At 75.3% G+C, this 55615-nt stretch carries 53 protein-coding genes (1 of these 53 only partly in view); 25 read left to right on the top strand and 28 right to left on the bottom strand.

The features are described 5' to 3' along the window. The 5 genes from AC069X_RS03920 to AC069X_RS03900 all read left to right on the top strand — a co-directional run. On the top strand, window positions 1–1175 hold the 3' portion of the coding sequence (locus tag AC069X_RS03920; RefSeq protein WP_478724764.1) for a hypothetical protein. The gene continues 760 nt to the left of window position 1, outside the view; only the last 1175 of its 1935 coding nucleotides appear in the window; the start codon falls outside the window, past its left edge; its stop codon occupies window positions 1173–1175. Window positions 1176–1491: 316 nt separating this feature from the next. Continuing rightward, complete coding sequence (locus AC069X_RS03915; RefSeq protein WP_478724762.1) at window positions 1492–2262, top strand: HNH endonuclease family protein; 771 nt, start codon at window positions 1492–1494, stop codon at window positions 2260–2262. Beyond that, window positions 2259–2543, top strand: a complete 285-nt coding sequence (locus AC069X_RS03910) for a hypothetical protein (protein WP_478724761.1) — start codon at window positions 2259–2261, stop codon at window positions 2541–2543. The genes AC069X_RS03915 and AC069X_RS03910 overlap by 4 nt, the downstream gene beginning before the upstream one ends. Before the next feature lie 148 nt (window positions 2544–2691). Next, a complete protein-coding gene (locus AC069X_RS03905; protein WP_478724759.1) occupies window positions 2692–3099 on the top strand; it encodes a rodlin in 408 nt (135 codons plus the stop codon). A gap of 189 nt (window positions 3100–3288) precedes the next feature. Further along, a complete protein-coding gene (locus AC069X_RS03900) occupies window positions 3289–4209 on the top strand; it encodes a glycoside hydrolase family 19 protein (RefSeq protein ID WP_478724757.1) in 921 nt (306 codons plus the stop codon). A 51-nt stretch (window positions 4210–4260) separates the two neighbouring features. Here the strand turns inward: AC069X_RS03900 and AC069X_RS03895 are convergent, their stop codons facing one another. The 3 genes from AC069X_RS03895 to AC069X_RS03885 all read right to left on the bottom strand — a co-directional run bounded on the left by AC069X_RS03895 (window position 4261) and on the right by AC069X_RS03885 (window position 10212). After that, window positions 4261–7017 (bottom strand): helix-turn-helix transcriptional regulator, encoded by a 2757-nt coding sequence (locus AC069X_RS03895; protein WP_478724755.1) that lies wholly within the window; start codon window positions 7015–7017, stop codon window positions 4261–4263. 236 nt (window positions 7018–7253) lie between these two features. After that, the gene (locus AC069X_RS03890; RefSeq protein WP_478725113.1) at window positions 7254–9026 is read right to left on the bottom strand and encodes a S8 family peptidase; all 1773 of its coding nucleotides are present in this window, start codon (window positions 9024–9026) and stop codon (window positions 7254–7256) included. A 451-nt stretch (window positions 9027–9477) separates the two neighbouring features. Further along, the gene (locus AC069X_RS03885; protein ID WP_478724753.1) at window positions 9478–10212 is read right to left on the bottom strand and encodes a DUF1838 family protein; all 735 of its coding nucleotides are present in this window, start codon (window positions 10210–10212) and stop codon (window positions 9478–9480) included. A 634-nt stretch (window positions 10213–10846) separates the two neighbouring features. Here AC069X_RS03885 and AC069X_RS03880 point away from each other — a divergent pair. The 3 genes from AC069X_RS03880 to AC069X_RS03870 all read left to right on the top strand — a co-directional run bounded on the left by AC069X_RS03880 (window position 10847) and on the right by AC069X_RS03870 (window position 13245). Further along, the gene (locus AC069X_RS03880) at window positions 10847–11827 is read left to right on the top strand and encodes a DUF1996 domain-containing protein (RefSeq protein ID WP_478724751.1); all 981 of its coding nucleotides are present in this window, start codon (window positions 10847–10849) and stop codon (window positions 11825–11827) included. A gap of 81 nt (window positions 11828–11908) precedes the next feature. Then, window positions 11909–12511 (top strand): sigma-70 family RNA polymerase sigma factor, encoded by a 603-nt coding sequence (locus tag AC069X_RS03875; protein WP_478724749.1) that lies wholly within the window; start codon window positions 11909–11911, stop codon window positions 12509–12511. Beyond that, a complete protein-coding gene (locus tag AC069X_RS03870) occupies window positions 12508–13245 on the top strand; it encodes a zf-HC2 domain-containing protein (protein ID WP_478724747.1) in 738 nt (245 codons plus the stop codon). Before AC069X_RS03875 ends, AC069X_RS03870 begins: the two co-directional genes overlap by 4 nt. Window positions 13246–13295: 50 nt before the next feature. On the opposite strand, the gene AC069X_RS03865 is transcribed toward AC069X_RS03870, so the two are convergent. The 8 genes from AC069X_RS03865 to AC069X_RS03830 form a co-directional block, all read right to left on the bottom strand. Then, entirely contained in the window at window positions 13296–14066 is a 771-nt protein-coding gene (locus tag AC069X_RS03865; protein WP_478724745.1) for an alpha/beta hydrolase family protein, read from the bottom strand. Between the two features lie 521 nt (window positions 14067–14587). Then, window positions 14588–15319 (bottom strand): DUF7873 family protein, encoded by a 732-nt coding sequence (locus AC069X_RS03860; RefSeq protein ID WP_478724743.1) that lies wholly within the window; start codon window positions 15317–15319, stop codon window positions 14588–14590. Between the two features lie 55 nt (window positions 15320–15374). Continuing rightward, window positions 15375–16613, bottom strand: a complete 1239-nt coding sequence (locus AC069X_RS03855; protein ID WP_478724741.1) for a cytochrome P450 family protein — start codon at window positions 16611–16613, stop codon at window positions 15375–15377. Beyond that, a complete protein-coding gene (locus AC069X_RS03850; RefSeq protein WP_478724739.1) occupies window positions 16610–17839 on the bottom strand; it encodes a cytochrome P450 in 1230 nt (409 codons plus the stop codon). The genes AC069X_RS03855 and AC069X_RS03850 overlap by 4 nt, the downstream gene beginning before the upstream one ends. Then, window positions 17836–18483 (bottom strand): GTP-binding protein, encoded by a 648-nt coding sequence (locus AC069X_RS03845; protein ID WP_478724737.1) that lies wholly within the window; start codon window positions 18481–18483, stop codon window positions 17836–17838. The genes AC069X_RS03850 and AC069X_RS03845 overlap by 4 nt, the downstream gene beginning before the upstream one ends. Then, window positions 18464–18820, bottom strand: coding sequence for a DUF742 domain-containing protein (locus AC069X_RS03840; RefSeq protein ID WP_478724735.1), 357 nt, complete (start codon window positions 18818–18820; stop codon window positions 18464–18466). The genes AC069X_RS03845 and AC069X_RS03840 overlap by 20 nt, the downstream gene beginning before the upstream one ends. Next, window positions 18817–19218, bottom strand: coding sequence for a roadblock/LC7 domain-containing protein (locus AC069X_RS03835; RefSeq protein ID WP_361610367.1), 402 nt, complete (start codon window positions 19216–19218; stop codon window positions 18817–18819). The genes AC069X_RS03840 and AC069X_RS03835 overlap by 4 nt, the downstream gene beginning before the upstream one ends. After that, window positions 19215–20849, bottom strand: a complete 1635-nt coding sequence (locus AC069X_RS03830; RefSeq protein WP_478724732.1) for a sensor histidine kinase — start codon at window positions 20847–20849, stop codon at window positions 19215–19217. Before AC069X_RS03830 ends, AC069X_RS03835 begins: the two co-directional genes overlap by 4 nt. A 229-nt stretch (window positions 20850–21078) precedes the next feature. Here AC069X_RS03830 and AC069X_RS03825 point away from each other — a divergent pair, with 229 nt between their 5' ends. The 3 genes from AC069X_RS03825 to AC069X_RS03815 all read left to right on the top strand — a co-directional run bounded on the left by AC069X_RS03825 (window position 21079) and on the right by AC069X_RS03815 (window position 23664). After that, window positions 21079–21993: an ATP-grasp domain-containing protein gene (locus tag AC069X_RS03825; protein WP_478724730.1), complete on the top strand. Its 915-nt coding sequence runs from the start codon at window positions 21079–21081 to the stop codon at window positions 21991–21993. Beyond that, window positions 21990–22829, top strand: a complete 840-nt coding sequence (locus AC069X_RS03820; protein WP_478724728.1) for an ATP-grasp domain-containing protein — start codon at window positions 21990–21992, stop codon at window positions 22827–22829. Before AC069X_RS03825 ends, AC069X_RS03820 begins: the two co-directional genes overlap by 4 nt. A gap of 103 nt (window positions 22830–22932) precedes the next feature. Further along, window positions 22933–23664 carry a hypothetical protein gene (locus AC069X_RS03815; protein WP_478724727.1) on the top strand — a complete coding sequence of 244 codons (732 nt, stop codon included), beginning with the start codon at window positions 22933–22935 and terminating at the stop codon, window positions 23662–23664. 12 nt (window positions 23665–23676) lie between these two features. On the opposite strand, the gene AC069X_RS03810 is transcribed toward AC069X_RS03815, so the two are convergent. Next, window positions 23677–24528 (bottom strand): alpha/beta fold hydrolase, encoded by an 852-nt coding sequence (locus AC069X_RS03810; RefSeq protein ID WP_478724725.1) that lies wholly within the window; start codon window positions 24526–24528, stop codon window positions 23677–23679. A gap of 1 nt (window position 24529) precedes the next feature. Continuing rightward, window positions 24530–25618 carry a DUF2330 domain-containing protein gene (locus AC069X_RS03805; RefSeq protein WP_478724723.1) on the bottom strand — a complete coding sequence of 363 codons (1089 nt, stop codon included), beginning with the start codon at window positions 25616–25618 and terminating at the stop codon, window positions 24530–24532. 155 nt (window positions 25619–25773) lie between these two features. Here AC069X_RS03805 and AC069X_RS03800 point away from each other — a divergent pair, with 155 nt between their 5' ends. Next, entirely contained in the window at window positions 25774–26253 is a 480-nt protein-coding gene (locus tag AC069X_RS03800) for a hypothetical protein (protein WP_478724721.1), read from the top strand. 103 nt (window positions 26254–26356) lie between these two features. Here the strand turns inward: AC069X_RS03800 and AC069X_RS03795 are convergent, their stop codons facing one another. The 5 genes from AC069X_RS03795 to AC069X_RS03775 are packed head-to-tail and all read right to left on the bottom strand — an operon-like array spanning window position 26357 to window position 31089. Then, entirely contained in the window at window positions 26357–27016 is a 660-nt protein-coding gene (locus AC069X_RS03795; protein ID WP_478724719.1) for an HAD family hydrolase, read from the bottom strand. Beyond that, on the bottom strand, window positions 27013–28131 hold the full coding sequence (locus tag AC069X_RS03790; protein WP_478724717.1) for an ABC transporter ATP-binding protein: 1119 nt from the start codon (window positions 28129–28131) through the stop codon (window positions 27013–27015). The genes AC069X_RS03795 and AC069X_RS03790 overlap by 4 nt, the downstream gene beginning before the upstream one ends. Before the next feature lie 5 nt (window positions 28132–28136). After that, window positions 28137–29033 (bottom strand): ABC transporter permease, encoded by an 897-nt coding sequence (locus tag AC069X_RS03785; protein WP_478724715.1) that lies wholly within the window; start codon window positions 29031–29033, stop codon window positions 28137–28139. Next, complete coding sequence (locus AC069X_RS03780; protein ID WP_478724713.1) at window positions 29021–29923, bottom strand: ABC transporter permease; 903 nt, start codon at window positions 29921–29923, stop codon at window positions 29021–29023. Before AC069X_RS03780 ends, AC069X_RS03785 begins: the two co-directional genes overlap by 13 nt. Next, on the bottom strand, window positions 29923–31089 hold the full coding sequence (locus AC069X_RS03775; RefSeq protein WP_478724711.1) for an ABC transporter substrate-binding protein: 1167 nt from the start codon (window positions 31087–31089) through the stop codon (window positions 29923–29925). Before AC069X_RS03775 ends, AC069X_RS03780 begins: the two co-directional genes overlap by 1 nt. Before the next feature lie 291 nt (window positions 31090–31380). Here AC069X_RS03775 and AC069X_RS03770 point away from each other — a divergent pair, with 291 nt between their 5' ends. The 3 genes from AC069X_RS03770 to AC069X_RS03760 all read left to right on the top strand — a co-directional run bounded on the left by AC069X_RS03770 (window position 31381) and on the right by AC069X_RS03760 (window position 34582). Next, on the top strand, window positions 31381–32133 hold the full coding sequence (locus AC069X_RS03770) for a GntR family transcriptional regulator (RefSeq protein WP_478724709.1): 753 nt from the start codon (window positions 31381–31383) through the stop codon (window positions 32131–32133). 139 nt (window positions 32134–32272) lie between these two features. Continuing rightward, window positions 32273–33295: a hypothetical protein gene (locus AC069X_RS03765; protein WP_478724707.1), complete on the top strand. Its 1023-nt coding sequence runs from the start codon at window positions 32273–32275 to the stop codon at window positions 33293–33295. Between the two features lie 54 nt (window positions 33296–33349). Continuing rightward, on the top strand, window positions 33350–34582 hold the full coding sequence (locus AC069X_RS03760; protein ID WP_478724705.1) for a hypothetical protein: 1233 nt from the start codon (window positions 33350–33352) through the stop codon (window positions 34580–34582). Window positions 34583–34644: 62 nt separating this feature from the next. Here AC069X_RS03760 and AC069X_RS03755 read toward each other — a convergent pair whose 3' ends face one another. Beyond that, the gene (locus tag AC069X_RS03755) at window positions 34645–35553 is read right to left on the bottom strand and encodes a hypothetical protein (RefSeq protein ID WP_478724703.1); all 909 of its coding nucleotides are present in this window, start codon (window positions 35551–35553) and stop codon (window positions 34645–34647) included. Window positions 35554–35570: 17 nt separating this feature from the next. On the opposite strand from AC069X_RS03755, the gene AC069X_RS03750 reads away from it, so the two are divergent. Then, window positions 35571–36080, top strand: a complete 510-nt coding sequence (locus AC069X_RS03750; protein WP_478724702.1) for an STAS domain-containing protein — start codon at window positions 35571–35573, stop codon at window positions 36078–36080. Here AC069X_RS03750 and AC069X_RS03745 read toward each other — a convergent pair. Continuing rightward, window positions 35986–36657, bottom strand: a complete 672-nt coding sequence (locus AC069X_RS03745; protein ID WP_478725111.1) for an ABC transporter ATP-binding protein — start codon at window positions 36655–36657, stop codon at window positions 35986–35988. The genes AC069X_RS03750 and AC069X_RS03745 overlap by 95 nt on opposite strands. A 242-nt stretch (window positions 36658–36899) precedes the next feature. On the opposite strand from AC069X_RS03745, the gene AC069X_RS03740 reads away from it, so the two are divergent. From AC069X_RS03740 to AC069X_RS03725, 4 genes are all read left to right on the top strand, one after another. Further along, a complete protein-coding gene (locus tag AC069X_RS03740) occupies window positions 36900–40127 on the top strand; it encodes an FtsX-like permease family protein (protein WP_478724700.1) in 3228 nt (1075 codons plus the stop codon). Further along, on the top strand, window positions 40124–42880 hold the full coding sequence (locus AC069X_RS03735) for a hypothetical protein (protein ID WP_478724698.1): 2757 nt from the start codon (window positions 40124–40126) through the stop codon (window positions 42878–42880). Before AC069X_RS03740 ends, AC069X_RS03735 begins: the two co-directional genes overlap by 4 nt. Beyond that, entirely contained in the window at window positions 42877–43866 is a 990-nt protein-coding gene (locus AC069X_RS03730; protein WP_478724697.1) for an ABC transporter ATP-binding protein, read from the top strand. The genes AC069X_RS03735 and AC069X_RS03730 overlap by 4 nt, the downstream gene beginning before the upstream one ends. A gap of 109 nt (window positions 43867–43975) precedes the next feature. Then, window positions 43976–45442: a condensation domain-containing protein gene (locus AC069X_RS03725; RefSeq protein WP_478724695.1), complete on the top strand. Its 1467-nt coding sequence runs from the start codon at window positions 43976–43978 to the stop codon at window positions 45440–45442. On the opposite strand, the gene AC069X_RS03720 is transcribed toward AC069X_RS03725, so the two are convergent. The 3 genes from AC069X_RS03720 to AC069X_RS03710 all read right to left on the bottom strand — a co-directional run bounded on the left by AC069X_RS03720 (window position 45432) and on the right by AC069X_RS03710 (window position 47713). Further along, window positions 45432–46688 carry an RNA polymerase sigma factor gene (locus AC069X_RS03720; RefSeq protein ID WP_478724693.1) on the bottom strand — a complete coding sequence of 419 codons (1257 nt, stop codon included), beginning with the start codon at window positions 46686–46688 and terminating at the stop codon, window positions 45432–45434. The genes AC069X_RS03725 and AC069X_RS03720 overlap by 11 nt on opposite strands. A gap of 77 nt (window positions 46689–46765) precedes the next feature. Next, window positions 46766–47125 (bottom strand): YciI family protein, encoded by a 360-nt coding sequence (locus AC069X_RS03715; protein ID WP_478724691.1) that lies wholly within the window; start codon window positions 47123–47125, stop codon window positions 46766–46768. Window positions 47126–47443: 318 nt separating this feature from the next. Then, window positions 47444–47713, bottom strand: coding sequence for a hypothetical protein (locus AC069X_RS03710; RefSeq protein WP_478724689.1), 270 nt, complete (start codon window positions 47711–47713; stop codon window positions 47444–47446). Between the two features lie 169 nt (window positions 47714–47882). On the opposite strand from AC069X_RS03710, the gene AC069X_RS03705 reads away from it, so the two are divergent. The 3 genes from AC069X_RS03705 to AC069X_RS03695 all read left to right on the top strand — a co-directional run bounded on the left by AC069X_RS03705 (window position 47883) and on the right by AC069X_RS03695 (window position 49787). After that, complete coding sequence (locus tag AC069X_RS03705; RefSeq protein WP_478724687.1) at window positions 47883–48227, top strand: thioredoxin family protein; 345 nt, start codon at window positions 47883–47885, stop codon at window positions 48225–48227. Between the two features lie 148 nt (window positions 48228–48375). Then, window positions 48376–49563, top strand: a complete 1188-nt coding sequence (locus AC069X_RS03700) for a cytochrome P450 (protein WP_478724685.1) — start codon at window positions 48376–48378, stop codon at window positions 49561–49563. A gap of 5 nt (window positions 49564–49568) precedes the next feature. Then, entirely contained in the window at window positions 49569–49787 is a 219-nt protein-coding gene (locus tag AC069X_RS03695) for a ferredoxin (RefSeq protein ID WP_478725109.1), read from the top strand. A gap of 89 nt (window positions 49788–49876) precedes the next feature. On the opposite strand, the gene AC069X_RS03690 is transcribed toward AC069X_RS03695, so the two are convergent. Together AC069X_RS03690 and AC069X_RS03685 are read right to left on the bottom strand one after the other, a co-directional pair. After that, window positions 49877–50080, bottom strand: coding sequence for a cold-shock protein (locus AC069X_RS03690; protein ID WP_478724683.1), 204 nt, complete (start codon window positions 50078–50080; stop codon window positions 49877–49879). Between the two features lie 104 nt (window positions 50081–50184). Beyond that, a complete protein-coding gene (locus tag AC069X_RS03685) occupies window positions 50185–50553 on the bottom strand; it encodes an HGxxPAAW family protein (protein ID WP_478724681.1) in 369 nt (122 codons plus the stop codon). A 90-nt stretch (window positions 50554–50643) separates the two neighbouring features. On the opposite strand from AC069X_RS03685, the gene AC069X_RS03680 reads away from it, so the two are divergent. Together AC069X_RS03680 and AC069X_RS03675 are read left to right on the top strand one after the other, a co-directional pair. Further along, on the top strand, window positions 50644–51141 hold the full coding sequence (locus AC069X_RS03680; RefSeq protein WP_478724679.1) for a MarR family winged helix-turn-helix transcriptional regulator: 498 nt from the start codon (window positions 50644–50646) through the stop codon (window positions 51139–51141). Between the two features lie 323 nt (window positions 51142–51464). Continuing rightward, a complete protein-coding gene (locus AC069X_RS03675; protein WP_478725107.1) occupies window positions 51465–52841 on the top strand; it encodes a DEAD/DEAH box helicase in 1377 nt (458 codons plus the stop codon). A 114-nt stretch (window positions 52842–52955) separates the two neighbouring features. Here AC069X_RS03675 and AC069X_RS03670 read toward each other — a convergent pair whose 3' ends face one another. The 3 genes from AC069X_RS03670 to AC069X_RS03660 form a co-directional block, all read right to left on the bottom strand. Then, window positions 52956–53897 (bottom strand): class I SAM-dependent methyltransferase, encoded by a 942-nt coding sequence (locus AC069X_RS03670; RefSeq protein ID WP_478724677.1) that lies wholly within the window; start codon window positions 53895–53897, stop codon window positions 52956–52958. Window positions 53898–54023: 126 nt separating this feature from the next. After that, window positions 54024–54557 (bottom strand): hypothetical protein, encoded by a 534-nt coding sequence (locus AC069X_RS03665; protein ID WP_478724675.1) that lies wholly within the window; start codon window positions 54555–54557, stop codon window positions 54024–54026. Between the two features lie 59 nt (window positions 54558–54616). Then, window positions 54617–55369, bottom strand: a complete 753-nt coding sequence (locus tag AC069X_RS03660) for an SDR family oxidoreductase (RefSeq protein ID WP_478724673.1) — start codon at window positions 55367–55369, stop codon at window positions 54617–54619. Window positions 55370–55615: the final 246 nt, after the last annotated feature.

Raw genomic sequence — 55615 nt, 5'->3', positions numbered from 1 at the left:
TGGCCGCCGCCTTCTCGGAGCTGCTGCGCACCTCCGCGCTGCTGGCGTCCGGGACGGGCGGTCCCGGGCTCACCGGAAGCGGGCGGCGCCCCTACGCGGACGGCGGCAGCCTGCGCGTCCACGGCCTGTGCCGGGAGCCCGTGCTGACCGCCACCGGCTACGGGGGCGTGGTCACCCACCTGCTGGGCGCGGACGGCTCCCGCTACACGCTCTCGGACGTCCGCCCCGGCGGGCTCGCCCGGGCGCGGGGCGCGGGGGCGGCGTCCGTGGCCCTCGGCGGGGCCGCCCTCGACCATGCGGGGCTGGCGCGCGGGGGGCTGCGCATCGCCGGGGCGACGGTCTCCGCCGACGGGCGGCTCGGCGCCGGGCGCGGGGTGCGCGCGGTGCCGGCGCCCGGGGTGGCCTGGGACGAGGAGCCGTCGGCCGCGCTGTTCGCCCGCCCGGCGGCCGAGGCGGTCCGGGAGCTGCTCGCGCCGGACGCCGAACCGGGCCTGCTGGGCTGCGACGTCCAGGTGGTCGGGGCGGCCGGGGAGCACCTGCTGGTGCGGGAGCTGCGCGCGGACGCCCCGCTGCTGCGGCTGCGTCCGGCGCACGGGCACCCCGAGCTGGCGCACACCGCCAACCTGCGCCGCCTGGCCGGGTGTCCGGGTCTGGCGGTGCGCGTGCTGGGCCGCCCCGACCCGGACCGGGCCGCCACCTTGAGCCCGCTCGCGGTGGGGCCGGTGCCCGGGGCGGCGTACACGCTGCGGCTGCCGCCGGAGTGGAAGGGCCGGGCCGACCTGGGCTACGACCGCCTCCAGGGCAGCCACTTCCCGGACGGCGGGGCCCCCGGGGAGGTGCCCGCCGCGGCGGCGGGGCCGGACCCGCTGGCCGACTCGCCGCTGTGGCGGGTGCGCCGGCTGCTGGAGACGGCGGTCGCGGGCGGGCGCAGGGCGGTGGCGGAGTCCGCCCGGGGTCCGGAGCCGCTGACGGCGTACGGTCCGCTGCGCCGGGCCGGCTTCGGGACGGCGGCCGATCTGGCCGGCTCGCTCGTCGCCGAGGCCGACCGCCGCCCCCGGGACGCCTTCGGCCGGCTCACCGAAGCCACGTCGGAGGGCTACGCCTGGGCATGGCTGGCGGCGTCCGCGCACCTGGAGGCGGCGCACCGCTCCCTGGTGGCCGCCTCCTGGGCCTGACCCGTTCCCGGCGCCGGCCGCCCTCCCCGTCCAGCACGTCCGGCGGACGCACTCGACGGGGAGGATGCCCCTCACGGACCCGCCGGCCGGCCGTACCGGGGGCGCCGGTCCGTCCCGCCGTCGCCGTCTCCGTCGTCACGGGAGGCTCCCGTCACCGCCGGGACCGGCACAGGCGCAGCGTCCGCCGTTCGCAGGCCACTTCGCATCAGGTCGCCCACGCGAGAAGCCGAATCCGGGGCCCGGTGCGTGGTTGGTTGTCCGGTTATGGGTAGTCTTCCCGGGTCAGTTCGCGGAGCGTCTCATCCGGGGTGGGGTCATGAATCGTCACGCAGGTGTACGCGGCGGGGTGGTGGCGCTGGCGCTGCTGCTCGGTGTGAGCGGGTGCGGCGGAAAGGCGGACTCCGGGGACGGCAAACCAGCGGGGAAGCCGACGGGCGCGGGCCCCTCCGCGCAGGCGTCGCCCCCCGCGTCCTCCCCGTCGGCGCCCTCCCCCTCCGCCCCGGCGGGTGACGCCAAGCCCTCCTCCGGGGACGTGTTGCCCGGCATGGTCGGCGCGGCCGTCGCCCGGACCCAGCTCGCCGCGCTGACCACCGGGAAGCCCGCCACCATGGCCGGGTACAGCCGCGACAAGTTCACGCACTGGGCCGAGCAGGGCGCCAAGTGCGACACCCGCGAGACCGTCCTGGAGCGGGACGGGGCCGGCGTCACCCGGGACTCCGAGTGCCGCGCCCCGTCGGGCACCTGGAAGAGCCTGTACGACGGGGTCACGGTCAACGAGGCCGCCAAGCTGGACATCGACCACATGGTGCCGCTGGCGGAGGCCTGGCGGTCCGGCGCCTCCGGGTGGGACGCCGCGAAGCGCAAGGCCTTCGCGAACGATCTGACGCGGCCGCAGCTGCTGGCGGTCTCCGCCTCGTCCAACCGCTCCAAGGGCGACCAGAGTCCCGACCTGTGGCAGCCGCCGGACACGTCGAGCTGGTGCCAGTACGGGCGGGCCTGGACCACCGTCAAGTCCCACTACGGTCTGACCGTCACCGACGCCGAAAGGGCCATGCTCACCACCATGATCGACACCTGCGCCCCATGACCGCCCCGACCGCCCCCCGGCAGTGGCGGGACGAGGTCCTCGCCGGCCCCGGCGGCGCCATGACCGACGAGGTCGGCGTCATCACGGGCCCGCTCACGCTGCGCACCACCGGCGGCCCGGACGGCGAGGTCCGCTTCGAGATCCAGTACACGGACGCGGACGAGTGGTACACGCTCACCGGCAGCCCCGTGGCCCACGGCGACCCGTACGCCCTCCACACGGCCGCGCTGCGCGCGGTCCGCGCCGGCGGCGGGGCCGTGGCCCCGGCGCCGGACGCCTGAGGCGGGACGGGCCGCGGGCCGGGCCCGGCGGTCCCCGGCCCGGGGCAACGCTGGGCCGCACGGGTGACCGGCGATAACCCGCGGAACCGGAGGCAGTTGATCAGGTCGTTCCGCCGGGGACAGCACATGCGACAGAAGGATCCACACGATGCTCAAGAAGTTCATGGCCACCGCCGCGGTCACCGCCTCCGTCCTGGGGACGGGCGCCCTCGCAGCCTCCCCGGCGATGGCGATCGGCAACGACAACGGGATCAACACGGTCAACGGCAACAACTCGGAGCAGATCTACGGCAACCAGGAGACCGGGGGCGACATGAGCCCGCAGCTCTCCGCGATCCAGGGCTCGCTGAACAAGCTCTGCGTCGGCCTGCCGGCCAAGGTCAACCTCCAGTCGATCCTGCTGATCAACGTCGGCGTCCAGGACATCCCGATCGCCTCCAACCCGCAGAACCAGCAGTGCGCGGAGAACTCCGCGCAGGCCAAGGGCGACGAGACGCTCTCGCACCTCGTGGAGAACATCCCGGTCCTGTCCGGCAACCTCTCGGCCGGCAGCTGACCCAGCGGCCCCGGAGCGGCGTGGCGGTCAGGCCGTCACGCCGCTCCGGCACGTCCGGCCCCCACCACCCCCGACACGTAACGGCTTTGGTCTAGACCTTGACAGGTCCAGACCACCTTCGGTTCAGTGGCGGTAGTCGTCGCACCCCCACACCCCTGCGACGAATCCCCCCACTCCAGGAGCAGTTACGTGATACGCACGCTACGCCGCCGCGCCCTCTCCCTCGCCGCTGCCGCCGCCGCGACCCTCGGTCTCGCCGTCGCCCTGCCCTCCTCCCCCGCCGCCGCGGCCCCCGCCTGCGCCGGGGCCTGGAGCTCCTCCGCCGTCTACACCGGCGGCATGAACGCCTCGTACGGCGGCCACAACTGGCAGGCCAAGTGGTGGACCCAGGGCGAGACGCCCGGCACCACCGGACAGTGGGGCGTCTGGTCGGACCAGGGCGTCTGCGGCGGCGGGGGCCAGGACCCCGACCCGGGCACCGGCAACCCGTCCGGCTTCGTGGTCAGCGAGGCCCAGTTCAACCAGATGTTCCCGAACCGGAACCCCTTCTACACCTACAACGGCCTGGTCGCGGCGCTCTCCGCGTACCCCGGCTTCGCCCACACCGGTGACGACACCGTCAAGCGCCGCGAGGCGGCCGCCTTCCTCGCGAACGTCTCGCACGAGACGGGCGGGCTGGTGCACATAGTGGAGCAGAACACCGCCAACTACCCGCACTACTGCGACGCCTCCCAGCCCTACGGCTGCCCCGCCGGCCAGGCCGCGTACTACGGCCGCGGCCCGATCCAGCTCAGCTGGAACTTCAACTACAAGGCGGCGGGCGACGCCCTCGGCATCAACCTGCTCGCCGACCCGTACCTGGTGGAGCGGGACCCGGCCATCGCGATGAAGACGGCGCTCTGGTACTGGAACACGCAGAACGGCCCCGGCACCATGACCGCGCACGCGGCCATGGTCAACGGCGCGGGCTTCGGCGAGACGATCCGCTCCATCAACGGCGCCCTGGAGTGCAACGGCGGCAACCCGGCTCAGGTGCAGAGCCGGGTGAGCAAGTACCAGAGCTTCACCCAGCTGCTGGGCGTCACCCCGGGGAACAACCTGAGCTGCTGAGACGGCGGGAGGCCCGGTCCGGGCGCCCAGCCGGAGCGCCTCGGCCGCCCCTCAGTGGCCGCGCAGCGCCGTGGCCAGCTGGGCACGGGAGCGGACGTCCAGCTTCTGGTAGATCCGGGTGAGCCGGGCCTCCACCGTCTTCACGCTCAGGAAGAGCTTCGCCGCCGCCTCCTGGTTGCTGGCTCCCCCGCCGACGAGGAGCGCGAGCCGTGCCTCCGCCTCGGTGAGGGCCGCCACCCCGGGGTGGGGGGCACAGGTCTCGGGGGCGTTCTCCCGGGCCAGCTCCAGCCAGGGCCCGGCTCCGGCGGCCTCGAACAGCTCGGCCGCGGCGCGCAGGGCGGCCCGGGCGGGAGCGCGGCGGCGGCGCCGGCGTTCCACCCGGGCCAGAGCGAGGAGCGTGCGGCCGTGTTCGAGGGGCAGTCCGAGGGCGCGGAAGCGCTCGGCGGTGGTCTCCAGCAGGGCGACGGCCTGCTCCGGTTCGCCCCCCGCGGACAGGCACAGCCCGCGGGCCCGGTCGAGGGCCGCGAGGACGGTGGTCCGGCCGAGGGCCCGTGCCACCGGCGTGACCCGGTCGAGCAGGGCGGCGGCCTCGGCGGGGGCGTCGGCGGCCACCAGTGCCTCGGCGAGCTCCCCGTGCCAGCGCAGGACGGAGGGGTCCACCACCTGCTGGGCCTCCTCGAGCGCGGCGACCCGGCTCAGGGTCGCCACCGCCTTCGCGGCCTCGCCGGTGGCCAGTTCCACGGTGCCGAGCGCGTACAGGCCCCGGGACAGGAAGACCTGGTCGCCCTCCTCCTCAGAGGCCCGGATGCCCCGGCGGGCGTAGGCGGCGGCCCGGGCGAAGCTGCCGCCGGCGGCCTCGGCGCTGGCGGCGACGTACCAGGCCGGGCCGGGTGAGAGGCCCGCTTCGAGGGTGAGCTCCAGGGCCCGGCGGGCGTGGGCCGCGCCCCGCACGCAGCGGCCCCGGCGCAGTTCGGCCTCGGTCATGCTGCGCAGTACCTCGAAGACGTCCTCGGCCGAGCCGGTGCGCTGGACGGCGGGGAGCAGGACGAGGAGCTGGCGGCGGGCGTCGGCGAGCCGGTCGTCGAAGAGGGCGTGGCGGACGGCGAGGAACTGGGGGGCGTTGCGCATGCCGAGGGGGACCTCGGGGGCGGGCAGGGCGAGGGCCTCGGCCAGGATCTCCTCGGCGTCGGGGTCGCCGAGGATGCGGCCCATCCGGGCGCGGACCGTCAGGGCCATGGCTTCGGCGACCTGGTCCCCGCCGGCCTTGGCGAGTGCGCCGGCCTGGGCGGCGGCGTCGCGGGAGCGGACGGGGTCGCCGTCGCCGATGTTGTGCTTCCAGGCGATCCGCAGCAGTACGGCGGCCTGCAGCGAGGGGTCCCCGGCGGCGTCGGCCACGGCGTGGGCGATGGTCTCGTCGAGGTCGGCGAGGGCCTGCCCGGCGGCGTCGATCACCGCCAGCCGGGCCCGTACCCGCTGGGCGGGCGAGGCGTCGCGGGCGAGGACGGCGCGGGTGGCGCGGCGGGCGAGGTCGGCGCGGCCGGCCCAGCCCGCGTCCTCGGCGGCGCCGACGAGGCGGGCGAGCTCCTCCTGCGGCAGGGCGGCGGGGGTGCGTTCGGCGGCGAGCAGCCCGAGCTCGGCGGCCAGGGCCCGCTGGCCCCGGCGGCGGCAGGCGTCGGCGGCCCGGGTGATCTCGGCGGCGAGCTCCGCGTCGGGGGTGTCGACGGCGAGCGCGCGGTGGCGTACGGCCTGGACGGGGTCGTCCACGGCGGCGGCGAGCGCGGCGTGCCCGGCGGCCCGCTCGGGCCAGCCGGCGTCGGCGGCGAGGGCGGCCGGCAGGGCGCCGGCGGCGAAGGCGACGGCGCCGTCCTCGCCGACGGTGACCAGCCCGGCCCGTTCGGCCTGCACGAGTTCCGCCTCCGCGTCGCGGCGTCCGGCCCGGCGGAGCACGGCGGTGGTCGGCCGGGCGGCGAGGGCGGCGAGCAGCAGGGTCGGGCGGACCCGGCCGGGGGCGGCGGCGAGGAGCCGGCGGGCCACCTCCCGGGCCTGGCCGGTGAGGGGGAGGGTGTCGGCGTGGTGGGCGCCGCCGCCCTGGCCGGCGGCGGCCTCGGCGAGGGAGTGGCCCAGGGCCAGGGCGAGGCGCGGGTTGCCGCCGCTGGCCTGGTGGATGCGGCCGGCGAGGCGGGCGGGCAGGCCGTGGCGCAGCAGGAGTTCGGCGACCTCGTCGGCGCCGAGGGCGGGGACGTGGATGACCGGGGTGCCGGGGCCGCAGAGGGGTTCGGCGACGGGGGCGCCCTGGACGCATTCGGCGGCGAGGACCCGTACGCGCGGCGGGGTCAGGCGCAGCACGAAGCGGAGCAGGTCGGTGCTCTCGGGGTCGAGCCACTGGGCGTTGTCGAGGACGAGCAGGACCGGGCCGGGGACTGCGAGGGTGCGCAGCACTTCGACGACGGCCAGGCGCAGGGCGACGTGGTCGCGGCCGGCGCGGGGGGCGTCGGCCTCGCGGCGGAGCAGGGCGATGGCGGTGCGCTGGGGTCCGGCGAGGCGGTCGAGGGCGGTGCGGGGGACGGAGGCGAGGAGGGCCGCGGCGGCGGCCTCGGGTATCTCCCGGTCGGCGGCCTCGGGGGCGAGGCGCAGGACGGTCTCGCGCCGCCGGGCGGCGGCGGCCTCGACGGCGCGCGCCACCTCGGTCTTGCCCGAGCCGGCGCAGCCCGTGAGGACGGCGCGGCCGTGCGCGGTCAGCGCACGGTCGACCGCCTCGATGAGTGCACCGTGTCCGACGTTGGTGTCAGCGTTCCCCGTCGCCGCCACGCACAGCCACCAGCCTTTCGCGCCCCTGTTCTGTGCCCTTCCTGTGAGACGCGACAATACGAGGTCAGCCCCCCGACGGACCCGGATTGTGACGCAGAATTCAGTCAGGCGACAGGAAAGCGCCGCGGGCCTGCCGGTACGGGAGGTACCGGCAGACCCGCGCACTGGATTGGTCCGTACCATCGGTCCGTCAGGGCGGAGTTGGGGGGCTCCGCCGGGACCGGTGCGGACCGGGGTCAGAAGCCGAGGCTCCAGGAGTCGATCTTGCCGGTGTCGCCGCCGGCGTTGTCGTTGACGCGCAGCTTCCAGGTGCCGTTCGCGACCTCGGAGGAGGCGTTGACGGTGTAGGTCTGGTTGATGTTGTCGGTGCTGCCGCCGGCCCGGTTGTGGACCGTGTAGACGCTGCCGTCGGGCGCGACCAGGTCGACCTTCAGGTCGCCGATGTAGGTGTGCGCGATGTTCACGCCGACCTTGAGGGTGGCCGGGGCGTTGCCGGTCACGCCGGAGACGGTGATCGGGCTCTCGACCGTGGTGTTGTCACCGATGGCGAAGTCGGCGGTGTTCTCGAAGGCCGGGGTGGGCTGCGTCGAGGTCACCGCGTTGACGGTGGCGGTGGCGTCCGCGAGGCCGGTGCCGCAGCCGCCGGTGCAGGTGCCGGCCAGCGGGCGGGCGTTGGTCTTGATCGCCGACTCGATCTGCGCCGGGGTCAGCGAGGGCTTGGCCGCGACGAGGAGGGCGGCGAGGCCCGCGACGTGCGGGGCGGCCATGCTGGTGCCCTGGTACGGCTTGTAGATCTCCGCGCCGGGGGTGGTGGTGCCGGCGTTCAGCGTCGAGAGGATGCCGTTCTCGGGGGTGGTGACGGTGCCGGGCGTGTCGGTGGCGCGGCGGGTCTCACCGCCCGGGGCGGCGACGTCGATGACCGCGCCGTAGTTGGAGTAGAAGGAGCGGTCGCCGGTGCGGTTGCTGGCGGCCACGTTGATCACGTTGTTGCAGCTCGCGGGCGAGAAGTTGGCCGCGTCCGCGTTGCTGTTGCCGGCGGCGACCACGACGGTGGTGCCGCGGGCGACGGCCGCGTTGATGGCGTTCTGGTAGCTCGCGGTGCAGGCGCCGGAGCCGCCGAGGCTCATGTTGATGACCTTGGCGGGGGTGGCGTTCGCCGGGACGCCCGCGACGGTGCCGCCGGAGGCCCAGGTGATGGCGTCGACGATGTCCGAGGTGGCGCCGCCGCACTTGCCGAGCACGCGGACGGGCTGGATCTTGGCGTTGTAGGCGATGCCCGCGACGCCCTTGGAGTTGTTGGTCGCGGCGGCGATGGTGCCCGCGACGTGGGTGCCGTGCCAGGAGGAGTCGCTGGCCTTGGAGCCGGTGCCGCACTCGCCGGCCGCGCTCCAGTCGCCCTGGTCGGCGGGGTTGTTGTCGCGGCCGTTGCCGTCGCGGGCGGCGGAGGAGCTGCTGATGAAGTCGTAGCCGGCGACCGTGTTGGCGGCCAGGTCGGAGTGGGCCACGGAGCCGGTGTCGATCACGGCGACGGTGACGCCGGAACCGGTGGTCTTGTCCCAGGCGGCGGGCACGTTCATGCCGGCGGTGGGCTCGAAGAGGTCCCACTGCTTGGCGTACTCGGTGTCGTTCGGGGTGGCCATCGCGTAGGCGCGGGAGTCCGGCTCGACGTAGGCGACGTCCGGGTCGGCGCGGAACTGGTCGATCAGGGCGGCGGCGTCGGCCGGGGCGGTCGCACCGCCGAGGTTGACGAGGGCCGCGCCGGTGCCGAGACGGCGGTCGAAGGTGGCCTTCTTGCCGGCCTTCTTGCCCTTGGCGGTGGCGTCGTTCGCGGCCGCGTCGTTGGAACTGGCCTCGGAGGCCGAGGTCTTGTAGCCGACGATCAGGTTCTCGACCGGGGCGGCGGCCGGGCTGGCGGGGGCGGCGGCGGCCGGGAGGGTCGAGGCCGGGTCGTTCGCGGGGGTCACGGCCACCGCGGCCGTGGCGGAGCCGGCGAGCAGGGTGACGGACATGGCCACGACGGATATGAGCCGACGTCTGGGTGCGTGCACGTTGTTCCCCTTTACGGGCCGTTCCCGGGCATGCCGGAGCGGCCGGTCGGTGCAGTGTGGGAGGTGGAACCGGCGGAAGCGGGGCCTGGGCGGGCTGGTCGCACCCTCCCCGGCCGCCGCCGCGCGCCACGTCGCCCGGCCGCAACGGCGGGGCTGGGCGACGGCGTACCCGGCGATCAGCGCGTCCTCGGTCGCTTCACACCATGTGGGGTTGGTGCGGGGCCGCCCGGAACGCGGAAGATCGCCGGTGGGCAGACAGTAGGCAACACGGAGGTGAACCCGATACGGGGAAAACCCTTGTCCGGACCCTGGGGCCCCTCCCCCTCCCCGGGGGTTACCGGGGGTCGGCCCGGGCCCGCCCCCGCATCGGGGCCGACGGGGGCCCGCGAGGGCAGGGGGGAGGGCGAGGGGGTCAGCGGGGGTTGAGCCGGCGGAAGGTGGTCCAGCTGGACTCGTTGGGCTCGGCCCACTTCTCCGGGGCTCCGGCGAACTCCGGGCGGTGCGCGGCGATGTACGCGCGGGTGCGCTCGGGCACCTCGGCGTAGGAGCCGAGCTTGACGCCCCGGCAGTGGAAGGTGAGGCCACCGGGGCGTTGTCCCTGTTCCATCCAGGGGAGCCAGGGGGACATCCGGGTCCACGACATGGTCGCGGGGACGCCCGGCGCGTCGCCGGCGAGGGCGGCGGCGGAGGTGAAGAACTGGAAGAGCTCCAGTGCCCGGTAGGTGTCGTCGGCGGAGTTCAGCGGGTAGTCGGCGACGGGGAGCGGGGAGGGGTAGGCGAGCGGGATCTCCAGGCTGAAGCAGACCTGGTCGCCCAGCTCGGTGCGCGGGACGGGGAAGGGCCGCCACCGCTGGTTGGCGGGGTCGTTCCAGACGTGGACCACGGGCTTCCCCTGCCAGGTCTCCAGGATTTCCCGACTGGCGGGGTCGAGGTAGAAGGCGGCCTCGCGGGAGAGCATCCGGTAGCCGCCGCCCTCCTCGTCGGCCTCCAGCCGGGCGGCGTTGAGGCCCTCGAAGCCGAAGAGGCGGCGGTAGGGCTCGCCGGGGGCCCAGGAATGGATGTCGCCGGTCCACCAGAAGACGGTCTCCGCGCCGTCGAGCGAGGCGCGGGTGCGGGCGAAGGCGCGCAGGAGCTCTTCCGGTGTCATACGGAGAACTCTCGCTGGCGTCTCCACGGCCGGACAAGCACCGGACGGGCCAACCTGGCGGGGGTACGCGGCCGGAACACCCGGCCCGGAACCCGGACCGGACGCCACGACCAGGACACACCGCCCGAAGCGGACGCCGGGACCGGGCCCGCAGCGGACGCCGGCGCGGTGAACCGGGACCGGGATCCGGACCGGGGCCGGGATCCGGGCGGGTGACGTGGCCGGGTGTTCCGGCCGCCCGCCCGGACCGGGACCGGGATACGGACCGGGACCGGGCGACGGGGCCGGGACCGGGCGACGGGGCCGGGACCGGGCGACGGGGCCGGGACCGGGCGACGGGGCCGGGACCGGGCGACGGGGCCGGGCCCACAGCGCGGCCGGGACCGGGACACGGGCGGGTGACGGGGCCGGGCCGACAGCCCGGCCAGGACCGGGATACGGCCGGGGCGGGCCGGGATACGGGCCGGGGCCCGGGCGGGTGACGGGGGCCGCACCGGCGCCTCCGAGCCGGACCGCCACGGCCCGGGCTACGGCCGCTGAGCAGGGAACGGCGGCACACCTCCGAACGCGCGGCAGCGCCCTGGTGCGGACGCCCGGTTGACGGCCCGGCGCGCCACCGACGACCGTGACCGTCATGGGGAACGGAAACCGCCTGCTGGCGCTGCTCGTCTGCCTGGTGCTGGGCGCCGGGCTGGCCGCCGCCGTGCTGGGTGCCTCACGGGCGGCCGGGACGCGGCACGCCGACGTCGTCGGCGACCGCGTGGACATCGGCCGGGTCCCGCCCGGTCCCGCCCCGCCCCCGGCCGGGCCCGACGCCTCCGCCGGCACCGTGACGGTGGACTGCGGGCGCAACGAGGAGGGCCACTGGAACGAGGACAACCTGGTGGTCTCGCCCGGCCTGCGGGCGGGCGCCCACCACACCCACGCGTACGTGGGGAACCTGTCGACGGACGCCCTGTCCACCGACGCCTCACTGGCCGCCGCCGCCACGAGCTGCGTCGGCGGCGACCGTTCCTCGTACTACTGGCCCGTCCTGCGGCGCACCGACCGGCCGGGCGGCCGGCCCCACGAGGGCGCGGCCGGGCACGGCAACACCGGCGAGATCCTGCCCGAGGCCTCGGTGCGCGTGGAGTTCCGGGGCAGTCCGGCCGGCAAGGTGGTGCCGATGCCCCGCTTCCTGCGCGCGATGACCGGGGACGCGGTGGCGTACACGGCGGGGACGGACGCCGGGGTCCGGGCCCGCTGGGGCTGTTCGGGCTCGCCCGGCCGCTCCACGACGAGCTACCCGCGCTGCCCGGCCGGCGATCTGGTGACCCGTACGCTCGTCTTCCCCGCCTGCTGGAACGGGCTGGACGAGGCCGCCGCCGACCACCGCTCGCACCTCGCCTTCCCGTCCGCCCAAGGCGTGTGCCCGGCGGGCACGTTCCCGGTGCCCGAGCTGCGGCTCACGCTGGCCTACGCGGTGCCGCCGGACGTCCCGATCGCCCTCGACTCCTTCCCGGAGCAGCGGCACAGCCCCCGGACGGACCACGCCATGTTCGTGGACGTCATGACCGAGGAGCGCATGGGAGAGCTGGTCGCCTGCCTCAACGAGGGCCGCACCTGCCGCTGGTGAGTGACGCAGGTCACATGAACCGCCGGGGCTCGGAGGGCGTGTACCGACCGCACGAAGCGACAGAGGCGGACGGAGAGCTGTATGCCCGGACCACTGTGGCCCCGCAACCGGCGGGGCTCGACCGACGAGGCGCTGATCAGGGCGGTGTACGAGGAGCACGGCAACGCCCTGCTCGCCTACGCCACCCGGCTGACCGGGGACCGGGCCGCCGCCGAGGACGTCGTCCAGGAGACACTGATCCGGGCCTGGCGGCATTCCGAGGTCCTGGTCAACGGGAAGGGTTCGGTGCGCGGATGGCTGCTGACCGTGACCCGGAACATCATCACGGACCGGTACCGGGCCAAGGCCGCCCGGCCTCCCGAGGTGTCCGGCTCGGCGGCCGCTCCCCCCGTCGAGGGGGACCACGCGGACGCGGTGGTGGACGCCATGACGGTGCTGGGCGCGCTGGACCGGCTGTCGCCGGAACACCGGGACGTCCTGACGGAGTTGTACTACCGCCAGCACAGCGTCGCCGAGGCGGCCGACCGGCTCGGCATCCCCGCGGGGACGGTCAAGTCGCGCTCGCACTACGCGCTGAAGGCCCTGCGCGAGGTGTTCGGGGACGGTGCCGCTGACGGCATGAGGAGGAGAGGAACCGGCCGGCCGCCCCAGCAGCCCGGCGGACTGCGGGAGGTGGTGGCGTGAACCGGCAGCGGCACGAGGAGGAAGTGGAGCAGCTCGGCCCGTACGTGCTGGGCGTCCTCGGCGAGGAGGAGGTACGGCGCGTCGAGGAGCACCTCGGCGACTGCGTGCGGTGCCGGGAGGAGGTGGCCGCGTTGCGGGAGATGGAGAGGGTGCTCGGAGAGGTGCCGGAGGAGGCCTTCCTCGACGGGCCTCCGCAGGGCGGTGACCTGATGCTCCAGCGGACCCTGCGGCAGGTGCGCGGGGAGCGGGCGGCGGCCGCGCGGTGGCGGACCGGCCTGGTGGGTCTGGCGGCGGCCGCCTCGCTGGCGGCCGTGTTCTGGGCCGGGGCCCGGGTGGGCGCGGACGAGGGGAGCACGGGGGCCCTGCCCCCGCCCCCGCCGCCGGCCCCGTCCGCTCCGGTGACGCCCTCGCCGCCGGTGGCGGGGACCCGGGTGGCTTCCGCGACGGATCCGGGGACGGGCGCGCGGATGACCGTACAGCTGACGCCGGCGCCCAAGTGGGTGCGGCTGCACGCGGCGGTGACCGGGGTGCCCGCGGGCGAGCGGTGCAGGCTGGTGGTGGTCTCCCGGGACGGTACCCGCACCACGGCCGGCGGCTGGGTGGTCGGCACGGCGGAGCACGGCGAGGGCAAGGGGGCTGCCCTGGACGGCTCCGCGGCCGTGGACCCGTCGGAGGTCAGGGAGGTCCTGGTGGTGAACGAGGCGGGCCGGACCTTCGTGTCCGTCCCGGTGTAGCCGCCGCGGAGTGCGGTACGGGGATCCGCGCGGGTCCCCGTACCGGCTCCTCACGGGTTGTGGAAGCGGACCTCGGGGGCGTCGGCGGACGGTCCGTCCAGGTCCGGCGCGGGCCGCCCCTTGAGGTGCTTGTCGAAGAAGGACGCGACGTAGCGGCGGGTCAGCTCGACGGTGCGGTGTCCGTCGAGGGGCGCCCCGGGGTGGGGCAGGCCGAGCCGGTCGCGGATGACGGGGAAGTCGGTGGGCCCGAAGTGGTCGGTGCCGTCGACGGTGATCCAGCGCTTCCAGCCGCCGAGGTAGGGCCACGCCTTCGTCCAGTCGCCGTTGTGGTGACCCCCGGGCACGCTGGCGGCGGCGCCGAACAGCAGGACGGGGCGGTCGCCGGTCCCGGCCGCCGCACCGGGGTCGGGCAGACCGCCGTCCATGTCGACGCCCGCGCGGATCCGCTGGTCGGCGGCCATGGCCGGCAGGATGGCGGCCCCGCCGATGGAGTGGCCGCCCATCGCGATGCGGTGCCGGTCGATGAGGCCGGCGTGGCGCCAGGCCGGGTGGCGGCCGGTGAGGCGGTCCAGGAGGAAGGAGACGTCCTGGGCCCGGACCTCGGTGACGGCCCGGTGGCCGCCCGGTGCCTCGGCCGGTTCGCAGGCCAGGCAGGTGAGGATCCGGTTGCCGGGGAAGGCGGTGGCGTCGCTCTCGTAGGCGTGGTCGACGGCGGCCACGACGTAGCCCCGGGAGGCCAGGTCCTCGGCGAGCGAGGTGAGGGTGGCGCGCGGGACGGTGAAGCCGGGCGAGAGGACGACCAGCGGGTGAGTGCCCTGCACGGGGCGGGCGCCGACGCGGCCCCTCGTCGGCTCACAGGCTGAACCGGCGTCCCCCTGTGGTCGCAGCGGCATGCACCGGAAGTCGTACGGGCCCCAGGCATAAGCGAGTTGGGGAACTCCGGGGTTCCGGGGAAAACGTGACGGGGCCCGGGAACATGTCCAGTTCCCGGGCCCCTGCTTGCCACCCAATTGCGCACACCGGCGGCGTTTAAGAGCGGGGATCATTCTGAGGCCGACGTGTTCTACCTTTGAACTACCGCGCCACGCAGAGGCGCAGAGGGGACTTGAACCCCCATCCGTCGGTGATCGTCCCTGCTCGGTCGATCCGGTGTTCGGCGGCGAATGCTGAGACTGGAGCGATAATCTGAGATTCACGGGGCCGCCTCTACCGGCTTGGGCCACCCCGGCACGTGTGCCGGGGGAGGGATTCGAACCCCCAACCGCACCCCTGTGTCAGCTTCAACGTCAGTTTCAGCTTGCGCTCTCGCGCACCCCCTGTCGCGCAGGGGGCGTTCTCGGGGCTACCTGAACAGGTAGCCGAACACCGCGTCGCCGACCCGCTGGTCGGTGACCTCGGTGCCGTTGGCCTCCTCGCGGGCGAACTTCACCGCCTGCTGGAGCCGTTCGACCCGGTCGAGGAGCTCGTTGACCCGGCGGGCCGGCAGGGCTCCGGAGAACTTCACGGTGGTCCAGTAGCCCACCGCGACGTCCTCGTAGTACACCTCCACCTGCGCCGGGTGCTTCTCCGTGGCCTCGGCCTTGACGTGGTTGCGCGGCACCTTCTTGGTGCGGATGGTGCGCACCGGGTCCGTCTTCCAGGCGTCCGTGGAGGGGTCCTGGGTCCAGGACTCCGAGGCGTCGAGGACGGGCAGCTTGCGCACGAACGTGTTCAGGTCGGTCAGCTGCTTCTCGAGGAAGAGCAGATAGGGCACCGGAACCTGGGCGAGCAGCACGCTGCCGTCGACGACCACGTCCGCGGCGGCAGTGCGGTTCGCCCAGTCCTTGGTGGCCGTCACGTCGAAGAGCCGCGTCAGGGTGTCCGCCGTCGCCCTCAGGACGTCCTCCGCCTTCACCTGGACGCGGGTGGACTCGGGCGGCAGTTGCTCGCCCTCCTCGTCCTTGGGCTGGTACGTACGCGAGATGCCGGCCAGCAGGGCGGGCTTCTGCACGTCGTGGTGAGCCTGCGAAAGCTCCTGGAGGGACTTGGACTTGACGCCCTTTTCGACTGCGATGATCTGATTCAGCTTCGGCACGCGATCAACCTAACAACGACTCCGGTACGACGACCATTTCTTTTCCGCGCGGCCCCTATCCGTGCAGCTTCACGGGGAGGTCGTACAGGTCGTTCTGGGTGAGGACCGGCTTGTTGCGCAGTTCCGCGCGGGTGACGGCCAGGGTGAGGGCGGGGAAGCGGGCGTAGAGGGCCGGGAGGGCGACGAGGGCCTCCAGGCGGGAGAGCGCGGCGCCGGGGCAGACGTGGGGGCCGTGTCCGAAGGCGATGTGCCGGTTGGGGGTGCGGGTGACGTCGAACCGCTCCGCGTTCCCGCCGTGCTGGGCCTCGTCTCGGCCGAGGGCGCCGAAGGACACGATCAGCCCCTCGCCCGCGGGCAGGATCCGGTCGCCGACCTCGATGTCCTCGGTGGCGAAGCGGATCAGGACGTGCGAGGTGGGGGTGGACCAGCGGAGGGTCTCCTCGATGACGTTCTCCCAGGGCACCTCCCCCTTGAGGACGAGCGCCCGCTGCTCGGGGTGGGTCTCCAGGGCGACGACGGCGTTGACGATCAGGCTGATGGTGGTCTCGTGCCCGGCGGCGACCATCAGCTGGAGGGTGTTGGTGATCTCCTCGGTGCTGAGGTGGTCGCCGTCCTCGGAGGCCGCGATGAGCGCGCTGGTGAGGTCGTCCCCGGGGTTGGCGCGCTTGGACTCGACGATCCGGGAGAAGAGGGCACCGAGGTCCGCCATCATCTGCGGGACTTCCTCGGGAAGGGTCTGGGTGGAGAAGAACTTCTCGAAGAGGGCCTTCAGGCGCGGGTGTTCGGCGGGGTCGACGCCCATCAGCTCGCTGATGACGTTCATCGGCAGCGGGTAGGCGAAGTGCGCCTTCAGGTCGACGGTCTCACCGGCCGGGAGGGCGGCCAGCGCGTCGAGCGAGCGGGCCGTGAGGGCCTCGATGCCGGCGCGGAGCTTCTCCACCCGGCGGGCGGTGAGCGCCTGCGCCACGAGGGTGCGCAGGCGGCGGTGCTCGTCGCCGTCGACGGTGAGCATCGAGCGGCCGGGGTTGGCGAGGCCTATGAGGGGCCAGTCCAGGGGGATCTCGCCGCGCTGCCAGGCGCCCCACACGTTGATGTCCTTGACGACGCGGGGGTCGGTGAGGAGCTTGCGGGCCTCGGCGTGGTGGGTGACGGCGTACACTGCGACGCCGCCGGGGAGGACGACGCGGGCCAGCGGGCCGGCGGCGCGCAGCGCGGCGCTCTCGGCGTCGAGGTCGGTGACGAAGGGGTCGAGGGTGAGGGGGGCCGGTCCGGTGTGGTCGATCGGGCAGGTCACGGGGTGGCTCCAAGCGCGGGGGTCGGGGTGTAGGTCACGGGGAGGGCGGTGAGGCCGCGCAGCCAGGGCGAGGGCCGCCGGGTGAGTTCGGCGGCCGGCCCGGCGAGGTCGACGTCCGGGAGCCGGTCGAGGAGGACCTCGATGCCGGTCCGGGCGATGGCCTCGGCGACCTCCTGGGCCGGGAAGGGGCAGCGGTGTTCGCCGTGGCCGAAGGAGAAGAAGGCGTTGTTCCCGCCGGTGAGGGCGCTCGCGTCGGCGCGTACGTGCGGGTCCGCGTTGGCGGCGGCCAGGCCCAGGAGGACCAGGTCGCCGCGGCCGATGCGACGGCCGCCGAGGTGGGTGTCCCGGGTGGTCCAGCGGCCGGCGACGTTCTGGGTCGGGGTGTCCTCCCAGAGCACTTCGTTCATGGCTTCGCCGACGCTGTGCCGGCCGCCCGCCAGGGAGGCGGCGAAGCGGTCGTCGGTGAGCATCAGGCGCAGTGAGTTGCCGATCCAGTCGGCGGTGGGCTGGTGGCCGGCGGCCATCATCACCATGAGGTCCTGGGCGATCTCGTCGACGGTGAACCCGGCGGTGTTGGCCAGCATCCGCGAGGCCACGTCGGGGCCGGGTTCGGCGGCCTTGGCGGCGAGCAGCGCGTACATGGATTCGGCGAGGTGGCGCTGGCCGTCGAGGGCGCCCTCCCGGCCGTTGATCATGTCGTTCATGGCGGTGACGAGGCCGGGGCCCTGCTCGTCGGAGAAGCCGTAGATGCGGGCGAGGACGCGCAGGGGCAGGAGCATGGCGTACTCGCCGACGATGTCGCAGCTGCCCTTTCCGCAGAGCCCGTCGATGAGTTCGTCGGCGAAGCGTTCGGCGTGGCCCTTGAGTTCGAAGGGGTCGACGGATTCCAGCGCGTCGGAGATGACGGCGGCGCGTTCGCGGTGGCGTTCGCCGACGGTGTAGAGGATGGACGGCTGCTTGCGGCCGATCATCGGGAGCAGCGGCCAGTCGGCCGGGATGCTGTCCCACTGGTTCCAGAGGTCGGAGTCGCGGGAGAAGAGCTGGGGGTCGCTGGTGACCTGGTGCAGTTCGCGGTAGCCGAGGACCAGCCAGGCCGGGACGTCCCCGTCGAGGACGACCGGGGCGACGGGGCCGTGGTCGCGGCGCATCTCCCGGTACAGCTCGGCGGGGTCGCTCTGGAAGCGGGGGCCGCCGAGGTAGACGGGCTGTGGCTCGGGGGTGGTCACGGGGTGGGCTCCGGGATGGTGTGCGGGACGACGGCCGGCCGGTCGGGCCGGTGGCTGTGGAGGTGCTGGAGGTGCTCGACAAGGGAGATGAGCACCTGCTTGCTGGATTCGCGGGAGCGCGCGTCGCAGAACAGCAGGGGCACGTCGGGCGGGAGGTCGAGGGCGCCGCGGATCTGCTCGGGGGTGTGGGCGGGCCCGCCGAAGTCGTTGCAGGCGACGACGAAGGGCGTGCCGTGGTGTTCGAGGCGGTCGATGGCGTACCAGGAGTCGGCGAGCCGGCGGGTGTCGACGAGGACGACCGCGCCGAGGGTGCCGGAGAAGAGCCGGTCCCACAGGAACCAGAACCGCTCCTGGCCGGGGGCGCCGAACAGGTAGAGCACGTTGTGGGCGTCGAGGGTGATGCGGCCGAAGTCGAAGGCGACGGTGGTGGAGGACTTGGTGCCGACGCCGTGGGTGTCGTCGACCGCCTCGCCCGCCTTGGTCATCGTCTCCTCGGTGTTCAGCGGGCGGATCTCGCTGACCGAGCGGACCATGGTGGTCTTGCCCACGCCGAAGCCGCCCACGATCACGATCTTGAGGCCGTTGTCGGCGGTGCTGCTGAGGGCCGGCCGGGGCTCGCCCGGGTCAGAGGTTGCGGAGTCCAACGAGCACCTGCTCCAGGATGTCGGGGTCGGGAAGGCGGTACGTCGCGACGCGCGGGTGCCGGGCGCTGATGCGCCCGGCTGCGAGGAGGTCGGCGAGGAGGATCCGCACGATCGAGATGGGCAGGCCCAGTTCGGCCGCGACCTCCACCACCGCCGTCGGGAAGCGGCACATGCGCAGGATCGCCGCGTGCTCGGACTGGAGGCCGGGCACCGGGTCGCATTCGGCGACGATGAGGGTCACCAGGTCGAAGGCGTCGCTGCCGGAGCTGCTGCGGCCGCCGGTGAGGGTGTACAGCCGGTCCGGGGAGTCGTCCCGGCCCGGCCTGACGCGGCTCATCCCCGGGGCCGGGCGATCAGATGCTCGCTCAGCTGTTCCACCAGCTCGGACATGTTGTGGCCGACGAGGCCCGCGTCGGCGTCCTCGGCGGCGACGAGCGCGAGGTGCGCGCCCTCGCCGGCCTCGACGATGAAGAGGATCCCGCCGTAGAACTCGGCCATGGCGGAGCGGACTCCGCCGGTGCCGTCGCCGAACTCGATCGACGCCCCGTGGGACAGGCTCTGGATCCCGGCGGAGATCGCGGCGAGCTGGTCGGCCTGGTCGACGGACAGCTCGGGGGTGCGGCACAGCTTGAGGCCGTCGCGGGAGAGCACGAGGGCGTGCCGGGCGCCGGGGGTGCGCTCCAGGAGTCCTTCCAGGAGCCAGCTGAGCGTCTCGTCGGTGGTGGAGCCGGTCATGGGGTGTCGTTGCCTTCCGGGTGCGGGGGGTTCGTGGGCTGCTGCTGCGCCGGGGCCGCGTTGCCGCGTACGGCCTGGCTGAAGCTGCCGAAGCGGGCGGCGGACCGGGACGCCCCGCCGGGGGCGGCCTGGGTACGGGCCGCCTCGCTCGCGGCGTCGGGCGCGGGCCCGTGCTGGGACTGGGCGGCGGCCAGGGTCCGGCCGCGCCGCCGCTGGGGCAGTCCGCTCTCGCCGAGCACCGGGGTCGTGCCGGTGGTCTCGGAGTCGCCGGGTTCCACGGCGGTGTCGTGGACGGGCTCCGCCTCGGTCCGCGGGGCGGGTGCGGCGGCTCCGGGGTCCGTGGCGGGTACGGGTACGGGTGCGGGCGCCGGTGCGCGGCCGGGTGCGGGCGCGGGGGCGGGCTCCGGGGCCGTCAGGAGGGCCGGGGCGGGCACGGGTTCGGCCGGGGCGTGGCTGATGAGCTCTTCCGGGATCATCATCAGCGCGCCGGTGCCGCCGCGCGCGGAGGGGCGGAAGGAGACGGTCAGCCCGTGCTTGCGGGCGAGCCGGCCGACGACGGCGAGGCCGAGGCGGGTGCCGGAGAGCCCGGCGAGGTCCAGGGAGTCGGCGGTGACGGCCTGTTCGGCGCGGCGCAGCTGGACGTCGCTCATGACGAGGCCGCTGTCCTCGACGGTGATGATGACCCCGGCCGGCACCTCTTCCACGTACACGTGGACCTCGGCGGTGGGCGGTGAGAAGTTGGCGGCGTTGTCGAGGAGTTCGGCGAGGGCGTGCATGACGCCCTCGGCCGCGTGCCCGGCGACGGCGGCCTCGCTGGTGGAGTGCAGGCGGACCCGCTGGTAGCCGCCGATGCGGCCCATGGCGCCGCGCAGGATGGACTCCATGACGATGGGTCTGGCCCAGCGGCGGCCGGAACGCGCTCCGGTGAGGACGGCGATGGAGTCGGCGAGGCGGCCGGCCTGGGCGGTGCGGTGGTCGAGGTGGAGCAGGTCGCCGAGGACCTCCTCGTCGGCGTGCTTGTGCTCCATCTCCCGCAGGTCGGCCAGCATTCCGGTGGCGAGGGCCTGCATCCGGCCGGCCGCGTTGGCGGCGGCGGCCATGGCGGCGGCCCGGCCCGACCGGGCGCGGCGCAGTTCCTCGCCGAGGCGCTCGCGGGTGGCCAGCTGGGCGGCGGTGATCCGGTCGAGTTCGCCGGAGTGGGCGGTGACGAGGCGGTCGAGCTCGGCCGCGTGGGCGGTGGCGAGGTGGTGCAGTTCGGCAGCGTGGGCCGTCATCAGGTGCTCCACCTCGGCGGCGTGCTCCGTGGTGATGCGGGTGCGTTCGGCGGTGCGCGCGGCGGCGTCACGGGCGCCGTCGGCGGTCAGCCGGGCGATGTACCCGTCGCGGGCGGCGACTTCCCCGGCGAGGTGGGAGACCCGGCCGCGCAGCTGCCGGGCGGAGCGCGCCCACCAGGTGACGGCTCCGGCGGAGACGGCGAGCAGCAGCGAGCCGGAGAAGGAGTACCAGGCGAGGGGGGCTTGGACGGCCGTCGGGGCCGCGGCCACCGCCGCCGTGGACAGGGCCCCCGAGGCGGCTGCCGTGACCAGCAGGGCGAGCGCGGAGGGGCGGAGGGGGGAGGGCGACGCCGTCATCAATCAAAGCCTCAAACCGGGCGTAAATGGAAGAGAGGGTTCCTGTGGCAACGAGGCACAACTATAAGAGGATTGTTGATCGTTTAGGAAAGGTCTCGTTAAACATTACGTTGAGTAGTGCCCACTTAGGATCCTTCTGGATCGGTTTCGGGGCTATGCCATGGCATCCTGTGACGTCACCACTCGCCGGACGGAATCGGCGGACGTCCGGGGAAAACGGGGAAGGTCCATGAGGCTCTGCTTCCTGGTGGAGGAGCTCTACCGCCACGACGGCATGCCCAACGAGGTCGTCCGGCAACTGACCGCCTGGGGTCACCAGGTGGACGTGATCCGGCCGGGCGGCTCCCTGCTGCGCATGGACGCCCTGGTCCGGGCCGGCACGCACGACGCCTGGGTGCTGAAGACGGTGTCCGGCGGTCCTGGGCTCACCCTGCTGGAGGCCGCCGCCGCCACCGGGACCACCACCGTCAACGACGCCCGGGCCATCCGCGGGGTCCGGGACAAGGCGCTGGCCGCCGCCCTCGGCAGCGCCCGGGGGCTGCCGCTGCCGCCCACCTACGCCCTCGCGCGGCCCGAACTCCTGGCGGGCCTCCCGGACACCGCGTACCCGCTCGTGGTCAAGCCCGCCGACGGCAGCTCCGGGCGGGGCGTGCACCTGGTGCCCTCGCCCGACCGCCTGGCCGCGCTGCTGCCCGGGCTGGCGGGCGAGGGCGTGCTCATCGCGCAGCCCTACGTACCGAATTCCGGCACCGACCTCAAGGTGTACTGCGTCGGCGGGGAGCTGTACGCCACCGAGCGCCGCTCCCCCCTCCACCCGGACTCCCCCGTCCGCGAACGCCGCGTCCGGCTGCCCGCCGAGGTGGCGCGGATCGCCGCCCGGGTGGGCGAGGTGTACGGGCTGGACCTCTACGGGGTCGACGTGCTGCTGGGCCCCGACGGGCCGGTCGTGGTCGACGTCAACGACTTCCCGAGTTTCCGCCAGGTGCCGGACGCGGCCGCGCGGGTCGCGCGCGCCGTGCTCGACCTGGCCCGCTCGGGCGGCGACCGCCCGGCCGCCGCGCCCTGCCCGCCCGCGCGGCCGCACCCCCTGCCGCTGGCCGTACCCGCGCAGGCGGCGGGGGCGAGGGCGGGCGACGGCGCGTGAGGATCGGCCTGATCACCCCGGACGCCGGGCACCCGCTGCTGGCCGCCACCGCCGGGCTGCTGGCGCCGGAGCACGAGGTACGGGTGCTGGACCCGCGGGCCGGGGCCGCCGCGGCGGCGGCCGGGGCGCGGGCGGACGTGTACCTGCTGAAGGCGCGGACCCCCTCGGCCCTGGCCCTGGCCCGGGAACTGGAGCGGCACGGGGCGCCCGTACTGAACTCGGCGGCGGCCACCGCACGCTGCCAGGACCGCACCGGGATGGCGGAGCTGGCCCTGCGGGCCGGCCTCCCCTTCGCCGCCACCCGCACCCACGCCTCGCTGGCGGAGGTGGCCGAGCTGGCCGAGTCGGCCGGGCGCGCGGCACCGGCGCGGCCGGGGGCGGCCGCGGAGCCCGCCCGTCCGGTGGTGGTCAAGAGCCGGCACAGCCGCAAGCACGACCTGGTCGCCCGGGTCGACGGCCCCGGCGGACTGCGGGAACTGGCCGCCGCCGGCTGGGAGCGGGAGCCGGTCGTGGTGCAGCCGTTCACCCCCAACAACGGCTGGGACCACAAGCTGTACGTGATCGGCGACCGGGTCTTCGCGGGCCTCCGGCGTTCCGAGCTCGCCGACGGGGACGGCGGGCCGGAGCGGCCGCCGGCCGCGCTGCCCGGGGGCTGGGCCGAACTGGCCCTGCGGGTGGGCGAGGTCTTCGCCCTGGACGTCTACGGCGTGGACCTCATCGCCACGGGCGGCGGCGAGCCGCTCATCGTCGACGTCAACGCCTTCCCCGGCATGCGCGGCCGGCCAGGCGCCCCGGAGGCGCTCGCGGCCCTGGCCCTGCGCCGAGCCGCCCGGTAGGCCGTGGCCCGGGCGGGAGCCGGGCAGTCGGGCGGAGCACGGCGGGTCGGCGGGGCGGTGTGCGTAGACTCGCCTCGGCGCGACCCATGACGACGAGGATTCCATGCACCCCGCCGACGAAGACCCGCAACGGCTGGACCCGGCCAGCCTCCACAACGCGAGGACGACGATCGTCCAGCTCCTCGGCCGGGCGGGGGTTCCCGCCGGTTCCGCCGAGGAGCTGATCGGGCTCGTCGAGGCCGGCGTGCTCGCCACGGCCCTCCGGCAGGTCGAGGAGGCCGCAGGGGCCGCTCCCGCGGGGAAGGGCGAACTCTACGAGTCGGGCTGGCTCGACGGCGCCCGCGCCCTCACCGGCGAACTCGGCGACATCGCCGAACGGGCACTGGGCCGGGCCGTCGGCGCCGGGACGGCGGAGAACTCCCCCGGGGCCCGGCCGCCCGTGCGCAGGATGGAGGTGGAGCGGGCGCAGGTCGCGGTGACGCCCCTCTACCTGTCCTTCAGCGCCGTCTCCGACCTCGACCCGGAGGTCTCCGAGCAGGTGCTCACCGCCGTCCTCGGGACGATGAGCCCCCGGCAGCGGGCCGGGTACGCGGGCCGGCTCACCCGGTTCGCCGACTCCCACCGTCCCGGTCTGGCCCGGCTGTACGCGGAGTACGGGCCCGGCAGCGCCATCGCGCTGCACGGCCGTTACTCCCTGCTGCACTCCCCCACGAGCCTCGCCGTGCTGGAGCGGCTCGCCGCCTCGCCGTCGGCGCTGCGCGAGGAGTGGGACGCCGCCGAGCTGCCGCCCTCGTGGCTCGACGGGCTCACCTCGACCTGGAACCCTTCGGCCTGACGGCGCCGGCCCCTACGGGAGGAAGGCCGCGACCGCGCCGCCGAAGCCGGCCGGGTCGTCCAGCCACGGGAAATGCCCCGCGCCCGGCTGGACGGTGAGCGCGGCGTCCGGGAACAGGGCGGCGTACCCGGCCATCGCGCGCGGCGGTGCCGCCACGTCGGCCTCGCCGGCCAGCAGCAGCACCGGCGCCGCCAGCCCGGCGAGGGCCTTGCGGGTGGCGTCCGGGTCGAAGGCGCCCTCGGCCCCGTACGCGGCGGCGGCCTCCTGGTTCTTCTGCCCGGCCTCGGCGGCCCGGTGGGCGCGGGCCGCGTCGTCCCAGCGGCCGTACCAGAAGGGGGCGATGGCCTCCATGGTGGCGGCCGTGCCCCGGCCCGCGACGAGTTCCTCCAGGGCCGTGTACGCCGGCTCGAACCAGGGCTCGGCGGCCCGCAGCCGGGCGGCCTCCAGCCGGTCGTCGCCGGTGACGGGGACGCCGACGGCGAAGACGCTGGGCGTGACGAGCAGCAGCCGGCCGACGCGTGCGGGGTGGCGGGCCGCGTACAGGGCGGCGAGGTTCGCTCCGGCGGAGTGCGCGAGCAGGTCGAGGGTCTCCAGGCCGAGGTGCTCGCGCAGGGCCTCGACGTCGTCGACGAGCCGGTCGCAGCGGTAGCTCGCGGGGTCCCCGGGGACCGCTGAGCCTCCGGTGCCGCGCAGGTCGAGGCGGATCAGCCGGCGGTGCGGGAAGAGGCCGTCGAGTCCCGCGAGGTAGGCCGAGTCCTGCATGGGCCCGCCGGGCAGGCAGACCAGCGGGGTCCCCTCCCCGCTGGTGTGGCAGGCGAGGCGGGTTCCGTCGTTGCTGGAGAAGGTGATCACGGTGGGGACCATGTCAGGCGCGTTCGGGCAGGTCAAGCGGGTTTTCCCGGCCGTGGGTCCGGGACGGCCGGCGGCCGCGCGCGGCGAGGAGGACGGCGGTGGCCGCCGCGGCCGCCAGGACGCCGCCGACCGTCAGCAGCCAGACCGGGACACCGCCCGCCGTGAGCAGTTCGTCGTGGTGGACCACCCGCCGGTACGGGGTGTCCTCGGCCGCGGCGCGCAGTTCGTGGTCCCCGTCGATGCGGGACGGGTCCGGGAAGCGCTGCTCGATCGCGGTCAGGAAGACCGGCTTGCCGCCGGTGAGCCCGCCGAGCGCGCCCCGCGGTTCGACCGTCCCGGCGAAGGTCACCTCGGGCGTGGCCCCGCCGATCGCGGAGCCGGGCTCCATCCGGTGGCCGGCGAGGACGTACAGGCCGAGGGACTGCGGGGTCCGGGCCAGCCGGGAGAGCCGCATCGGGTAGACCAGGCGGGCGCTGTCGAAGCGGATGCGCAGCGGGTCGAGTTCGCCGCGCAGGGTGCGGCCCGGCTCGCGGGGGGCGAGGCGTACGGCGACGTACTCCCACTTCTGGTCGACGTACGGCTTCAGTTCGCCTGCCAGCCGGTCGGGGAGCTCGAAGCCGTTGTCCTCCAGCCAGGTGCGCAGGGCCCCGGGGTCGGTGGCGGTCAGCCGGGCCACGTCGAAGTCACCGAGCCGCTCGCGGCCGACCACGCCCACGGGTTCACCGGCGCCGGCGCCGGGCGGGGCGGCGCCCGCGGTGTCCCGGCCGCCGGAGGAGAAGGGCCAGTCGCGGTCGCGCGGCCAGAAGTAGGTCCGCGTCCGGTGCTCGGGGCGGGTGAGCTCGGTCAGCTCGCGGAAGAGGGCGGGGTCGCCGAGTTCCACCGAGGCCCGGCCCGGGACCGGCATGATCCAGGCGGCGCGGCGGGCGTCGCCGCCGACGGTGAAGCGCATCACGATCTCTTCGGTCCGGCCGTCCCAGCGCACGACGGAGCTCTCCCGGTCGACGCCGATCCGGGAGGACCCGTCGGGCACCATCGCCCCGCAGCCGCACGCGTGGGCGGGGCTGATCAGCGCGCCGAGCTGGGTCGCGAGCAGGGCGAACAACAGTGCCAGGGTCCTTCTCTTCGTCCACACGGGGTCTCAGACGTGGCTGCCCGCCGACCGGTTCCGCCCGCTGCCGCCGGGCGGTCGGTCCGGCCGTCCGGCCCGCGGACAGCCTCCTCGACCGGGCCCGCACCCCGCTCCCATACTTGGGCCTCATGAGAGGGAAGGAACCGCCGCGCACCAGCCCGCTGGTGCCCGAAGCCGTGCGGGAGACGATCGCGCGGTACGACTGGGAGTCCGTCGTCTGCGGCTGCGGCCGCTCGGCGGGGCACCTCGAAGCCACCCTGTGGGACGCGGCCGAGGGGCACCCGGCGGCCTACCACGCGCTGGAGGGGCACGTCTTCGCCCGGTCGCGGCTGTGGCCCCCGGCCCCGGCCGCCTGCGCGGTGCTGATGGCCGTCTGGTCGGCGGGGCCGCCCCGGCTGGCGACCCGCGAGGCGCTGCTGTGGACGCTGCTGGCGCTGCTGAACTCGGAGGACGACGGGACCCCGTACGAGGCGGGGCTGTACGGGCAGTGCGCCGCCCACGTCCGGGCCGGCCTGCCGCTGCTGCGCGGGGGCAGGGCGGGCCGGCCCGGTTCGGTGTCGGCCGCCTACGCCGAGGGGATCGCGGACCTCATCGCGCTGTGCGCCTGATCCGCGTCGCGGCGGGCGCCTGATCCGCGTCGCGCCGTGCGCCTGATCCGCGTCGCCCCGTGCGCCCCTGCGCCCGGCCCCGGTCGCCGCGCACGCCCAGGCCTCATCCCGCCGTGCGCCCGAGGCCGCCCAGCAGGGCCGGGGTGACCTCCTCCAGGGAGGCGGCGAAGGTCCGGGCCGGCGAGGAGGGCACGCCGAGCAGCGAGGGGACGACCAGGACCGGGCAGCCGGCGGCCTCGGCGGAGGCGGCGCCGTCCGGGGAGTCCTCCACCGCGACGCACTCCCCCGGCGCGCGTCCCAGGCGTTCGGCGGCTGCCCGGTAGGGGTCGGGGTGCGGCTTCGTGCGTGCCGTGTCGTCCGCCGAGAGGGTGAACGCGAAGGGGACCTGGGCCAGGGCGCCCGTCACGACCTGGTCGACGACCAGCCGGGGCGAGGCGCTGACCAGGGCGAAGGGCACGCCCTCGGCCTCCAGGGCGGCGAGCAGCCGGAGGGCTCCGGGGCGGACGGGGGCCCCGGCGGCGACCCGGCGGAAGAAGCCCTCGGTGAGTTCGGCGGCCACGGCGTCGGCCGTTCCGGCGCGGGCGGCCCGTACGAGGTGGGCGGCGGTGTCGGCGACGGCGCGGCCGACGACCTCGGGTGCGTCGGCCGGTCCGAGCGTGTGGCCGAGCCGGGCGGCGGTCTCCTCGGTGGTCCGCCACCACAGCGCCTCGGTGTCGACGAGGGTGCCGTCCATGTCGAAGAGGACGGCGGCCGGTGCGCTCACGCGGTCCCCGCCTCGACGAGGACGGGCCGTTCGGCCGGGCGTACGCGGGCCCGCGTGCCGGGCGCCAGCTCCGCGGCCTCGCGGGAGGGCAGGTCGGCCTTGACCCGGGTGCCGCCGGGCAGTTCCAGGTGGAGGCGGGTGACGGCGCCGGAGAAGGAGGCCGACAGGACGGTGGCCTCGCCGTCGGGATCGGCGGCCACGGTGAGGTTCTCGGGGCGGACCAGCACCCGTACCCCGGAGGTGGCGGGGGCGGGGCCGTCCACGGGCAGCCGGACGCCCGCGACCTCGACCCGGCCGGTGCCGGTGAGCCGGCCCGGCAGCCGGTTCATGGTGCCGACGAAATCGGCGACGAAGGGCGTGGAGGGCCGTTCGTAGAGTTCGGCGGGGGCGGCGCACTGCTCCAGCTTCCCGGCGTTCAGCACGGCGACCCGGTCGGCCATGGACAGGGCCTCCTCCTGGTCGTGGGTGACGAAGACGGTGGTGATGCCGAGGGAGAGCTGGAGCCGGCGGATCTCCTCGCGCAGGTTGGACCGTACCTTGGCGTCCAGGGCGGAGAGCGGCTCGTCCAGGAGCAGGACGCGCGGGCGCAGGGCCAGGGCGCGGGCGAGCGCGACGCGCTGCTGCTGGCCGCCGGACATCTGGTGCGGGTAGCGGTCGCCGTGTTCGGGGAGGCCGACCAGGTCCAGGAGTTCGGCGGCGCGTTCGCGGCGGCGGGCCGCGGGGACCTTGCGGACGCGCAGGCCGAAGGCCACGTTCTCGCGGGCGTTGAGGTTGGGGAAGAGGCTGTACGACTGGAAGACCATCCCGGCGTCGCGGCGGTTGGCCGGGACCCGGGTGATGTCCTCTCCGTCGACCAGGACCTCGCCGGAGTCGGGCTGTTCGAAGCCGGCGAGCACGCGCAGGGCGGTGGTCTTGCCGCAGCCGGACGGGCCGAGCAGGGCGAGGAGTTCGCCGGGTTCGACGGTGAGGTCGAGGCCGTCGAGGGCGACGGTGGGACCGAAGGCCCGGCGCAGCCCGCGGAATTCGACGCGGGCGCCCCCGGCGGGGGCGGATCCGGCCGGTTCGGACCCGGCGGGGCCGGCGGGCTTCCTGGCCGCGGGAACGGTGGTGGACATGTGGGTCAGTGCTCCTTGCGGGAGGTGGCGGGTGCGGACGCCGTGGTGGACGGGGTGGTTCCGGCCCGTGAGAGGGCGAGCAGCAGCAGCCAGGTGATGAGGAGGCTGAGGATGGAGACGGCCACCGACATCCGGGCCTGGGATCCGGAGATGGAGACGATCCACACCGCGAAGGGCCTGAAGCCGAGCAGCGAGGCGATGGTGAACTCGCCGAGGACCAGCGCCAGGGTGAGGAAGGAGGCCCCGGCGAGCGAGGCCCGCAGGTTGGGCAGGAGCACGCGCAGGACGACGTGGGGCCAGCTCGCGCCGCAGCTGCGGGCGGCCTCGACCAGGGTGGGAACGTCGACGGCGCGCAGGCCCGCGTCGAGGGAGCGGTGGACGAAGGGCAGGGCCAGGACCGTGTAGGCGAGGACCAGGACGACGGGGAACTTCTCGTTCTGCACGGCCAGGAAGGTCTGGTAGAGCGGGGTCCGCGACAGGTGTTCGGGTCCCCAGCGCAGCACGGTGGTGATGCCGGTGACCAGGGCGATGGGCGGCACCACCAGCGGCAGCGTGCACATGACCTCCACCACGGGCCGCAGCCTCGGCGAGCCGATCCGTACGGCGACCAGCGCGGGCACGGCGAGCAGCAGGCACAGCGCGATGGTGGCGGCGGCGAGGCCGAGCGAGAGGAGGAGGCTCTCGCTGAATCCGTCGGCGCCGAGCAGCCGGGTGTAGGCCTCGAAGGTGACGCCCTGCCCGGGGACGTGGACGGTGAAGACGAAGGAGGCGATGAGCGGGAGCAGGAAGTACGCGCCGGCGAGGGCGAGTACGGCTCCGCGCCAGACCCGGGGCCGGGGGCGGCGGGCCCTCGCCGCGGCTGCCGGGCGGGGAGGCGGGGCGGTTTCGGTCATCGCAGCCATCGGGCGCTCCGTCGCTGGAGGGGCAGGTAGACCGCCATGACCAGGCCGGCGATCACGGTCATGTCGAGGCCGAGGGCGAGCGCCACGTTCTCCTGGCCGGTGAGCACGTTGCCGGAGAGGGCGTCGGCGATCTTCAGGGTCACCAGGGGGACGGAGCCGCCGACGAGGGCCGCCGCGGTCGCGTGGGCGGCGAAGGCGGTCCCGAAGAGCAGGACGAACCCGCCGAGGAGGGTGGGCGCGAGGACGGGCAGGCCGACGTGGCGCCAGAACTGCCATCCGCTCGCACCGTTGTTCTGGGCGGCCTCGCGCCACTGCGGGCGCAGCCCGTCGAGCGCGGGGACGGTCACGAGCACCATCAGGGGGATGAGGAAGTACAGGTAGACCACGGTGAGGCCGGTGAAGGAGTACAGGTCCCAGCCGAGGCCGGTGAGGTCGGCGAGCCGGGTGACGACCCCGGAGATCCCGGCGGTGGCGATGAACGCGAAGGCGAGCGGCACGCCGCCGAAGTTGGCGAGGACGCCGGAGGCGGTCAGGGCCGCCGAGCGCAGGGCGGTGGAGCGGGAGGTGGCGAGGGCCTGTGCGATCAGGACGCCGAGGACCGAGCCGAGCAGTGCCGTCAGGGCGGAGAGCTGGACGCTGCCGGTGAGCGAGCCGAGGTAGGGGCCCTGGAGGGAGCGTGCGAGGTGCTCGCCGGTGACGTGGGTGGCGCCAGTGGCCGGGTCGGTGCGGGTGACCGCGCCGAAGGCGATGGCGCCGAGCGGGAGTCCGAAGCAGAGGCCGGTGAAGGCGAGGAGGGGGAGGGCGGCGAGCCAGGTGCGCGGGCCGCGCCGCCGGCGGCGGTCGCCGCCGGCGGTCCCCGTCCAGTGAGGGGTGGTGGTGGGGGCGGACATCAGCTGAGGGCCTTGTCCCACTTCTCGGCGAGGGTGGCCTTGGCCTTGTCGAGTTCGGCGGAGGCCGGGAAGGAGGGGGTGCCCTGGACCTGCGGGAGCTTGGCCACGGCGGCCTTGTCGGCGGTGCCGTCCTGGGTCATGCCGGGGAGCAGGACCGGGCGGGCGTACCCCTTGAGCCAGATGTTCTGGCCCTCGGTGCTGTAGAGGAACTCCATCCACAGGCGGGCGGCCGCCGGGTGGGGGGCGTCCTTGTTGATGGCCTGGGAGTAGTACTGGGCGTAGACGCCGTCGGCGGGGACGATGGTCTTCCAGTCGACTCCCTTGCCCTTGAACTGCTCGGCGTAGCCGGCGTTGAGGTAGTCCCAGTCGATCGAGATGGGGGTCTCGCCCTTCTCGACGGTGGCCGGGGTGGACTCGACGGGGATGAAGTTGCCGCTCTTGCGCAGCTGTCCGAAGAAGTCGATGCCGGGCTGGATGTCGGCGAAGGAGCCCTTGTTGGCGAGGGCGGCCGCGTAGACGCCGCCGAAGGCGGAGCCGGACTTGGTCGGGTTGCCGTTGAGGGCGACCTTGCCCTTGTACTCGGGCTTGAGCAGGTCGGCGAAGGTCTGCGGGCAGACGGGGATCTTCGCCGCGTCGCAGCCGATGGAGACGTAGCCGCCGTAGTCGTTGTACCAGCGGCCGTCCGCGTCCTTCTGGGAGGCGGGGATCTTCTCCCAGGCGGTGACCTTGTAGGGGGCGAAGAGGTTCTCGGCGGCTCCGCTGCGGGCGAAGGCGATGCCGAGGTCGAGGACGTCGGGGGCGCGGTCCTGGCCCTTGCGGGTCTTCACGGCGGCGATCTCGTCGGAGCTGGAGGCGTCCGGGTTCTCGCTGGAGATCTTGATCTTCGGGTACTTGGCCTGGAAGGCCTTCAGCATCTCGCCGTAGTTCGCCCAGTCCGGGGGCAGCGCGATGACGTTGAGCTCGCCCTCCTTCTCGGCGGCCGCGACGAGGGCCTCCATGCCGCCGAGGTCGGCGACGGAGGTGGCGGTGCCGGGCTGGCCCTTGGCCTTGCCGTCGGCCGCGCCGGCGGCGGGCTGGTCGGGGGCGGCGCCGCACGCGCTGAGCGTGGTGAGGACGGCGGCGCCGAGCAGGACGGCCGCACCGCGACGGGCGGGGGAACGGAACACGGTCTCTCCCGGAGACTAAGGGGGCTTCACCTGTCAGGCGTCGATGGGGCTTCACCTGTCGGGCATCACTTGTCTGAACAAGTTGGCTCCAGTTCGCCCGGGTCCCCTGTACGGGCGGTGAACGGCGGCTGGACCGCGGAGCACGGCTCGACGAAAACACGAGAATGGCCGGAAGGAGTCGTGACAGAGCCTGCTGGAATGATCACGGGCGGCGTTCGTCCGCCGGCGGGCGCACCATGGTGCCCGGGCGCGCGGCGCCCGTCGGGACAGGGGCATCAGGGGGCGAACGCCATGAGAACGGTCCGGTATCTGGAGATCGCGGAGGCGCTGCGCGCGGCGATCCTGTCCGGGGAGTACCCGGTGGGCGCCCGGCTGCCCTCGGAGAGCGATCTCGCCGCCCGGTGGTCCGCTTCGCGCGGCACCGTCCGCCAGGCCGTCGCGACCCTCGCCGCCGAGGGGCTGGTCGGTTCCAGCCAGGGCGCGCGCAGGATCGTCCTGCGCCACGAACGCCGGCACGGCTTCGGCGAGCTGAACAGCTTCGCGCAGTGGGCCGAGGGGGTCGGCCACCAGGCCCGCAGCCGCTTCCTGTCGCGCACCCGGCGCCCCGCGACGGCCGAGGAGGCGGAGCGGCTGGCGCTGGCGCCGGGCACGGAGGTGCTGGCCGTACTGCGGCTGCGGCTGCTCGACGGGGAACCCACGATGGTGGAGCGCACCGCGTACGCCGACTGGGTCGCGGCGGCCGTCGAGGCCCTGCCGGAGGACTGCCGCTCGGTGATGGACAGCCTGGCGGCGGACTCCGGGATCGTGGCCCAGTACGGCGAGCACCTCATCGACGCGCTGGCGGCGGGCAGCGAGGACGCGCGGCTGCTGGAGATCCGCCGCGGCAGCCCGCTGCTGCGGCAACGGCACGTCTCGGCCACCCGCACGGGCCGCCCGATCGAGTGGTCCGACGACCGCTACCGCGCGGGAAGCGTCACTTTCAGTGTGAGCAACTCGGCAGTAGCAACCCCGCTGGAACGACACCCCGCCGGCGGGGACCGCTGAACGCCCCCGGCGGAGCGGCCCGGGCCGCGGGCGTGTGTCCCGGGCTGCCGGTGCGGAACTCCTGACAGGGCGCGGTCGCGCGTAGGAGGATGTCCCCGGCCGGGCCGGGGCAACGGCCGGGCGCCGAAGGGGGGATGGCGTGGCGGAGTACCTCGTCCGGGAAGGGCGCTGGGCGCTGTGGCTGGTCTGCGGCTGCTATCTGGTGGTCGTGTACATCACCAGCCGGGGCCTGATCGCCGCCCCCCGGTACCGCCTGCTCCAGGCGCGCATCCACGACTGCCGCGCCCGGATCGACGTGTGCGCGGCCGGGCCGGCGCAGGGGTCCGCCGCGCTCGCGGCGGTCACCGGCCGGCTGGACCGGCTGGAGAGGAACGGCCAGGTGGCGTGGCGGCTGCTGCCCCGGCGCTGGGTCGTCGCCATCCCGCTGTCCAAACTCGCCTCCGCCTGGCGGGTGCTGCACGAGGCCGAGAGCCAGCTGCTGCGGCTGGAGGGCCCCGAGGAGATCACCCTGCGCAGCCGCGCGCTGCGGCTGCGGCTCGCCTCCGACCAGGACCCGGCGAACGACCGGCTCGCGGCGGAACTCACCGCCCACGGCGGCGACCCGGCCGCCGAGCGGGCCCTGCTGATCGCCGTCACCGAACAGCTGGCCTGGCAGGAGGACGGCGAGTTCGAGAGGGAGTACGAGCTCCAGCGGATCGCGCTGTGGCTGGCCCTCATCGGCCTCGGCGCGGTGCTGCTGATCGGCCTGGTGCTGGACCACCGCCTGTCGCTGCTCCTCGGCGGGCTGGGCGGGTTCCTGTCGCCGCTGATCGGTGTGATGCGCGCGCAGCGGCCCGCCTCCTGGGGCGTCCTCGTGCTGGCGCCGGTCGGCGGGGCGCTGGCCGCACCGGGCGGGCTGCTGCTGGTGCGGATGCTCGCCGACCCCGAGCTGAACCTGCTGGGCCAGGTGTTCCTGGACAACTCCTGGGGCGCGCCCGCCCGGCCGGTCTCCCTGGCGATCGCCCTCCTGTTCGGCTTCTCGGGCACCCTGTTCTCGCGCCTCGCCCTCGCGGCCACCGGGCAGCTGATGCCGGTCGCGGGCCGCGGCACGCCGCGCACCGCGCTCCCGGCCCGGACACCGCCCGCGACGCCCGCCCCGAGGGGGCAGGGGAGCCGGGTGTAAGGCCCTGCCGTCACATCGGTGGGAGCCGGGGGCCCGGCCGAGTAGCATCCCCGGATGTTCACGACGATCAGGGGTCTGACCCCCGAGGCCGGGCGGACCGACACCGCCGGCCTGCGCGCCCACGACGCCGACGCCCTCGCGCGGTGCGCGGTGGACGGCTCACAGCCGTGGTGGCGCCGCAAGGCCTGCGTACAGGCGCTGGCCGGACGGGTGCCCGAGCGGCGGGTGGCGCGGCTGATCGGCTGCCTCCAGGACACCGGTGACGTGAACGAGGTGCGCATCGCCCTGCTGGAGCTCCTCGCCGACCGCTCCGAGCTGCTGCCGTGGCTACGCCACGAGGACCGGGAGCGGGACGACACGTACGGCATGGCCGAGGCGTTCCTGAAGGCGCGCGGGGCGCTCGGCGACCTCACCGCGGCGGGGCCCCTGGCCACGCTCGCCTTCAGCCCGTGGCGCCACCGGCGGGAGACGGGCGAGGCCGGGCTGGAGGAACTGGCCTCCCGGTACGGGGAAGCGGCCGTGGCGGCCGGACTGGGCGGCACCCGGCCCGAGGACCGCTGGTTCGGGATCCGGATGCGGGATCGCGCCGGGGAGGACGTCCTCGACGCGCTCGCCGACCCCGACCGGACCGTCGCGTACCGCGCCCAGGCGCTCCTGGCCGACCCCGGCCCGCTGCACGGCTACCTCGCCCGGGTTCCGGACGAGGAGGCGAGGGTGTGGGCCGTGTTCGCGCTGCACCGGCTGACGGGTGACACCGCCGGGGCCCGGCGGTCGTACGAGGCGCTGGGACGGCCCCGCGTGGAGGTGGCCGGCCTGGACGAGGAGCTGCGTACGGCCATCGTCCACGAGTACGGGGCGTGGGCGGAGGAGGCGAGCGATCCGCGGTGGCGGGTCGAGGCCCTGTGCGCGGAACCACCGCCGGAGCCCGGTCCCGACGCCGAGGCCGAGCGCGCCGAGGGGTTGTCGCGGGCCACGGCCGCGCTCACCGCCGCGGGCCTCTCGCCGCGTCCGCCGGTCTCCTGCGGGGAGGCACACCGGCAGGGCGGCGGCACGTACGACGTGATCGGCTACGGGAAGGACGGCGCCGAGGTCCACGTCAGTACGCTCGGCCCGTTCGCCGCCGCCCACGGCGACGACCCGGCGGTCCGCCTGGCCCTCGAAACGGCCGGCTTCCGCTGGATCGACGAGGCCGTCGGCTCGATCACGGTCACCGGGCTCGGGGTCTACTACTTCGGCGGCCGCGCCCCCTTGGACGTCCGTACCCTGCTGTTCTACTGGCAGGACTAGGCACCTCGTCACGTTGCCGTCGCAGCCCGCAGGGCGGCCGGCGTGACCCGCGAGGAGCCGGTCTACAGCCGGCGCAGGCGGCGCAGGGCGGAGGCCGCCGCGAGGCGGGCGGCGCGGGCCGCCCGGTCGGCTTCGCGGTGGCGGGCCTCCGCTTCGGTCACCGCCTGGTACGCCAGGTCCCGCGCGGTCCGCGCCCGGTCGGCCTCCCCCAGCAGCCGGGCGAGCGCCTCGTCGGCCTCTGCGGCGCGGGCCACGGCGTGCCGGCGGGCCTCCTCGGCCGTGCGCAGCTCCTCCTCGCGGGCGGTGACGGCCCACGCCGCGTCCTGGGCGGCGGTCCGGGCCGCCTCGGTCCGGGCCGCGCGGGCCGGGTCGGCGGGCTCCGGCGGCGCCGCCGGTTCCGGCCCGGCCGCCGGCTCCGCCTCGGGTTCCGGTGCCGGTTCCGGTTCCGTGGCCGGCGGCGGTACCGCGTCCGGGTCGGCCGCCGGGAACCCCGAGGCCTGCGCGGGAGCCCGTACGAGCCGTCCCGAGGCCCACTGCCGGGCCGCCTCCGGATCGGCGAGAACCGCGTGCAGGATCCCCTCCAGCTCGCGCACCACCGTCTCCGAGACCGGGGTTCCCGCCTCCTCCGCCAGCCGGGCGGCCTCCCGGGCCAGGGCGCCGATCACCACGTGCTGCTGGTGGGACAGGTCCCTCAGCCGCTCCCCGTCCAGGGACCGGTGGGCCGCCCGCAGGGTCTGCCCGAGCTGGAGGAACTGGGCCGTCTCGTCGGGCTTCGCCCGTACCAGCGCGTTGGACGCCCAGGCCGCGAGCGTCGGCCGGCGCAGCGCCGCGATCCGCTTCGCCGCCGCCGGGTCCCCGGCCCGCCTCACCCGCGCCGCGGCCTCGTCCCGCGCGGCCGTGAACCCCGCGGGGTGCGGCACGTACAGCGCGTCGACGATCACGTCCAGATCCAGTTCCGCTTCGGCATCCACGCGCCCCACTGTCCGCCATGGCCGCCCGCCCGGGGCGGCCGCGCCCCACGGCCACGCGGGTGAATGGCGGCCGGGCGCCGGTTCCCGCCCCGGGCGCGGCCCGTTGGAGGGGCGTGAACGGCCCGCCGCTCCCCCGCATCCGCTCCACGGTCCGCGACGGCGTCCTCTCCGTCAGCCTGGCCGGGGAGTTCGACCACTACAGCTGCGCCCCGCTGCGCACCGTCCTCGACGGGGCCGCCGGCCTCGGCGTCCGGCACCTCGTCCTCGACGCGTCGGAGGTCGCCTTCTGCGATTCGGCCCTCCTCGACGTCCTGGACCGGTGGTCCCGCGGCGGCCGGCGCTGGCAACTGGCCGCCGCCTCGCGCTCCGTGCGGCTGCTCCTGGACCTGTGGGCACAAGTACGGGCTCCGCTGCCGCCCGCGGACGGGCCCGTCAGACCGGCTCGACGACCCGGCCGTCGCGCAACTCGACCACCCGGTCGGCGAGTTCCATCAGCTGCGGATCGTGGGTGGCGACCAGGACCGTGACCCCCTCGCTGCGCACCACCGCGCGCAGCAGCCGCATGATGGACCGGCCCGTCTCGGAGTCCAGCTGGCCGGTGGGCTCGTCGGCGATGATCAGCGCGGGTTCGTTGGCCAGGGCCCGGGCCAGGGCCACGCGCTGCTGCTGACCGCCGGAGAGCTCCCCGGGCCGCTGTTCGGCGTGGTCGGCGAGGCCGACCAGGGCCAGCAGGGTGCGGACGCGTTCCTCGCGCTGCCGCGGCGGCACCTTGCGCATGCGCATCGGGACGCCGACGTTCTCGGCGGCGGTGAGCACCGGGATCAGCCCGAACGACTGGAAGACGAAGCCGATCCGGTCGCGGCGCAGCGCGAGCAGGCCGCCCTCGTCCAGGGTGGACAGGTCGGTTCCGTCGAGTTCGACGGTGCCGCCGCTCGGGGTGTCGAGGCCGCCGACCAGGTTCAGCAGGGTGGTCTTGCCGGAGCCCGAGCGGCCCTTGAGTGCGGTGAGTTCGCCGCGCCCGACCTCGAACGAGACCCCGCGCAGGGCGTGTACGGCGTTGGCTCCGGTGCCGAAGCTCTTGCGCAGGTCGCGCACCGCCATCATGGGCACCGCCGTATCCGCCGCCGTATCCGCCGCCGGGGCCGGGGTGTGCCCGTCGGGCCGGCGATCCGGTTGCTGCGTCATTGGTGAACTCCCCCTCGGCCGGCGCTGTTCGCTACCTTCGCGACCGAATTTGCTCATCTGTCACATCAATCACGCAAGTCCCTTCCTCTCATGGACCGGATCTGACAGCATCGTCCGCTATCCGGTGCCCCAGGTCCGGTTCGGGGGAAGGAAACAGGCACATGATCGGCTTCGTCGTGCGCCGGCTGCGCGGCCGGCTGCCGCTCGCCGCCGCCGTCGTCCTCACCGCGCTCATCACCACGACCACGCTGACCGCGCTGCTGGCCTTCACCCGCGGCGTCGGGGACGCCGGCCTGCGGCAGGCGCTGACGGGGCCCGGCGGAAGGTCGAGTACCGCCGTCGTCCTCACCGGCGAGCACGCGCTGGCCGCCCGCGCCGCCGACGACGCCGCCGTACGGGGCTACGCGGACGGGCTGTTCGGGAGCGTGCCCGTGGTGGCCGAGAGCGTGGCGCGCAGCCGCTCGTACGGGCTGCCTGGCCCCCGCTCCCCCGGCAAGGAGCCGGACCTGACCCTGCTCGCCGCCCTCGACCACGACCGCGCACGCCTCCTCGCCGGCCAGTGGCCCGAGGCCGTCGGGGACCGCCCCGGGCGCGTCCCGGCGGCCGTCCCCGAGGCCGCGCTGAACCGCCTCGGGCTCACCGCGCAGGCCCTGCCGGCCGAGGTCCGGCTGGAGGACCGCCACGGCGGCGCGCCGCTGACCGTGCTCGTCACCGGGGTCTACCGGGCGGCCGAGCCGGAGTCCCCGTACTGGCGGCTCGATCCGCTCGGCGGGCGCGAGGTCCAGGTCGGCTCCTTCACCAGCTACGGCCCGCTGCTCGTGCACGACTCCGCCTTCACGGCCGGCGCCCTGGTCCAGAACAGCCGCGCCACCCTGCTGACCCCCGACTTCCGCGCGGCCCGTACCGCCGACCTCGACCGCCTGCGTCCCCTGGCCCCCGAGTCCGGTACGAAGGGCCCCGCCGGGCTCACCGTCACCACCGGCCTGCGGGAGTTCACCGCGGCCCTGGAGACGGGGCAGCGGGTGGCCCGGTCCACCCTGCTGGTCGGGGCGCTCCAGCTGGCCGTCCTCGCCGGGGCCGCCCTGCTGCTCGTCGCCCGCCTGCTGACCGAGCGCCAGGAACCCGAACGCGTCCTGCTCACCGCGCGCGGCGCCTCCCGCCGCCGGCTCGGCGCGCTGTCGGCGGCCGAGGCGCTGCTGCTGGCCCTGCCCTCGGCGGTGCTGGCGCCGCTGCTCACCCCGCCGCTGCTGCGCCTGGCGGGCCGTTACGGCACACCGGTCGGGACCGGGGACGCCCGGCTGCTGTGGCCGGCCGCGGCGGGCTGCGCGCTCGTCTGCGTCCTGCTGGTCTGCCTGCCCGCCGTGCTCCGCGGGGCCGCCGCGGCCGTGCTGCGGCGGGCCGGGCGCCGGGCGGCCGTGGTGTCGGGCGCGGCGCGTTCCGGACTGGACCTCGCGGTGGTGGCGCTGGCCGTCCTCGCGTACCGGCAGCTCGACCGCTACAGCGGCGGCGGGCCGGCCGGCGGCGGGCTCGGCGTCGACCCGGTCCTGGTGGCGGCACCCACCCTGGCCCTGTGCGCGGGCACCCTCCTGGTGCTGCGGCTGCTGCCGTTCGCGGCCCGGCTCGGGGGCCGGATCGCCGCCCGGGGCCGCGGCCTCGGCCCGGCGCTCGTGGGCTGGCAGCTCGCCCGGCGGCCCGGCCGGGCCACCGGACCGGTCCTGCTGCTGGTGCTCTCGGTGTCCAGCGGGACCCTCGCCCTCGGCCAGCACACCGCCTGGTCCGCCTCGCAGCGCGACCAGGCGGAGTTCACCACCGCCGGGGGCCTGCGCGTCACCGGCGGCGAGCTGCCCGCCCTCGGCCGGGGCGGCCGGTACGCGTCCCTGCCGGGCGGCGGCCGGGCGATCCCGGTGGTGCGCTCCGCCCACGGGCTGCCGGGCGGAGCCGACGGGGAACTCCTCGCGCTGGACGCCGCCGCCGTCGCACGGCGGGTCCCGCTGCGGGCCGACCTGCGGGACGGGCGGCCGATGGAGGAGCTGTTCGCCCCGCTGGCGGTGGACGCGCCGGGCAGTGCCGGCATCGTGCTGCCCGGGCGGCCGCAGCGGATCGACGTCGACGTGTCGGTACGGGCCTTCGGCGCGAGCGGCGGCGCCCGGCTGGGCGTACTGCTGCGCGACCGGTTCGGGCTGACCTACCGGGCACCGCTGGAGAACCTGCCGGAGAACGGCGAGCACACCTTCTCCGTGGACGTCGCCGCGCTGGCCGGGGCCCCGCTCGGGGCGGCGGCCGAACCCCTGTCCCTCACCGGTCTCACCCTGTCGTACGGGGCCCGGAACAACTGGTTCGGCATGCCGGAGGACAGTGCCCCCGTCGACGCGGAGGTGGCGCTGCGCCGGGTGTCGGTCACGGAGACGGCGGGCGGCGCCGCCGTTCCCGTCCAGGCCGCCGCGCCCGCCTGGAACCTGGTGTCCCCGGCCCTGGTCGCGGACACCCCGGCGGCCCGGCTGCTGCCGGCCGACGGGGCGCTGATGCGGCTGCGGTACGCGGGCTCCCCGGTGGGCGGCCACGACCTCGTCCTCACCGCCGGCGGGGCGGCCGCCGCCGAGCTGCCGGGCGTCGCCACCCGCGCCTATCTGGCCGCCGTCGGGGCCGGGGTCGGCGACCGGATCCCGGTGCTGCTCGGCTCGGCCACCGTCCCGGTACGGGTCACCGCCGCCGTCGGAGCCCTGCCGGCGTCCGGTGACCGGGCGGTGGCCGTCGACCTCGCCACCGCCGGGCGGCTGCTCGCGGCCACCGACGGGCGGGCCCTGCCCGGCGCCGACGAGTGGTGGCTGCCCGCGGCCTCCGCCTCGGACCCCGCGCCGGCCCGGGCCGCCGCCGGACTGCGCGCGGGGGCCGGCTCCCACCGGGTGCTGCTGCGCGAGGAGGTGGCCGCCGGCCTGCTGGACGATCCGCTGAGCGCGGGACCCCGTGTCGCGCTGGCCGCCCTCGCCGTGTCCTGCGCGGTCCTCGCCGCCATCGGGTTCGCCGCCGCCTCGGCGGCGGCCGGGCGCGGGCGTTCCCGGGAGTCCGCCGTCCTGCTGGCCCTCGGGGCGCCCCGGCGGGGCCTGGCCCGGGCGGCCGCCGCCGAAGGGCTCGTCCTGGTCGCCCTCGGGACGGCGGTCGGCCTGGCGGTGGGCACGGCCATCGTCCACCTGACGGTGCCGCTGATGGTGCTCACCCCGGCCGCGCGGCGCCCGGTGCCGGAGGTCCTGGTGGACCTGCCCGGCGCGCGGACCCTGCTGCTGGCCGCCGCCATCGCCGCTGTGCCGCTGCTGTCCGCGGTGCTCGGCGGGCGGGGCGGCCGCGCGTCCCGGGGCGCCGCCGCCCGCCTGCGCCACGTGGAGGAGACATGACCGGCCCGGCCACCGGCTCCCGCACCACCGCGCCCCGGGGCCGCGGCGGGCCCGGCTGGGTGCGGACGCGGCTGCGCGCCGCTCCCCTGGCCACGCTCCTGACGGCGGTGCTCGTCTTCGTCTCGGTCCTGCTGGCCACCGCGCTGCCGCGCGCCCTCGACCGGGGCGCCGACCGGGCCCTGCGCGCCCATCTGGCCGAACAGGGCCCCGCCGCGACCAGCCTGGTCGCCACCGCCCGGACCGCCGAGAGCCGGCGGAGCGGGGACCTCGCCGGCTTCCTGGACTCCTCGCTGGCCGCCCTGCGCTCCGCCGTCGGGCCGGGATACCGCCTGGCGGACTCCGGCCCCGTGTACGGGGTGCGGGCGAAGGACCCGCGCTCGCTGACGGGCCCCGGGCTCGTCCGTCCGTCGGACATCGCGCCCAATCTGGACCTGCTGCACCTGCCCCAGATCGCCTCCCACAGCCGGCTGGTGGAGGGGCGCTGGCCGTCCGGTGGCGGGGAGGGAACCGTCCCGGTCGTCCTGTCCAAGAGCGCCGCCGACACCATCGGCGCCAAGGTCGGTTCGGTCCTGGAGGGCTCCTCGGGCATCGCCGCGCCGATGGGCGTCGAGGTCGTCGGCCTGTTCGCCCCGGCCGACCCCGCCGAGGACTACTGGAGCGACACCGGCGACACCTGCCTCCTGCGGGCCTGCCTCAAGTGGGACAAGAAGCAGGAGAAGTCCTGGTGGGACGCGGCCGCCCTGGTCGGCCCCGAGGGGATCGGCCGGCTGGCGGGCTGGGGCACCCGGGCGACGGACTTCTGGCGGCTGCCGGTGGACACCGGGGCCCTGCGCGCGGACCGGCTGTCCGAGGCCGCCGCGCAGATCTCCTCGTACGTGGCCGGCCCCACCGCCACCCGGCTGGTCACCGAGACCGGCCACCCCGACATCCGGATCACTTCCGAACTGCCGAAACTGTTCGCCGCCGCCGAGGCCCGCCGGCAGGCCGCCGCGCCGCTGGCCGCCATCGGACCGGCCGGGGTGGCGGGTGTCGCCCTCGTGGTGTTCTGCCTGGCCGCCGGTCTGACCGCCGACCGGCGGCGGGCCGAACTGGCCCTGCTGCTGGCCCGGGGCGGCTCCCGCGCGGGCATCCTGCGCCGGCTGCTGGGCGAGGGGGCCGTCACCGTGCTGCCCGCCGCCGTGCTCGCGGCGGCCCTCGGGACGCTGCTGCTGCCGACCCCCCGCTCGGCGCCCGGCCTGCTCGCGGCCGGGGCCGTCGCACTCGCCGCGCTGCTGGCCTTCCCGGTACGGGCCTTCGTGCTGCTGTCCGGGCCGCGCGCGGCCGCGCCGCGGCGCCGGCTGGTGGCGGAGCTGCTGGTGCTCGCCGCCACCGCGGCCGCCGTGGCCGAGGTCCGCCGGCGCGGAGTCGCCCCGGCCGGAGCCGGCCTGGACCCGCTGCTCGTCGCCGCCCCGCTGCTGCTCGCGCTGTGCGGGGGGCTGCTGCTGGCCCGGCTGCTGCCCCCGCTCGCGCGGCTGGCGGCCCGGGCCGCGGGGCGCGGGCGCGGCCTGACCGGCTTCCTCGGGCTGGCGCGCGCCGCCCGGGGGAACGCGGGGGGCGCGCGGCCCTCCGTACTGCCCCTGATCGCGCTGCTGCTGGCGGTGACGACGGGCGGCTTCGGGTCGGCCGTCCTGGCCTCCGTGGACGGGGCCCGCCTCCAGGCGGCGCGGGGCGACGTCGGCGGCGACGCCCATGTGACGGCTCCGCACGGGGAGGTGCTGGCTCCGGGGTTCCTGCGGGCGGCGGGCGCGCTGCCCGGCGTCCGGAGCTCCCTCGGGGTGTGGACCGACCGGGACGCCTTCCTGACGGCGGACGGCCTGATCGGCACCCGGGTCAGGGCGGTGGTCGCCGACCCGGTGGCCTACGCCGCGCTGTCCGAGGCCGCCGGCCGGGGCCGGTTCGACCCCGGCAAGCTCGCCGCGGGTGGCGGCCCGGACGCCCCCGTACCGGTGCTGATCAGCAAGAACCTCGCCGGCAAGGACTCCGGGGGCGAGCTCGGGATCCGGCTCGCGGACGGCGTGGAGCTGCGGGCGCGGCCGGTCGGCCTGGTCGAGGGGACCCCGGCCGAGCCGGCCGTGGAGGCGGCGGTCGTCGTGATTCCGGCCGGGGCGGTCGCCGCGCGGGTGCCCCGGGCGGCGCAGTCCAACCACTGGTTCGCCCTGGGCCCGGTCGACGAGGAGCGGCTGCGCGAGCTGGTCCGCGCCCACACGCCGGCCTCCGCCGCCGAGCGGACCTTCGTGCACACCAGCGCCGCGGTCGCGGCGAAGCTCGCCGGCGACCCCCTCCAGCACGCGGCCGGGCGGCTGTTCTGGACCTCCCTGGCCGCGGCGGCCGGCTTCGCCCTGCTGTCCGTGCTGCTGACGCTGGTACGGGCCGCCCCGGAGCGGGCCGCGCTGCTGGCCAGGCTGCGGACCATGGGGCTGCGGCCCCGGCAGGGCGTGGTACTGGTCCTGACGGAGTCGCTGCCGCAGGTGCTGGCGGCCCCGCTGGGCGGCGCCCTGACGGCGGTCGCCGCGATCGCCCTGCTCGGCCCGTCGGTCGACGTGTCGACGCTGGTCGGCGCCGCCGTGCCGGCCGGGCTGGGGCCCGGGCTGCGGGCGGTGCTCGGGCAGGCCCTGGGCGTGGCGGGGCTGGTGGCCGTGGCCGTGCTGGCGGAGGCGGCGGTGAACGGCCGGCGCCAGATCACCACCGAGTTGAGAGCGGGAGACCGACGTTGAACACCGACGCGCCCACGTACGAGGAACTGCGGCGCCAGGCCCTGGCCGCCTCGGAACCGCGCCGCCACGGCGCCGGGACGGCCATCGCCTGCGACCGCCTGGTCCGGATCTTCACCGGTGACGGGGTCGAGGTGCAGGCCCTGCAGGGCCTGGAGCTGACGGTGGCCCAGGGCGACCTGGTGGCCCTGGTCGGCGCCTCCGGCAGCGGCAAGTCCACCCTGCTGAACATCCTGGCGGGGCTGGACGTGCCGACGGCCGGCACCGCCACCGTCGGCGGGTACGACCTGCTGGAGATGTCGGCCCGCGACCGGCTGCGCTACCGGCGCGAGACGGTGGGCTTCGTCTGGCAGCAGACGGCCCGCAACCTGCTGCCGTTCCTGACGGCCGCCCAGAACACGGCGCTTCCCATGCGGTTGAAGGGCGGCGGGCGCGGCGCGCGGGCCCGGCAGGCGGCCCGGGCCGGGGAGCTGCTGGAGGCACTCGGCGTCGCTGACCTCGCCGGACGTCGCCCGGCCGAGCTGTCCGGCGGCCAGCAGCAGCGGGTGGCGATCGCCGTGGCCATGGCCAACGATCCGGCGGTGCTGCTCGCGGACGAGCCGACCGGCGAGCTGGACTCCGAGACCGGCGCGGCCGTGTTCGAGGCCTTCCGCACCGTCAACCGGGAACTGGGCGCCACCGTGGTCATCGTCACCCACGACCCGATGGTGGCGGGCGAGGTGCGCCGTACGGTGGCGATCCGCGACGGCCGCACCAGCAGCGAGGTGCTGCGCCGCACGGTCACCGACGAGCACGGCACGGAGTCCGTCAGCGAGCGCGAGTACGTGATGCTGGACCGCACCGGCCGGGTGCAGCTGCCGCAGAAGTTCCTGGAGGCGCTGGGCATGGAGCACCGCGTCGCGGTCGACCTGGCCGCCGACCGCATCGAGGTCCGGCGCGACGACGCGGACGACGCGGACGACCCGGCCGGCGCCGAGGGGCCCGCCTAGCCCGGAGGCGTTCACCGTCGCGACCCGCGCCGGGGGTTCGGGCGTCACTTCCGCGGCCCGGGTGTCGTTAGGGGCTCGGGGCTGAACCGGGGGGCGAAGGGATGACGTAATGCGGCAGTTTCCTCTGCAGATGCACCACATGGAGCCGGGGCGCGTGGTCGAGTGGCGCCTGCGGGCGGCGTCCGGACCACAGGGCCCGGAGCGGGGTGACGAGCAGGGCAAGAAGGCGTCCTTCAACCAGGACAAGCACTTCACCGTCGCCGAGGAGAGCCGCGCGGACGACGACCCCATGGCGTCCTGGGTCGCCGTCACCTTCGAGGTCGAGGGGGCACTCGACGAAGCGGCCCTGGCGCAGGCCCTGCTGGGCTTCGTACGGCGGCACGAGGTGCTGCGCTGCGAGTTCCGGCGCCTGGCCGGGGAGCTGTCCTGCGAACCCCTCGCCGTCGGCGACCTCTTCCTGGAGCGGCACCACGTCGCCGAGTTCGACTCGGCCGCACGGCAGCGCGAGTTCCTCGCGGAGCGGTTCACGCGGAGCATCGACACCCTGTCGTGGCCGCTGTTCACCATGGGCGCCGTGCTCCGCCCGGACTCCGCGAGCGTGTACCTCGCCTTCGACCACATCGTCTGCGACGGCATGTCGATGCCGGTCGTCGTCCACGACGTGCTGACCTCCTACGAGGCCCTGCGGCGCGGGGAGGAGCCCGTGCTGCCGCCCGCGCCGAGCTACCTGGACTTCGCGGACGCGCAGCGCCGCCGCTACCTGTCGATCGGAGCGGACGACGAGCGCCTGGACTACTGGAAGTCCTTCACGGCCCGGGGCGGGGAGTTCTTCCCCCGGTTCCCGCTCGACCTGGGCGTGGAGCCGGACCGGATGTACCCGATCGTCAACGAGGCGTCCACGCTGCTGGACGCCGCCGAGACCGAGGTGTTCGAGAAGGTGTGCCGGGGCGTCGGCGCGAAGCCGTTCATGGGGCTGCTCGGCTCGGTGGGCGTGTGTCTGCGCGAGGCGGGCGGCCCCGGCGTGTACCGGGGGTTCATGCCGGTCAGCGAGCGGGGGCGCGAGGACTGGAACAACTCGGTGGGCTGGTTCGTCAACACCCTGCCGATCGAGTTCGACGCCTCGCCGGGCAGGGACTTCGCCCAGGTCATGGCCGGGGTCCGGGCCGGGTTCACGGAGATGATGCGCCACCTCGACGTGCCGTTCGTGCGGGCCTGGCAGCTGCTGGCGCCGGAGGCGTTCGCGGGCTGCTCCTGGCCGTACCCGGTGAACTTCTTCTCGTACATCGACATGCGCCGCTGCCGGGGCGCCGACCGGCACGACGACTGGCGGCCCGCCGCGCACGTGTGGTCGGCCCGGTCCAACGGCACCTGTTCGTGGTTCCAGCGGGACGCGGACGGGCTGCACATGAACTCCCTGTACGTGGACACCCCGCCCGCGCGCCGCACGATGGGCGACTTCCAGGAGGCGCTGCGGCTGACCGTGCAGAGCGTGGCGCGTACCGGCGGGTTCCGCCGGCCGGTCGCGCTCACGGCTCCCCGGCGGCCGGGGGTGCCGGCCGCGCCCGTCAGGGGCTGAGACCGGGCTCCCCGAGGGCGGCGGCGCGGCCCAGCAGCAGGTTCCGTTCACGGGTGTTGCGGGTGAGGGCGGCCGCCCTCTCGAACTCGGCGCGGGCCTCGGGGCCGCGCCCGAGCCGCTCCAGCAGGTCTCCCCGTACGCTCGGGAGCAGGTGGTAGGAGCGCAGGGCCGGCTCGCGGGCGAGGGCCTCGACCAGCGGGAGGGCCGCGGCGGGTCCGTCGGCCATGGAGACGGCGACGGCCCGGTTGAGCTCGACCACCGGGGAGGGGAGCAGTTCCGCGAGCCTGCCGTAGAGGGTGGCGATGGCCCGCCAGTCGGTGTCCTCGTAGCGCAGGGCGGCCGCGTGGCAGCCGGCGATGGCGGCCTGGAGCGAGTACGGGCCGCTGCCCGCCCGGTGCAGGGCCTCGACCCCGCGCCGGATGAGCAGCCGGTTCCACCGGGCCCGGTTCTGGTCGGCGAGGAGCACCGGCTCGCCGTCGGGGCCGGTGCGGGCGGCGGTGCGGGAGGACTGGAACTCCAGCAGCGCGGCGAGGCCGTGGACCTCGGGTTCGCCGGGCATCAGCGCGGCCAGGACGCGGGCCAGGCGCAGGGCGTCCTCGCAGAGGGCGGGGCGCAGCAGGTCGTCGCCGGCGGTGGCCGAGTAGCCCTCGTTGAAGACGAGGTAGATGACCTCCAGGACGGAGGCCAGGCGCTGTTCGCGGTCGGCCCCGTAGGGGACTTCGAAGGGCACCCCGGCCCTGGCGAGGCCGCGCTTGGCGCGGACGAGGCGCTGCGCGACGGTGGGTTCGGAGGTCAGGAAGGCCCGGGCGATCTCCTGGGTGGTGAGGCCTGCCACCAGGCGCAGGGTGAGCGCGATGCGGGCGTCGGTGCCGAGCACCGGGTGGCAGGCGGTGAACACCAGGCGGAGCAGGTCGTCGTCGATGTCGTCCGGTTCCGGCGGCTCGGCGGGCGGCGGTACGTCCTCCAGGGTGCGGCCGACCTCGGCGAGCTTGCGGGCGTAGGTCTCCCGGCGGCGGACGAGGTCGACGGCCCGGTGCCTGGCGGTGGCCGTGAGCCAGGCACCGGGCCGGTCGGGGACCCCGTCGGCCGGCCACTGCTCCAGGGCGGCGACCAGGGCGTCCTGGGCGATCTCCTCGGCGATGCCGACGTCGCGCACGATGCGGGTGACGCCGGCGATGATCCGCGCGGACTCGATCCTGAACACCGCTTCGACCGCCCGGGCCGTGCTCTCTGCCGTCACGGCCACCCATCAGAGCAGCCGCGACGGGGCGGGGCAAACGCGGCACGGGGCGTGGGGCGCGGGCCGCGTGCCGCGTCTCCGGGTCACATCTCCTGGACCTCGCGGACCTCGGCGCCGACGGTCCAGTCCGCCGGGTGGGTCTCCAGGAACCGCCGGGTCCACTCAAGGGCCTCGGCCTTGTCCTTGCACTGGAGGAAGGCGTATCCGCCCACGACTTCCTTGGTCTCGGTGAAGGGGCCGTCGGTGAAGCTGGTCTTCCCGCCGGACCAGGTGACGCGGGTGCCCTCGGAGGTGGGGAGCAGTCCGGCGGTGTCGAGCATCACCCCGGCCTTGGTGATCTCCTCCATGAGGGCGCCCATGCGCTCCTCGAAGTCGGCCGGGAAGGGGGTGTCGGGGGTCAGGTTCCGCTCGTCGATGCGGATCAGGGTCAGGAAGCGCGGCATGGTGGCTCCTCGGTCGTGCGGGCGGGGGCTTTCCCTGCCTCTCACCTCTGCGTCGAACGGGAGACGCCCGGATCGACACCTCTCCGGAAAATTCTTCGGAGATTCCGCGGAACCGGCCACCGGGCGGGGCGACGGCGCATCCGGCCGGGCCGCCGGGGCCGAAGGGAGGGGCAGAGCCCCCGGTCACACGTCGGCGGTCCGGGGGCTCGCCGGCATGCCGCCGGTACTCATCACCGGGTGGCCCACGGTCGCTTCTCCCCGGGACGGCGTTCCGTGATCCCCGGGCCCGCGGCCCGGGCGGACGCCGGGGCCGGTTCTCTACCGGCTGTCGCCCGACCAGTCCCAGTGGGCGGCGTCCGAGGCGCGGCGGCGGTAGTGGGCGCGGCCCCCGGCTCCGTAGCGGCCTATCTCGGTGGGCAGGCGGGCTTCCTCGGCGAGCCGGTCGGTGCTCCAGCCGGTGACGTCGAGGAGGAGCCCGTCGAGCGGGCCGCCGACCAGCTCGCCGTAGGCGCGGCCGGGGCGGGGGCCCGGGTCGGGGTCATCGTGGTCGGCGCCGTAGACGCGGCGGCGCGGCATGCTGTCGTCCATGCGCCCAGCTTCACAGCCGCCACTGACAACGGGCCGGGCGTGATGCACGGGACGGCCCCGCGACGGCCCGGCCCTGCCGTCGCGGGGCCACCCTCCGGGCGACGACGGCAGTTTGACGACAGGCCCTAGGCTGGCGGTCACGTCAGACGCGAACCGAGGAGCACCACCCATGGCCAGTCGGGTACACCGGCCGCTGGAGGACCAGGAATTCGACTTCATCACCGGGATGGCCCCGGGGCCGGTCCTCGCCTGCTTCACCGGTACCTGGCCGAAGGCCGTCGAGGCCTGCCGGGCGCTGGACTCCGTCGTCGCGGAGCTGGCGCGGGGGCAGGAGTACGGCTCGCGGTTCACGGCGGTGCGTGCGGACATCACGCGCTGCCCGGGTACGGTCCGCCGGTACGGCGTGACGGGTGCGCCGACGGTGGTGCTGCTGCGGTCCGGGGAGGCGGTGGCGGCCCACGAGGGCCCCATGGGGGCGGCGGAGCTGCGGGCGTTCCTGGACGCCCACCTGTAGCGGCCGTTGCGCGTCCCCGGGCGATTGCGGCGGTCCCGTCGGGTGAACTCGGGCAGGCTGGCCGAAACTGGCATAGGTGGGATAGGTGCCTCAGGCATGTAATGGAGTCCGGCGAGACGGAACCATCGCTTGCGAGGTGTTGCTTTCCATGTCCGATGCCGTTGCCTTCCCGCAGGACCGGACCTGTCCCTACCACCCCCCGGCCGCCTACCGGCCACTCCGGGAGGGCAGGCCCCTCTCCCGGGTCACCCTCTTCGACGGCCGCTCCGTATGGGTGGTCACCGGCCACGCCGAGGCGCGGGCCCTGCTCTCCGACGGGCGGCTGTCGACCGACCGGACGAGGGAGTCCTTCCCCAGTCCCACCGCGCGGTTCAAGGGGCTGCAGAACCGCCGGACGGCCCTGCTCGGGGTGGACGACCCCGAGCACAACGCGCAGCGGCGGATGCTGATCCCCAGCTTCTCGGTCAAGCGGACGGCCGCCCTGCGCCCCCGCATCCAGGAGACCGTGGACCGGCTGATCGACGCGATGGTGGCCGGGGGCCCGGGCGCCGAGCTGGTGGAGGCCTTCGCCCTGCCGGTGCCGTCCATGGTGATCTGCGCGCTGCTCGGCGTGCCGTACGAGGACCACGAGTTCTTCGAGGAGCAGTCGCGGCGGCTGCTGCGCGGCCCGGCCACCTCCGACGTGGAGGAGGCCCGGGAGCGGCTCGACGCCTACCTGGAGGCCCTGATCCGCCGCAAGCGCACCGCTCCGGGCGACGGGCTGCTGGACGAGCTGGTGGCGACCCGGCTGGAGACCGGGGAGACCGACGTCGAGGAACTCGTCTCGCTGGCCGGGATCCTGCTGATCGCGGGGCACGAGACCACGGCCAACATGATCTCCCTCGGCACCTTCACCCTGCTGCGGCACCCGGAGCAGCTGGCCGAGCTGCGCTCGGAGCCCTCCCTGATGCCGGAGGCGGTGGAGGAGCTGATGCGCTACCTCTCGATCGCCGACGGCATGCTCCGGGTGGCGACGCGGGAGATCGAGGTGGGCGGGGTGACGATCCGGCCGGACGACGGGGTGATCTTCTCGACCTCGGTCATCAACCGCGACGAGGCGGTCTTCGCGGAGCCGGACGCCCTCGACTGGCACCGGCCCACCCGCCACCACCTGGCCTTCGGCTTCGGCATCCACCAGTGCCTGGGCCAGAACCTGGCGCGCGCGGAGATGGAGATCGCCCTGGGCACGCTCTTCGGGCGGCTGCCCGGGCTGCGCCTGGCGGCCGATCCGGACCGGATCCCGTTCAAGCCCGGGGACACCATCCAGGGCATGGTCGAACTGCCCGTGACGTGGTGAGCGGCGTGCGGGTCTCGGTGGACCAGGGGGTCTGCATCGGCGCGGGCCAGTGCGTGCTGACCGCGCCGCGCGTGTTCACCCAGGACGACGACGGGCTGAGCGAGGTGCTCCCGGGGCGCGAGGACGGCGACGGCAGTCCGCTGGTCCGGGAGGCGGCGCGCGCCTGCCCGGTCTCGGCGATCACCGTACGGGAGACCGGGGACGCCCCGGCGGGACCGGCTTGATCCAAAGGACACCCCCTGGACCTGGGTCGTGCGGGAGCCCCCGCCGGGTGACCGGCGGGGGCTCCTGGCGACGGGAACCGCCGGCGGCGCTACTCGGCCACCACGTGCTCGGCCTGGGGGCCCTTGGGGCCCTGGGTGACGTCGTACGAGACCCGGGTGTTCTCCTCCAGGGACTTGAAGCCCGTGCCCTGGATGGCGGAGAAGTGCACGAACACGTCGGGGCCGCCGTCGTCCTGCTGGATGAAGCCGAACCCCTTCTCCGAGTTGAACCACTTCACGGTGCCAGTTGCCATCGGTACTGATCCTTCTCAACGTTCCGCTCGGGCCGCACGCGCGCGGCCGTCTCGATCCTGCCCACCCGCCCCGCGCGCCACACGCCGGGAGCGGCCAACCGGGGTCAGACCCCGCCGTCTCCGGCCGGAAGCGTTTCGACGGGCCGGCGGCCGAGGGGGGCCGGGGCGGCGCGGCGCGGGCCCGCCGCCCGGCAGCCCAGGCAGTCGGGATGGCCCGTCCGGGCGCCGGCGTCCCGGACGCGCCAGTCCCACTCCTGGGGCGGGCGGGGTCCGCTGGGCTTGCCCCAGCCCGCGAGGTGGAGCAGCCAGGTGACCAGGCCGGCGGCGGCGACCAGGCCGAGGCCGAGCCAGATGCCCGGCGTCCAGGCCGCGCAGAGGGCGGCGCCCGCGCCGGTGCAGCCCAGCAGGGCCAGGGTGGTTCCGGTCCAGCCGGCCACCGTGTGGCCGAGGTCGACATCGCCGTGGGCGCTCATGGTTCCCCTCCGGAGGGCAGGCGGCAGTACGCTCGGAGCAGAGTCATTTATCTCACGAGCTAAGTAACTTAGATACTAAGGAGAGTGTCGGTGCACGGCAAGCCCCGCCCCGCGGCCACGGCCGGGGAGGCGATCGCCCGCATGGACCAGTACGTGGCGCTCGGCCTCATCGGCCAGCAGGAGGTGGCACAGCTCCTCGGGATCAACGTCACCGACCTGACGTGCCTCGGCCACATCCTCGGCGCCCATGACGAGCCCCTGTCGGCCGGCGACCTCGCCGGCCTGGTGAACCTCACCACCGGGGCCGTCACGGGCGTGCTCAACCGGCTGGAGCGGGCCGGTTACGCCCGCCGGCAGCCCGATCCCGCCGACCGGCGGCGGGTCCGGGTCGTGGCCGACCCCGAGGCCGCCGCCCGGGTCATCGCCACCTACCAGCCGTTCTACGACCGCCTCGGGTCCGTGTTCGCCGAGTACACCCCCGACGAGGTCGCCGTGATCGCCGACTGGTTCGGCCGCGCGACGGTCGAGATGCGGGCCCACCTCGCCCAGGTGCGGTCCGGGGAGCTGGACCCCAGGCCCGCCCGGTGACCGGCTGGTAAAATGGCCGGGAAACTTGAGGCGCGGGGCACGGGTGCCCGGTGCGGACGCGTACGACGAGCCGGGGACCGTACCGCAGGGGTACGGTCCCCGGCTCGTCGCCGTTCCCCCGCCGCGGACCGCCCGCACCCGCCCGACCTCTCGCACCTCTCGTACCTCGTTCTCCTCACGGAAGGTTCTGCATGAAGAACCCGTCGGCTCACGGGCGTTTCGGCATCAAGGCCGGGGCCAAGGCAGGCTCCAAGCCGGGGGCCAGGGGCGGCAAGGCCGCGGGCAAGGCACCGCGGACCGTCGGTCCGCAGGGCGAATTCGCCATGCCCCGGACCACCACCCCGGCGCTGCCCCCGGTGGCCTCGTTCGACGAACTCGGGCTGCCCGCCGAGCTGGTGAGGACCATGGCCGAGCAGGAGGTGCGGGAACCCTTCCCGATCCAGGCGGCCACCCTGCCCAACTCGCTCGCGGGCCGCGACATCCTCGGCCGCGGCCGCACCGGTTCCGGCAAGACCCTCGCCTTCGGCCTCGCCCTGCTGGCCCGCACGGCCGGGCGCAAGGCCGACCCCAAGCGGCCGCTGGCGCTGGTCCTGGTACCGACGCGCGAGCTGGCCCAGCAGGTCACCGAGGCGCTGGCCCCGTACGCGCAGGCCCTGGGGCTGCGCATGGCCACCGTCGTCGGCGGGCTCTCCATCGGCCGCCAGACCAGCGCCCTGCGGACCGGCGCCGAGGTCGTCGTCGCCACGCCCGGCCGTCTCAGCGACCTGGTCGGACGGCGCGACGTGCACCTGGAGCGGGTGCGGATCACGGTGCTGGACGAGGCCGACCAGATGTGCGACATGGGGTTCATGCCGCAGGTCACCGAGATCCTGGACCAGGTGCACCACGAGGGGCAGCGGATGCTGTTCTCGGCCACCCTGGACCGCAACGTCGACCAGCTCGTGCACCGGTACCTGAAGGACCCGGTCTCGCACTCCGTGGACCCGCAGTCGGCGTCGGTGGGCACGATGGACCACCACGTGCTGCACATCCACGCGGCGGACAAGGTCTCGGCGGCCACCGAGATCGCGGCCCGCGAGGGCCGGGTGATCATGTTCCTGGACACCAAGCACGGGGTCGACCAGTTCGTGAAGCACCTGCGGGCCATGGGCGTACGGGCGGAGGGGCTGCACAGCGGCAAGTCCCAGCCGCAGCGCACCAAGACCCTCGGGCAGTTCAAGGACGGCCTGCTCACGGTCCTGGTCGCGACGAACGTCGCCGCCCGCGGCATCCACATCGACGACCTCGACCTCGTCGTCAACGTGGACCCCCCGGCCGACAGCAAGGACTACCTGCACCGGGGCGGCCGCACCGCACGGGCCGGCGAGTCCGGCAAGGTCGTCACCCTGGTCACCCCGGGCCAGCGCCGCGACATGGTCCGCCTGATGGCCGACGCCAGGATCCGGCCCACCATCACCCAGGTGCGCTCCGGGGAGGCCGCGCTGAGCCGGATCACGGGCGCGCGCAGGCCCTCCGGGGTTCCGCTGTCGGGGGCCCTGCCGACCGACGCCAAGGGACGCCCGAGCGGTACGGAGCTCGGCTTCCGGGGTCTGGGCACCCGTCCGGGCCGGGCGGGCAAGGGCAAGGAGTCCCGCAGGACCATCGAGGCGCGCCAGGCCGCCGAGGCCCGCCGCGCGGCCCGGGTCCGCAAGGGCCTCTGAGCCTCCTGGCACCCGTACGGGCCTGGGGGGGCACACGGGCGGCACGCGGACCGTACCCCCGTGTCCGGGGGTGTCCGGCGGGGGTTCCGCCGGACACCCCGGACACCGCGCGGGTCAGCCCCGCCTGCGGCGGCGCCGTGCCACGATCGCGCGGGTGACCACCGGCGGCAGCAGGTCCTTGGCCAGCCTGCGCCAGCCCGCCCCCGGCCGGGGCGCGGGCCTCGGGGCCGGCGGCGCCGGGACCGGGGCCGGCCCGGGGGCCGGCGGGCGCAGCGGCCGGGGCTCGGGAAGCGCGCAGACGCCCTCGCCGCCGATGCGCACCAGCGGCTTGCCGTCGATGACGTCCACGCCGTGCCACAGGTCGGTGCGGCCCTCCAGCCAGGTGAGCAGCGCCGCCTGCCAGGGCGCCGGGTCGCCCCAGGTCGCGTACAGCTTCGAGCCGGACACGGCGATCAGGTGCAGCTCGCCGGTGGCCACGGCGGCCCAGACGGCGGCGGCGACGCCCGGGCAGTGTTCGGAGCGGTAGTCGTCGAAGACCACGACCGCGTCCGGGGCGGCGACGGTGCGCGAGGAGGCGATGTCCTGGACGACGTGCTCGTGCAGGTGGGAGGCGTCGATGTGGACGAAGCGGCAGCTCCCGGGGCGCACCCTGTCGGCGACGACGGAGGTCGGGGCCTGGATGACCTTCGGCAGTTCCTCGTGGAAGGTGAGGTAGTTCGTCTCGAACCCGCGGCGGGTGAGGGTGGGGTACGAGTCCCGGACTTCCTCCACGTTGAAGTCGTCCGGAGCGGGCGAGTCGAAGAGGTCACAGACGGTGAACTCCTCTCCGTCGCGCAGGTACCCGGCCAGGAAGATCGCGCTCTTGCCCATGAAGACGCCCAGCTCCAGGATGTCGCCCGCCACCGGGGCGGCCTCGTTCTGGCGGGTCAGGAACCAGTCGAAGAGCACCTGGTCATAAGCCGAGAACCAGCCCTTCACCTCGCTGAAGGCCTTGGGTGCGGGCGGTTCGGGCTCCGCGTCCGGGGTGGTGACGGGAGCCTGTGAAACGTGCGACACGGAGAGTCATCCTCCAGTGGAACGGCATCGGTCCAGCTCTGACACCCGGCCGGGTATGGAGACCTTAAACCCCCGAATGGGCGTATGGCGAGAACTCGTTGACGTCGATCGTCCCGGCTTTCCGGCTCAGGAGGTGGCCCGCCGGTCCAGCCGCCGCGCCGCGGCGTTGCGCACCGTGCGGGTCCGGCCGGAGGCGGCCAGCAGGGCCAGGGCATCGTCGGGGACCGGCGACTGGACCGCGGTGCGCTGGCACCAGTCGGAGGCCGCGGCCAGGTCGGCGGGCGACCACTCCCCGCCCGCCTCGATGGCCTTGAGCAGGGTCCACTCGCGCAGCCGGCGGGCCGGGAAGGCGTGGCCGTCGAGTACGCGGTGCAGGGCGCGGGCCCAGTCGTGGAACCCGGTGCCGGGCAGCCGCGGGGCGCGCCGGTCCAGGTGGGTCACCACCGCGCTCTGCGCCATCACCGGGTCGCGGTCGCGCAGGACGTCGGCCACCGCGCCGGCCTCCCCGGCCACGCCCGCCGCCCCGGCGGCGGCGAGCCGGTCGAGGTGGCGGGCGTACCGCCAGCGGTCCGTGGCCACGGCGGCCTGGTCCGGCGGCCGGACCGTCGTCGCCGGGCCGGCCGCGGGCGCGCGGCGTATCTCGTGTTCAGGGCTCCCCATGCCCATATTCCACACGACCGGCGTACGCGGGCCCGGGGCGGGGTCGTGCCGGCGCCGGGTCAGCGCGTCCGGTCCTCGGCGACCTGCTCGAAGTGGAAGGACTTGATGAAGCAGTCGCGGGGCTGTCCGACGGCGAAGAAGACGCAGTCCACCAGCGACTGGGCCGTGAGCGGGTCCCGCGCGGTGCGCGGGGCCTCCTCCCAGGCCGGGGAGAGCGGGTCGTGGTTGTCGAAGTCCGGCGGGTAGAGGGAGATCACGCGGACGCCCCGGCCGCGCAGCCGGCGGGAGAGGCTCTCGGTGAAGCCCGCCTGGGCGCTCTTGGCCGCGTAGAAGGCGTCGTGCGCGTCGGAGCGGTGGTTCCCGGCCTCGCCGCAGCCGGAGACCATGGTCACGATGTCGGGCTTCGCGGACTTCAGGAGCAGCGGGAGGAAGGCCTTGGTCGCCAGGACGGTGCCGGTGGCGCCGGAGGCGAGGGTGTCGACGACGTCCTCGTCGGAGGCGGACAGCAGATCGGTGCCGTGCTGGTAGCGGGAGCCGTTGTTGACGAGGACGTCCACGTGCCCGGTGCGGGCCGCGACGGCCTCGGCGAACGCGCGCACGGAGGCCGGGTCCGTGAGGTCGCAGGCGTGGGCGTGGACCCGGAAGGGGTCGTGTCCCTGGGCGACGGCCTCCGCGCGGACGCGCTCGGCGCCCTCCCGGGTGCGGGCGGAGAGGTGGACCTCGGCGCCCCGTGCGGCGAAGCCCAGGGCCAGGGTCCGGCCGAAATCGCGCCCGGCGGCGGTGATGACGACACGGTGGTTCTCGAATGCCATGCCTGCTGCTCCTCCTGATGTGTGGTCCGTACATGCGAACCCGGCCGGTGATCGGGGAATTCCGGCCGCGCGGCGGGGCCCGACACGCCGGGCCGGCAGCCCGGCCCCACAGCCCCGCCCGGCACCGCGGTCGGGGGGGGGGGGGGGGGGGGTGGGGGGGGGGGGGTGGGGGGGGGCGGGGGGGGGGGGGGTGGTGTTGCCTTCTCCCCCCCCAGAGACGGAGACGTCGTGGTGCGGTGCTCTGTG

This window comes from Streptomyces sp. NPDC043896, from assembly GCF_056435605.1.
This window is presented reverse-complemented; position numbering and strand designations above follow the sequence as displayed.

Excerpts from the sequence above, each read along its gene's own strand:
- AC069X_RS03875 (WP_478724749.1), top strand. The coding sequence starts at position 11,909 with ATGCCCGGACCACTGTGGCCCCGCAACCGGCGGGGCTCGACCGACGAG.
- AC069X_RS03840 (WP_478724735.1), bottom strand. The coding sequence starts at position 18,820 with ATGAGCCGCGTCAGGCCGGGCCGGGACGACTCCCCGGACCGGCTGTAC.
- AC069X_RS03780 (WP_478724713.1), bottom strand. The coding sequence starts at position 29,923 with ATGTCCGCCCCCACCACCACCCCTCACTGGACGGGGACCGCCGGCGGC.
- AC069X_RS03825 (WP_478724730.1), top strand. The coding sequence starts at position 21,079 with ATGAGGCTCTGCTTCCTGGTGGAGGAGCTCTACCGCCACGACGGCATG.
- AC069X_RS03735 (WP_478724698.1), top strand. The coding sequence starts at position 40,124 with ATGACCGGCCCGGCCACCGGCTCCCGCACCACCGCGCCCCGGGGCCGC.
- AC069X_RS03880 (WP_478724751.1), top strand. The coding sequence starts at position 10,847 with ATGGGGAACGGAAACCGCCTGCTGGCGCTGCTCGTCTGCCTGGTGCTG.
- AC069X_RS03785 (WP_478724715.1), bottom strand. The coding sequence starts at position 29,033 with ATGGCTGCGATGACCGAAACCGCCCCGCCTCCCCGCCCGGCAGCCGCG.
- AC069X_RS03890 (WP_478725113.1), bottom strand. The coding sequence starts at position 9,026 with ATGTCCGTCACCCTGCTCGCCGGCTCCGCCACGGCCGCGGTGGCCGTG.
- AC069X_RS03690 (WP_478724683.1), bottom strand. The coding sequence starts at position 50,080 with ATGGCAACTGGCACCGTGAAGTGGTTCAACTCGGAGAAGGGGTTCGGC.
- AC069X_RS03800 (WP_478724721.1), top strand. The coding sequence starts at position 25,774 with ATGAGAGGGAAGGAACCGCCGCGCACCAGCCCGCTGGTGCCCGAAGCC.
- AC069X_RS03790 (WP_478724717.1), bottom strand. The coding sequence starts at position 28,131 with ATGTCCACCACCGTTCCCGCGGCCAGGAAGCCCGCCGGCCCCGCCGGG.
- AC069X_RS03770 (WP_478724709.1), top strand. The coding sequence starts at position 31,381 with ATGAGAACGGTCCGGTATCTGGAGATCGCGGAGGCGCTGCGCGCGGCG.
- AC069X_RS03725 (WP_478724695.1), top strand. The coding sequence starts at position 43,976 with ATGCGGCAGTTTCCTCTGCAGATGCACCACATGGAGCCGGGGCGCGTG.
- AC069X_RS03660 (WP_478724673.1), bottom strand. The coding sequence starts at position 55,369 with ATGGCATTCGAGAACCACCGTGTCGTCATCACCGCCGCCGGGCGCGAT.
- AC069X_RS03705 (WP_478724687.1), top strand. The coding sequence starts at position 47,883 with ATGGCCAGTCGGGTACACCGGCCGCTGGAGGACCAGGAATTCGACTTC.
- AC069X_RS03910 (WP_478724761.1), top strand. The coding sequence starts at position 2,259 with ATGACCGCCCCGACCGCCCCCCGGCAGTGGCGGGACGAGGTCCTCGCC.
- AC069X_RS03830 (WP_478724732.1), bottom strand. The coding sequence starts at position 20,849 with ATGACGGCGTCGCCCTCCCCCCTCCGCCCCTCCGCGCTCGCCCTGCTG.
- AC069X_RS03685 (WP_478724681.1), bottom strand. The coding sequence starts at position 50,553 with ATGAGCGCCCACGGCGATGTCGACCTCGGCCACACGGTGGCCGGCTGG.
- AC069X_RS03700 (WP_478724685.1), top strand. The coding sequence starts at position 48,376 with ATGTCCGATGCCGTTGCCTTCCCGCAGGACCGGACCTGTCCCTACCAC.
- AC069X_RS03740 (WP_478724700.1), top strand. The coding sequence starts at position 36,900 with ATGATCGGCTTCGTCGTGCGCCGGCTGCGCGGCCGGCTGCCGCTCGCC.
- AC069X_RS03750 (WP_478724702.1), top strand. The coding sequence starts at position 35,571 with ATGGCCGCCCGCCCGGGGCGGCCGCGCCCCACGGCCACGCGGGTGAAT.
- AC069X_RS03745 (WP_478725111.1), bottom strand. The coding sequence starts at position 36,657 with ATGATGGCGGTGCGCGACCTGCGCAAGAGCTTCGGCACCGGAGCCAAC.
- AC069X_RS03710 (WP_478724689.1), bottom strand. The coding sequence starts at position 47,713 with ATGGACGACAGCATGCCGCGCCGCCGCGTCTACGGCGCCGACCACGAT.
- AC069X_RS03905 (WP_478724759.1), top strand. The coding sequence starts at position 2,692 with ATGCTCAAGAAGTTCATGGCCACCGCCGCGGTCACCGCCTCCGTCCTG.
- AC069X_RS03915 (WP_478724762.1), top strand. The coding sequence starts at position 1,492 with ATGAATCGTCACGCAGGTGTACGCGGCGGGGTGGTGGCGCTGGCGCTG.
- AC069X_RS03715 (WP_478724691.1), bottom strand. The coding sequence starts at position 47,125 with ATGCCGCGCTTCCTGACCCTGATCCGCATCGACGAGCGGAACCTGACC.
- AC069X_RS03815 (WP_478724727.1), top strand. The coding sequence starts at position 22,933 with ATGCACCCCGCCGACGAAGACCCGCAACGGCTGGACCCGGCCAGCCTC.
- AC069X_RS03885 (WP_478724753.1), bottom strand. The coding sequence starts at position 10,212 with ATGACACCGGAAGAGCTCCTGCGCGCCTTCGCCCGCACCCGCGCCTCG.
- AC069X_RS03835 (WP_361610367.1), bottom strand. The coding sequence starts at position 19,218 with ATGACCGGCTCCACCACCGACGAGACGCTCAGCTGGCTCCTGGAAGGA.
- AC069X_RS03810 (WP_478724725.1), bottom strand. The coding sequence starts at position 24,528 with ATGGTCCCCACCGTGATCACCTTCTCCAGCAACGACGGAACCCGCCTC.
- AC069X_RS03665 (WP_478724675.1), bottom strand. The coding sequence starts at position 54,557 with ATGGGGAGCCCTGAACACGAGATACGCCGCGCGCCCGCGGCCGGCCCG.
- AC069X_RS03675 (WP_478725107.1), top strand. The coding sequence starts at position 51,465 with ATGCCCCGGACCACCACCCCGGCGCTGCCCCCGGTGGCCTCGTTCGAC.
- AC069X_RS03760 (WP_478724705.1), top strand. The coding sequence starts at position 33,350 with ATGTTCACGACGATCAGGGGTCTGACCCCCGAGGCCGGGCGGACCGAC.